This window comes from Lishizhenia tianjinensis (assembly GCF_900116425.1).
GTDB lineage: Bacteria > Bacteroidota > Bacteroidia > Flavobacteriales_D > Crocinitomicaceae > Lishizhenia > Lishizhenia tianjinensis.
This window is the reverse complement of sequence record NZ_FPAS01000004.1, coordinates 57,672-114,248: the sequence shown is the minus strand read 5'-3', so window position 1 is coordinate 114,248 and position 56,577 is coordinate 57,672. Positions and strand designations below refer to the sequence as shown.

Annotated in this window: 65 protein-coding genes, 1 tRNA gene and 1 pseudogene (2 of these 67 running past the window's edge); 52 read left to right on the top strand and 15 right to left on the bottom strand. The window is 38.3% G+C overall.

What is annotated here, in order from left to right:
* The 5 genes in view from BM327_RS12075 to BM327_RS12055 are tightly spaced (at most 60 nt apart) and all read left to right on the top strand, a layout consistent with a single transcriptional unit that may run on beyond the window.
* Positions 1-241 carry the end of a ribonuclease D gene (locus tag BM327_RS12075; RefSeq protein ID WP_090250389.1) on the top strand. The gene continues 905 nt to the left of window position 1, outside the view, so 241 of the gene's 1,146 nt are visible here — the last part of the coding sequence; the start codon falls outside the window, past its left edge; its stop codon occupies positions 239-241.
* Positions 242-244: 3 nt separating this feature from the next.
* The gene (locus BM327_RS12070) at positions 245-1,003 is read left to right on the top strand and encodes a hydroxymethylpyrimidine/phosphomethylpyrimidine kinase (RefSeq protein ID WP_090250384.1); all 759 of its coding nucleotides are present in this window, start codon (positions 245-247) and stop codon (positions 1,001-1,003) included.
* Position 1,004: 1 nt separating this feature from the next.
* Positions 1,005-1,358, top strand: coding sequence for a hypothetical protein (locus tag BM327_RS12065; protein WP_090250379.1), 354 nt, complete (start codon positions 1,005-1,007; stop codon positions 1,356-1,358).
* Positions 1,355-1,738: a GldL-related protein gene (locus BM327_RS12060; protein WP_139230358.1), complete on the top strand. Its 384-nt coding sequence runs from the start codon at positions 1,355-1,357 to the stop codon at positions 1,736-1,738. The genes BM327_RS12065 and BM327_RS12060 overlap by 4 nt, the downstream gene beginning before the upstream one ends.
* Before the next feature lie 60 nt (positions 1,739-1,798).
* Positions 1,799-2,203, top strand: a complete 405-nt coding sequence (locus BM327_RS12055; protein ID WP_139230357.1) for a hypothetical protein — start codon at positions 1,799-1,801, stop codon at positions 2,201-2,203.
* Between the two features lie 57 nt (positions 2,204-2,260).
* Here BM327_RS12055 and BM327_RS12050 read toward each other — a convergent pair whose 3' ends face one another.
* From BM327_RS12050 to BM327_RS12030, 5 genes are all read right to left on the bottom strand, one after another.
* Entirely contained in the window at positions 2,261-3,016 is a 756-nt protein-coding gene (locus tag BM327_RS12050; protein ID WP_090250361.1) for a hypothetical protein, read from the bottom strand.
* Between the two features lie 97 nt (positions 3,017-3,113).
* On the bottom strand, positions 3,114-3,944 hold the full coding sequence (locus BM327_RS12045) for a hypothetical protein (RefSeq protein WP_090250356.1): 831 nt from the start codon (positions 3,942-3,944) through the stop codon (positions 3,114-3,116).
* A gap of 249 nt (positions 3,945-4,193) precedes the next feature.
* The gene (locus BM327_RS12040; RefSeq protein ID WP_090250352.1) at positions 4,194-4,892 is read right to left on the bottom strand and encodes a lycopene cyclase domain-containing protein; all 699 of its coding nucleotides are present in this window, start codon (positions 4,890-4,892) and stop codon (positions 4,194-4,196) included.
* Positions 4,889-5,323, bottom strand: coding sequence for a sterol desaturase family protein (locus tag BM327_RS12035; protein ID WP_090250971.1), 435 nt, complete (start codon positions 5,321-5,323; stop codon positions 4,889-4,891). Before BM327_RS12035 ends, BM327_RS12040 begins: the two co-directional genes overlap by 4 nt.
* 57 nt (positions 5,324-5,380) lie before the next feature.
* Positions 5,381-6,010 carry a carotenoid biosynthesis protein gene (locus tag BM327_RS12030; RefSeq protein ID WP_090250348.1) on the bottom strand — a complete coding sequence of 210 codons (630 nt, stop codon included), beginning with the start codon at positions 6,008-6,010 and terminating at the stop codon, positions 5,381-5,383.
* A gap of 152 nt (positions 6,011-6,162) precedes the next feature.
* On the opposite strand from BM327_RS12030, the gene BM327_RS12025 reads away from it, so the two are divergent.
* The 7 genes from BM327_RS12025 (at position 6,163) to BM327_RS11995 (ending at position 11,713) form a co-directional block, all read left to right on the top strand.
* Complete coding sequence (locus tag BM327_RS12025; RefSeq protein WP_090250343.1) at positions 6,163-6,579, top strand: VOC family protein; 417 nt, start codon at positions 6,163-6,165, stop codon at positions 6,577-6,579.
* Between the two features lie 66 nt (positions 6,580-6,645).
* Positions 6,646-7,197, top strand: a complete 552-nt coding sequence (locus tag BM327_RS12020) for a hypothetical protein (RefSeq protein WP_139230356.1) — start codon at positions 6,646-6,648, stop codon at positions 7,195-7,197.
* 109 nt (positions 7,198-7,306) lie between these two features.
* Positions 7,307-7,852 (top strand): hypothetical protein, encoded by a 546-nt coding sequence (locus BM327_RS12015; protein ID WP_090250335.1) that lies wholly within the window; start codon positions 7,307-7,309, stop codon positions 7,850-7,852.
* 117 nt (positions 7,853-7,969) lie between these two features.
* Complete coding sequence (gene ahcY, locus BM327_RS12010) at positions 7,970-9,283, top strand: adenosylhomocysteinase (RefSeq protein ID WP_090250328.1); 1,314 nt, start codon at positions 7,970-7,972, stop codon at positions 9,281-9,283.
* Between the two features lie 310 nt (positions 9,284-9,593).
* Positions 9,594-10,451, top strand: a complete 858-nt coding sequence (locus BM327_RS12005) for an SUMF1/EgtB/PvdO family nonheme iron enzyme (RefSeq protein WP_090250323.1) — start codon at positions 9,594-9,596, stop codon at positions 10,449-10,451.
* 30 nt (positions 10,452-10,481) lie between these two features.
* Complete coding sequence (locus BM327_RS12000) at positions 10,482-11,147, top strand: NAD(P)H-binding protein (RefSeq protein ID WP_090250320.1); 666 nt, start codon at positions 10,482-10,484, stop codon at positions 11,145-11,147.
* Entirely contained in the window at positions 11,141-11,713 is a 573-nt protein-coding gene (locus BM327_RS11995) for a pseudouridine synthase (RefSeq protein ID WP_090250316.1), read from the top strand. Before BM327_RS12000 ends, BM327_RS11995 begins: the two co-directional genes overlap by 7 nt.
* 80 nt (positions 11,714-11,793) lie before the next feature.
* On the opposite strand, the gene BM327_RS11990 is transcribed toward BM327_RS11995, so the two are convergent.
* Both BM327_RS11990 and prfB read right to left on the bottom strand, forming a co-directional pair.
* A complete protein-coding gene (locus BM327_RS11990) occupies positions 11,794-12,780 on the bottom strand; it encodes a hypothetical protein (protein WP_090250311.1) in 987 nt (328 codons plus the stop codon).
* Between the two features lie 166 nt (positions 12,781-12,946).
* Positions 12,947-14,026, bottom strand: a complete 1,080-nt coding sequence (prfB, locus tag BM327_RS11985) for a peptide chain release factor 2 (RefSeq protein ID WP_090250306.1) — start codon at positions 14,024-14,026, stop codon at positions 12,947-12,949.
* A 257-nt stretch (positions 14,027-14,283) separates the two neighbouring features.
* Between prfB and gcvH the strand changes: the two genes are divergently transcribed.
* From gcvH to BM327_RS11910, 15 genes are all read left to right on the top strand, one after another.
* Complete coding sequence (gcvH, locus tag BM327_RS11980; RefSeq protein WP_090250302.1) at positions 14,284-14,661, top strand: glycine cleavage system protein GcvH; 378 nt, start codon at positions 14,284-14,286, stop codon at positions 14,659-14,661.
* Positions 14,661-15,035 (top strand): VanZ family protein, encoded by a 375-nt coding sequence (locus BM327_RS11975; protein WP_090250297.1) that lies wholly within the window; start codon positions 14,661-14,663, stop codon positions 15,033-15,035. The genes gcvH and BM327_RS11975 overlap by 1 nt, the downstream gene beginning before the upstream one ends.
* Positions 15,036-15,093: 58 nt before the next feature.
* Positions 15,094-15,771, top strand: coding sequence for an energy transducer TonB (locus BM327_RS11970; protein WP_090250293.1), 678 nt, complete (start codon positions 15,094-15,096; stop codon positions 15,769-15,771).
* A gap of 62 nt (positions 15,772-15,833) precedes the next feature.
* Positions 15,834-16,574 carry a deoxyribose-phosphate aldolase gene (deoC, locus tag BM327_RS11965; protein ID WP_090250288.1) on the top strand — a complete coding sequence of 247 codons (741 nt, stop codon included), beginning with the start codon at positions 15,834-15,836 and terminating at the stop codon, positions 16,572-16,574.
* A complete protein-coding gene (locus tag BM327_RS11960; RefSeq protein ID WP_090250285.1) occupies positions 16,575-17,375 on the top strand; it encodes a 3'(2'),5'-bisphosphate nucleotidase CysQ family protein in 801 nt (266 codons plus the stop codon).
* Positions 17,372-18,922, top strand: a complete 1,551-nt coding sequence (locus BM327_RS11955; protein ID WP_090250280.1) for a hypothetical protein — start codon at positions 17,372-17,374, stop codon at positions 18,920-18,922. Before BM327_RS11960 ends, BM327_RS11955 begins: the two co-directional genes overlap by 4 nt.
* On the top strand, positions 18,922-20,370 hold the full coding sequence (locus tag BM327_RS11950) for a hypothetical protein (protein ID WP_090250275.1): 1,449 nt from the start codon (positions 18,922-18,924) through the stop codon (positions 20,368-20,370). Before BM327_RS11955 ends, BM327_RS11950 begins: the two co-directional genes overlap by 1 nt.
* A gap of 116 nt (positions 20,371-20,486) precedes the next feature.
* A complete protein-coding gene (gene cyoE / locus BM327_RS11945) occupies positions 20,487-21,395 on the top strand; it encodes a heme o synthase (RefSeq protein ID WP_090250271.1) in 909 nt (302 codons plus the stop codon).
* Positions 21,396-21,422: 27 nt separating this feature from the next.
* A complete protein-coding gene (locus BM327_RS11940; RefSeq protein ID WP_090250267.1) occupies positions 21,423-22,484 on the top strand; it encodes a cytochrome c oxidase subunit 3 in 1,062 nt (353 codons plus the stop codon).
* A gap of 24 nt (positions 22,485-22,508) precedes the next feature.
* Positions 22,509-23,558, top strand: coding sequence for a cytochrome c oxidase subunit 3 (locus BM327_RS11935; protein WP_170853753.1), 1,050 nt, complete (start codon positions 22,509-22,511; stop codon positions 23,556-23,558).
* Positions 23,559-23,601: 43 nt separating this feature from the next.
* Positions 23,602-23,955 (top strand): cytochrome C oxidase subunit IV family protein, encoded by a 354-nt coding sequence (locus BM327_RS11930; RefSeq protein ID WP_090250262.1) that lies wholly within the window; start codon positions 23,602-23,604, stop codon positions 23,953-23,955.
* 22 nt (positions 23,956-23,977) lie between these two features.
* Positions 23,978-24,670 carry an SCO family protein gene (locus BM327_RS11925; RefSeq protein ID WP_090250256.1) on the top strand — a complete coding sequence of 231 codons (693 nt, stop codon included), beginning with the start codon at positions 23,978-23,980 and terminating at the stop codon, positions 24,668-24,670.
* A 1-nt stretch (position 24,671) separates the two neighbouring features.
* On the top strand, positions 24,672-25,340 hold the full coding sequence (locus BM327_RS11920; protein WP_170853752.1) for an SCO family protein: 669 nt from the start codon (positions 24,672-24,674) through the stop codon (positions 25,338-25,340).
* Positions 25,341-25,345: 5 nt separating this feature from the next.
* The gene (locus BM327_RS11915) at positions 25,346-25,873 is read left to right on the top strand and encodes a DUF420 domain-containing protein (protein ID WP_090250248.1); all 528 of its coding nucleotides are present in this window, start codon (positions 25,346-25,348) and stop codon (positions 25,871-25,873) included.
* A gap of 223 nt (positions 25,874-26,096) precedes the next feature.
* Positions 26,097-27,197 (top strand): hypothetical protein, encoded by a 1,101-nt coding sequence (locus tag BM327_RS11910; RefSeq protein WP_090250245.1) that lies wholly within the window; start codon positions 26,097-26,099, stop codon positions 27,195-27,197.
* A gap of 94 nt (positions 27,198-27,291) precedes the next feature.
* Here BM327_RS11910 and BM327_RS11905 read toward each other — a convergent pair.
* Positions 27,292-27,364: transfer RNA gene (locus BM327_RS11905), tRNA-Gln, on the bottom strand.
* 217 nt (positions 27,365-27,581) lie between these two features.
* Between BM327_RS11905 and BM327_RS11900 the strand changes: the two genes are divergently transcribed.
* Together BM327_RS11900 and BM327_RS11895 are read left to right on the top strand one after the other, a co-directional pair.
* Positions 27,582-31,664, top strand: coding sequence for a glycosyltransferase family 117 protein (locus BM327_RS11900; protein WP_090250242.1), 4,083 nt, complete (start codon positions 27,582-27,584; stop codon positions 31,662-31,664).
* 10 nt (positions 31,665-31,674) lie between these two features.
* Positions 31,675-32,298: a polysaccharide deacetylase family protein gene (locus BM327_RS11895; RefSeq protein ID WP_090250237.1), complete on the top strand. Its 624-nt coding sequence runs from the start codon at positions 31,675-31,677 to the stop codon at positions 32,296-32,298.
* Here BM327_RS11895 and BM327_RS11890 read toward each other — a convergent pair.
* On the bottom strand, positions 32,273-32,782 hold the full coding sequence (locus tag BM327_RS11890) for a DUF2480 family protein (RefSeq protein ID WP_090250234.1): 510 nt from the start codon (positions 32,780-32,782) through the stop codon (positions 32,273-32,275). The two genes, BM327_RS11895 and BM327_RS11890, sit on opposite strands and share 26 nt — an antisense overlap.
* A gap of 15 nt (positions 32,783-32,797) precedes the next feature.
* A complete protein-coding gene (locus BM327_RS11885) occupies positions 32,798-33,109 on the bottom strand; it encodes a DUF59 domain-containing protein (RefSeq protein ID WP_090250230.1) in 312 nt (103 codons plus the stop codon).
* A 429-nt stretch (positions 33,110-33,538) separates the two neighbouring features.
* Here BM327_RS11885 and BM327_RS11880 point away from each other — a divergent pair, with 429 nt between their 5' ends.
* The 5 genes and pseudogenes from BM327_RS11880 (at position 33,539) to sufD (ending at position 37,895) form a co-directional block, all read left to right on the top strand.
* Positions 33,539-33,862, top strand: coding sequence for a HesB/IscA family protein (locus BM327_RS11880; RefSeq protein ID WP_090250225.1), 324 nt, complete (start codon positions 33,539-33,541; stop codon positions 33,860-33,862).
* A 79-nt stretch (positions 33,863-33,941) separates the two neighbouring features.
* Positions 33,942-34,295 (top strand): annotated as a pseudogene (locus tag BM327_RS11875) (four helix bundle protein); the annotation flags it as partial.
* Positions 34,296-34,354: 59 nt separating this feature from the next.
* Positions 34,355-35,800 (top strand): Fe-S cluster assembly protein SufB, encoded by a 1,446-nt coding sequence (gene sufB, locus BM327_RS11870; protein ID WP_090250218.1) that lies wholly within the window; start codon positions 34,355-34,357, stop codon positions 35,798-35,800.
* 85 nt (positions 35,801-35,885) lie between these two features.
* A complete protein-coding gene (gene sufC, locus BM327_RS11865; RefSeq protein ID WP_090250214.1) occupies positions 35,886-36,632 on the top strand; it encodes a Fe-S cluster assembly ATPase SufC in 747 nt (248 codons plus the stop codon).
* A gap of 6 nt (positions 36,633-36,638) precedes the next feature.
* Positions 36,639-37,895, top strand: coding sequence for a Fe-S cluster assembly protein SufD (gene sufD / locus BM327_RS11860; RefSeq protein WP_090250205.1), 1,257 nt, complete (start codon positions 36,639-36,641; stop codon positions 37,893-37,895).
* A 62-nt stretch (positions 37,896-37,957) separates the two neighbouring features.
* Here the strand turns inward: sufD and BM327_RS11855 are convergent, their stop codons facing one another.
* From BM327_RS11855 to BM327_RS11840, 4 genes are read right to left on the bottom strand one after another with little or no spacing between them, the layout of a single operon-like run.
* A complete protein-coding gene (locus BM327_RS11855) occupies positions 37,958-38,656 on the bottom strand; it encodes an SOS response-associated peptidase (protein ID WP_090250200.1) in 699 nt (232 codons plus the stop codon).
* Positions 38,657-38,674: 18 nt separating this feature from the next.
* A complete protein-coding gene (locus BM327_RS11850; RefSeq protein WP_090250192.1) occupies positions 38,675-38,971 on the bottom strand; it encodes an Hpt domain-containing protein in 297 nt (98 codons plus the stop codon).
* Complete coding sequence (locus BM327_RS11845; RefSeq protein WP_090250187.1) at positions 38,958-39,317, bottom strand: response regulator; 360 nt, start codon at positions 39,315-39,317, stop codon at positions 38,958-38,960. Before BM327_RS11845 ends, BM327_RS11850 begins: the two co-directional genes overlap by 14 nt.
* Entirely contained in the window at positions 39,317-40,012 is a 696-nt protein-coding gene (locus BM327_RS11840) for a LytR/AlgR family response regulator transcription factor (RefSeq protein ID WP_090250182.1), read from the bottom strand. Before BM327_RS11840 ends, BM327_RS11845 begins: the two co-directional genes overlap by 1 nt.
* Positions 40,013-40,146: 134 nt before the next feature.
* Here BM327_RS11840 and BM327_RS11835 point away from each other — a divergent pair, with 134 nt between their 5' ends.
* The 17 genes from BM327_RS11835 (at position 40,147) to BM327_RS11755 (ending at position 55,912) form a co-directional block, all read left to right on the top strand.
* Positions 40,147-40,797 (top strand): YceI family protein, encoded by a 651-nt coding sequence (locus tag BM327_RS11835; protein WP_090250178.1) that lies wholly within the window; start codon positions 40,147-40,149, stop codon positions 40,795-40,797.
* 115 nt (positions 40,798-40,912) lie between these two features.
* Positions 40,913-43,564, top strand: a complete 2,652-nt coding sequence (gene porW / locus BM327_RS11830; protein ID WP_139230355.1) for a type IX secretion system periplasmic lipoprotein PorW/SprE — start codon at positions 40,913-40,915, stop codon at positions 43,562-43,564.
* A 1-nt stretch (position 43,565) separates the two neighbouring features.
* Positions 43,566-44,000, top strand: a complete 435-nt coding sequence (locus BM327_RS11825; RefSeq protein ID WP_090250170.1) for a bactofilin family protein — start codon at positions 43,566-43,568, stop codon at positions 43,998-44,000.
* A gap of 1 nt (position 44,001) precedes the next feature.
* Positions 44,002-44,241 (top strand): AtpZ/AtpI family protein, encoded by a 240-nt coding sequence (locus BM327_RS11820; RefSeq protein WP_090250166.1) that lies wholly within the window; start codon positions 44,002-44,004, stop codon positions 44,239-44,241.
* Positions 44,231-44,629 carry a DUF6168 family protein gene (locus tag BM327_RS11815; RefSeq protein WP_090250162.1) on the top strand — a complete coding sequence of 133 codons (399 nt, stop codon included), beginning with the start codon at positions 44,231-44,233 and terminating at the stop codon, positions 44,627-44,629. Before BM327_RS11820 ends, BM327_RS11815 begins: the two co-directional genes overlap by 11 nt.
* A 157-nt stretch (positions 44,630-44,786) precedes the next feature.
* Positions 44,787-45,947: a F0F1 ATP synthase subunit A gene (gene atpB / locus BM327_RS11810; protein ID WP_244526224.1), complete on the top strand. Its 1,161-nt coding sequence runs from the start codon at positions 44,787-44,789 to the stop codon at positions 45,945-45,947.
* Positions 45,948-45,981: 34 nt separating this feature from the next.
* The gene (gene atpE / locus BM327_RS11805) at positions 45,982-46,170 is read left to right on the top strand and encodes an ATP synthase F0 subunit C (protein WP_090250157.1); all 189 of its coding nucleotides are present in this window, start codon (positions 45,982-45,984) and stop codon (positions 46,168-46,170) included.
* Between the two features lie 110 nt (positions 46,171-46,280).
* A complete protein-coding gene (atpF, locus tag BM327_RS11800; RefSeq protein ID WP_090250152.1) occupies positions 46,281-46,781 on the top strand; it encodes a F0F1 ATP synthase subunit B in 501 nt (166 codons plus the stop codon).
* A gap of 4 nt (positions 46,782-46,785) precedes the next feature.
* Entirely contained in the window at positions 46,786-47,319 is a 534-nt protein-coding gene (atpH, locus tag BM327_RS11795) for an ATP synthase F1 subunit delta (protein ID WP_090250149.1), read from the top strand.
* A gap of 37 nt (positions 47,320-47,356) precedes the next feature.
* A complete protein-coding gene (gene atpA / locus BM327_RS11790) occupies positions 47,357-48,931 on the top strand; it encodes a F0F1 ATP synthase subunit alpha (protein WP_090250146.1) in 1,575 nt (524 codons plus the stop codon).
* Between the two features lie 36 nt (positions 48,932-48,967).
* Positions 48,968-49,309 (top strand): four helix bundle protein, encoded by a 342-nt coding sequence (locus tag BM327_RS11785; RefSeq protein ID WP_090250140.1) that lies wholly within the window; start codon positions 48,968-48,970, stop codon positions 49,307-49,309.
* 26 nt (positions 49,310-49,335) lie between these two features.
* Positions 49,336-50,211: an ATP synthase F1 subunit gamma gene (atpG, locus tag BM327_RS11780; RefSeq protein ID WP_090250136.1), complete on the top strand. Its 876-nt coding sequence runs from the start codon at positions 49,336-49,338 to the stop codon at positions 50,209-50,211.
* A gap of 276 nt (positions 50,212-50,487) precedes the next feature.
* On the top strand, positions 50,488-51,606 hold the full coding sequence (locus BM327_RS11775) for a DUF2891 domain-containing protein (RefSeq protein WP_090250131.1): 1,119 nt from the start codon (positions 50,488-50,490) through the stop codon (positions 51,604-51,606).
* Between the two features lie 126 nt (positions 51,607-51,732).
* On the top strand, positions 51,733-52,854 hold the full coding sequence (locus tag BM327_RS11770; RefSeq protein ID WP_090250128.1) for a vWA domain-containing protein: 1,122 nt from the start codon (positions 51,733-51,735) through the stop codon (positions 52,852-52,854).
* Positions 52,854-54,320, top strand: coding sequence for a sigma 54-interacting transcriptional regulator (locus BM327_RS11765; RefSeq protein WP_090250124.1), 1,467 nt, complete (start codon positions 52,854-52,856; stop codon positions 54,318-54,320). Before BM327_RS11770 ends, BM327_RS11765 begins: the two co-directional genes overlap by 1 nt.
* Positions 54,321-54,486: 166 nt before the next feature.
* Positions 54,487-55,074, top strand: a complete 588-nt coding sequence (locus BM327_RS11760) for a DUF3109 family protein (RefSeq protein ID WP_244526223.1) — start codon at positions 54,487-54,489, stop codon at positions 55,072-55,074.
* Positions 55,061-55,912 carry an RsmD family RNA methyltransferase gene (locus BM327_RS11755; RefSeq protein ID WP_090250120.1) on the top strand — a complete coding sequence of 284 codons (852 nt, stop codon included), beginning with the start codon at positions 55,061-55,063 and terminating at the stop codon, positions 55,910-55,912. The genes BM327_RS11760 and BM327_RS11755 overlap by 14 nt, the downstream gene beginning before the upstream one ends.
* On the opposite strand, the gene BM327_RS11750 is transcribed toward BM327_RS11755, so the two are convergent.
* On the bottom strand, positions 55,895-56,236 hold the full coding sequence (locus BM327_RS11750) for a 4a-hydroxytetrahydrobiopterin dehydratase (RefSeq protein ID WP_090250116.1): 342 nt from the start codon (positions 56,234-56,236) through the stop codon (positions 55,895-55,897). The two genes, BM327_RS11755 and BM327_RS11750, sit on opposite strands and share 18 nt — an antisense overlap.
* A 252-nt stretch (positions 56,237-56,488) precedes the next feature.
* Between BM327_RS11750 and BM327_RS11745 the strand changes: the two genes are divergently transcribed.
* Positions 56,489-56,577, top strand: the 5' portion of a protein-coding gene (locus tag BM327_RS11745) for a hypothetical protein (protein ID WP_090250112.1). Its footprint extends 367 nt past the window's final position; the window shows 89 of its 456 coding nt (coding positions 1-89); its start codon is at positions 56,489-56,491; its stop codon lies beyond the right edge, outside the window.

Here is a 56,577-nt window from a genome sequence, read left to right as displayed (position 1 = left end):
CCCTGAAGAGAAAGCAAAAAACAAAGAGTTAAGAGCCATTGTAGACGAACAAAAGAACAATTATTTTGGACCTATAAAAGAAGCCATTGCCGAGAAGTATGGAAAAGAATTTTCTGCCTTTGTGCTTTCGAATACTTTGATAAGTCAGATAGCGTTGCAAAAAGCTACAGATTTGTTGCCTTATAAAAAGGAAATCATCAACCAGGAAGCAGCCAACTTAGGTTTAACCATAAGATTGTAAAGGATGTCGAGAATTAGACCCATATGTATAAGTATCGCAGGCCTTGATCCGAGTGGAGGCGCAGGTATATTGGCAGATATTAAAACCTTCGAACAGCTGAAAACCTTAGGTTTGGCAGTTCAAACAGCTAATACTTTGCAGGTAGAGGATGAGTTTAAAGAGGTAATTTGGACACCTCAGGAAGTAATTCTTGCTCAATTAGAATTGCTCTTACAACGCTATACTCCGGCAGCTATTAAAATCGGTTTAATTGAAAATAGTGCTGTGCTACAGGAAGTGTTGAAGTGTATCAAAAAATATCACCCAAAAGTTCCCATTGTTTGGGATCCTGTTTTACAAGCTAGTTTTGATAGCGGTTTGAGTATGGATGAGCTGAGATTTACAGCCACCTTGCAGAGTATAGTTGATGAGGTAAATGTTGTAACGCCGAATGCTCCCGAATATCTAAAACTGAATTTGAAGGATGCAAGTACAAAGAAAGTGTATTTGAAAGGGGGACATACGGAAATAGACCTTGGTCCGGATTTTAAGCAACGCGCGGGGAGAGACTTTTTAATTAGCGCCAAAGGTGTGAAAGCCTTGAATGCGAAAGGGAAGGATTTTTTACCCAAACATGGCACTGGATGCATACTTAGTAGTGCGTTAGCAGCATATATTGCGAGAGGGTTCGATTTTCATAAGGCGAGTATTAGGGCCAAATCTTACGTGTATAAACGCGCGAGTTCCAACCCAAGTTTATTGGCCTATCACAACAACGGTTAGCATGAAGAAATTAGCAAATTTAAGTTTAGGAATCTGTGGAGCCAGTATAGCTTTGCCCCGTTTATTTATATTGTTTGCAGGAGAAGATAATACCTTGCTTCAAGTTATTCCCTGGGGAGGCTTAATCTTGATTACTGGGATTTTAGGCATAGGTCTTCACTTATGGGAAGCGAGAAAGGAAGGGTTGAAATTTGGGTTTCAAAGTATTTTTTTGTTTTTGAGTTTAGTGTTGCTGTTTGTCGGTTTTGCCGGTTTGGAATTTCAATGGGAAAACGCTAAATTCATTTTGTTTATTGGCGTACTAACTTTGGGAGTATGGCTGGTATTTCCGAATAACAAAAAAGAAGAAGAATGATATTTAATCGATTAAGTTTACTGTGTTTTGCCATCTCTTTTGTAGCTATGGCTATGATTTTTTTACGGTATACTGCTTTCGGTTTTAGCTTTGAAGACGTGTTGCGTTATGGCGTAATTTACGTAGGAATGTTGGGGTTTATCTTTTCAATTTTATCCATCTATTTCGATAAGAAACGCAAGGTGAATACGAATAAAAACAAAGGTCTTGTCTTTTACATAGGTGCCGGAATTGTAATGGTGGGAGTGGTGTTTAAAATGATGCACTGGCCTGGAGCCTCAATTTTTATTTTAGCTGGACTCACCATTTCTTTGTTGGCTACCTTTTTAAATAAACTGCAAAAATCTAAACCAGAAAGTGAAGATTTGCTAGACAGTTAATTCATGCTTCTTTTGAAGTTTGGTACATGCTTTGCTTTTCTGAGGGCAAAACAAAGTACCATGAAAAAAATTATACCCTTATTTAGTTTACTGCTCTTGTTCTCTTGTACCCAAAAAGTGGAGGAAGACGAATATGTTTACATGGTGTTTAGAGACACCAATAACGAAATTTTAATTTCTGAAGAAGCCAAAGTAACTGAACATACCAATAAGATTTTCTTGATAAAGACCGGTAGCAATAACCAACTCAATTATTTGGAAAGAGAAGATGGAAAATGGGTGGGAGAAATAGAGGTATACAGACAAAATTCTGGGTATTATTATTTCGACGTAGAGTTGGAAGGAAAAGCCGCAGGAAGAACCATAATGGAAGGTAGTTTTAGCGGACAGGTGGATGAATTACTCAATGATAATTACACAGGAGAGACCTACACGATATCAGGAACCTTGGAAATAAAAGATTAAAAAAAAAGACGCTTCGTTGGAGGCGTCTTTTTTTTGTGATAGTATGAAGTACTTTGTTTAGTATTTGAACGCAATATTGAAACCTAAGTAGAAGTTTTTTGTAGACGCTCTTACGCGTCCAACTTGTTGTACGGTATATGTACCCAAAGTCGGATTGTCATTTTCAAAGGTTTCATTGTACATATATTCATAAGGAAGTTCTTCAAATAAACCTGTTTTCATCGTTAGTCCCATGTATAACCTTTTGTAAAGTTGATAGTTTACATTGAGTTGAAGTTGTGGAAGTAGCCTTCTCATGTTATGGGTTTCAAACGTCACTAATGATCTGCTGTTGTATTCATTATTTGTGTGTAGACCATAAGCTTCAGTGTTGTTGGTTGTGGTTAAAAAGGTTAGGTTTAAAACCGGTTCTACAATTAATTTATCATTCAATAAATACCATTCTTTACTAAATCCTGAACGAAATTTATTTCTTACCATTAGATATTCCATGTAATCGGTTACTCCAGACGGGAATTCAAGATGATAATCATAAGTGGAATAGCCTAAATTAAAACCAAAGTGCATGAAGTAATTTCCTTTTTGAATTACCTTGTGTTTGTAATTTAAACCGAATCCTACTTCACCCGTTTTGTTGATAAAAACGTCATTTCCACTATCAGAGTTTAAAGTGAAATATTTGTATGTGTTTGTGATCGAATATTCATTATCCAAAGAAATTTCGTGATCGAAGTTACGCGGACTTGTTGTTTCTTGAGCTGTGGCTGTGAAAAGGCCAAGAGAAGCCAATGCTAAAAGCGTTGTATTTTTCATATTTAGGTAATTATTTGGGAGCAAAAATAATAGGAAATTTAACGCCGCAAAGGTTTATTTTAACGAGAGGAAAATAAACTACATAAAAAAGAATGAGTTAATTGCCAAGTTCTACTTTTTGAAAATGGTAATACAAACTAATCCCTAAATAATTCAATGGTTGGCGCAGTTGTAAAGTATAATCTTTCATACCTGTAATGATCTCTTCACCCGCACCGAGAACTTGGAGGTGCTCTGTTTTTCTCATGTGAAAATCTTGTTTTAAGGGTGCGCCCATTCTGTAATAGATTCCGGTAGAGAGCTGCGGTATGATTTGAAAACGTAGGCTAATTTGAGCCAACAATCGGGCTTGGTTTACAAAGTCTGTATTCATTTGTATCTCGAAGATTTCTTTGTTTTGTACTTGGCTATTTTCTTCGGGGCTGTAGTATTTATCACTGCGTAAAGTGCGATAGTAATATGGGAAATTTGGAGTGTTAGAATGTATCAATTGAAGGCCTAAAAAAGGTTCTAAAATTATACGGTGATGGGAGAAAAGTCGGAATTCCTTACTTACTCCTAATTCGAAGATACTTTTAGAAATGTTGTGGCGTATATCAAAGTAACTGCGGTACGGACTCGTTAAGGGGATAACCGTTTCATACCTCCCTGTATTAAAATTGGCATGTACAAAAAGTAAAGTGTTTTTATGAGCGAGTAGTTTATAGTTAACACCAAAGTTGTAATCGGCTTTCATGCTTATGGTAAAGGAACTGTTTTGGGGATGAAGGTTCGTATTATAATTTGCAGTTACTCCGAGTTGATGGCGGTAAAGGGGGAGGTAATCTAGGATGTAGTAATTACATTCTTTGTTGTATTTCAATTCATCGCTTTGCGCACAAAGGGAAGATGTGATGAGTACAAGTAGGAAGTAGACGAGTTGTTTCATCGCAAGGGATTTGGTGTATGAAAATAGTAAAAATCTCCAAAAAGAAAATGGGAGTCAGTCTTGAGGTGGGAGTGCAGAGTGAGACCTTTTATGAACCCGAGAATGGAGTGTTTTTCAAACAGGGAGTGAAGTGGTAGCTTGGGGAAGGGTAGACCTAGAAAATGTAGCTTTGCGGGTACGACCATAGAAGTGCACGAAAAGTGTACATTTACTTGGTTTACATGCGTCCAACTTTAACGGAAGGCCCGCTTAGCGCAGCGGGTTTGCCCAAGTTTTCTTACGCAAAGTCATATAAATAAGCATAATACCGAAGAGCATGAAAAAGTTGTAAAACAAATCTTCTGCGGGTATGCTACCTATTCTGGGTCCCATAATATGCACTTCATTGTACCATACCACAGGTGCTGGAGTAAAGAGTCCTGTAAGAATTCCATTCACCAACAAAAAAGGCAAAATGGCTACCATAAAAGCGATGGAGAATTTGGGGTACCAGCTGGGCGTTTTTGCGAAATAAAATACAGCGTTGAGTATGCCCGAACCGATAAGGGCCGTGCTTGTATACCAGTTTTCTAGGTGGTAAAAGCCCAGAAACAAGGCTGTGAAAGAATAGGATATGGAAAAGATATAGGCAAAAAGATTGGGGTTCATATCCGGAAAATAGGCTTCTATACAGGCAAAAATGAAAATACAGGCGTAGGGAACGGTAAAGAAAAACAAGATTTCTTCGAGCGGTAAATGTCCGAGATAAATTCCCGATAAGTACTCTGGATTAAAGCCCCAAATGCCATTTTGCGTAAAAAACTCATCCCATACTAGAAAGCCTGTACCTACAATTAATAAGGCAGGGAAAAGTGCTTTCCAATGTTTGTAAAAGGCCACCTTTTTATCGAAAGACAAAAAGAAAGGTCCGGCAAGAGTGAGTAGGTTTATCCAAAGGTAAAGGCTCATGATTTAGATTTTTTAATGGCGAAAGATCGTTTGGCTTCTCTATAATATTTTTTAGGCACGATAAGCATACCGAAACATTCTCCGTGCGCTTTGCCCAAATGTTTGTGGTGCACTTTGTGTGCTTTTCTAATAGCCATGAAGTAGGGGTGGTCTATATTGCGCAACCACTTGAACCTTCTGTGTATGTAGACATCATGAAAGAGGAAGTAGGCAAAGCCGTAGGCCGCAATTCCATAACCTATCCAAACGGCGATGTAGTTGTTGTTCATCATACCCAACATGATGCATAACCAAGAGGGGATGGCATAGATCAAAAAGAAAAAGTCGTTTTTCTCGAAAAAGCCTGGCTCTACCTGATGATGGTCTTTGTGAAAATACCAACCTAAACCATGCATGATATATTTATGCGTAGCCCAAGCCATGAATTCCATGACGAAAAATGTTGCAATTAAAAGAAAGGGTCCCCACCAATACATTGTATCAAAGCTTTAAAGTAAACATATAAAAAACAGACTAAGAATGAAGAACAAGCCGACTGCAACTTTGTTCTTTTCTGCCAATCCTAAGGCAAAATATCCGAGGTGCAATACCAAGGAAATAAAAAACCAAGAGAGGTAGTTGAAAGAGGGTATATCTCCTTCCCACATCCAATATTCGTTGGCAATTGCTACGGGTTCAATTAATAAATCCAGTGCGGTCATTAATACAGCAGAGGCCATGGCTTTGACCACTAAGGGCCATTTTGTAAAAGCCAGAATTGAAGTGCTACCCATGGTTAAAATCAACCAGTTTATACCGATAATGATGGGCACTCCCCAAATTTTTATACCCAAGTTTTCACCGTAACTGTAGTTGCCAAAAAGTTGCCCCGTATGAACGCCTATCCACTCTGCAGTCATCCCCGTTAACACGATAAAAAAAGCGTAGAGGTAGAAACGCAGACTGTGCTTTTCTCTTCCCACCAACAAAACAATAAATGCCAAACTTAAATTCAGGAAACTCAATTGAAGAAAATCCTGACGCATATCACTTTGGAGGCCGATTAAACCTACCGTATGGAAAATAATCAATATGCCGAGTAGAAGGATGGTTTTATACTGTTGAAGTTGCTGTATCATAATTCTGTTTCTAACACTTAAGCTATCGTATTGTTCTCGAAAATACGCATAGAAATTTGTATTGGATGAAAAGGGGATGAAAATGCTAAAAAAATAAGGGTGGAATTTGAAAACTTTTGAGCGGGAGTTATTATCTTAAATGCAAAAAACATATGAAAGGAAAAGTGACAGGTTTGGGGGGAGTATTTATTAAATGCAAGGACCCTAAGGCTATGCGAAATTTTTATGAAGAGTGTTTGGGGATGACCACCAATGACTACGGTGTAGGTTTTGAGTTTGTTAGGGATGAAGGAGGTCCTGGATTTATACAACTCGGAACTTTTGAAGAAGACTCTACTTACTTTGGAGAGCCCAAACAAAAAGCCATGTTGAATTTCAGAGTTGATAATTTAGAAGGATTGATTGAAGGCTTGGTGGAAAAAGGAATAAAAATTGTAAACGAGTTGGAAGATTTCGAATACGGAAAATTCATACACATTTTAGATGTAGACGGTAACCGCATAGAGTTATGGGAACCCAAAGATGCTTTTTTTGCTGCAGACGGAAGTCCAAAGCAGAAAATGAATTAATTCTTTCAAGTTCAAAGTGTTTGGATTTTCAAGTTGAAGAAATCGTGAAAACCAAAACAAATTAAAATGAAAAACCACCTAGTTATGCTTTCCACATGTGCTATGATGAGTTCATGTGTAATTAATTTTCAAGTAAATGGGATACATGATGGGTATCCCACTTTAACAGAAAATCAAAAATCTTTAATACTTCAAACCGAAGATTTCAGCAAAATGGAAGCTGGAAATGTTTATGAGATTACGGGCAAAGACCTCAGGCGAGAGCTGGGGAATAGAGATCAAAGTGTAGTCAACATTTTTGTAAACACCTGCGCAGGGGATCGCTGTTATCCCATGCAGAGTTACTTCAACTACCAGGAGAATAATCAAACAGATTTGTTTTTAATTATGTGTGATTATTTCGGGTTTGACAAGACCATGGATCAAGAACCTGAATTTCCGCTCTTTGCTATTAATACCCAATACTACGCGCAGAACAAACAAAAAAAGTACAGAAGGTTGTTTTTACAAGAGCTTTTAGGATTGGAGAAAGTAAAAGAGGTTGAACCTTATGTAAACAAATTTCTCTTTTTTCAAGGAGATAGTTTGGTGGCGGTTAAAGATGAAATTTTTGAATAGAGAACAAGTTCAAATTGAAGTATTGAAAAACGCTTGTAACATTTCTTCTAGTTAGATGTCTTACCCTTAGCCACTAAAATTATTTTATTGAAATCAAAACAAACCATTTATGAAAAACCACTTTAAATTACTGGCCTTAGCCGGTTTACTTGCCTCATGTATAAGCATAGAGTTAAAAGGTATTACTACAGATTATCAATACTTAGACCAAGAGCAAAAAGCAAGAGTGAAGAAATTATCCACGTTTGAAGCAGCAGCTCCAGGTTATGTGTATGAAATTACTGGGGAGGAATTGAGGCAAGAACTAAAAACAAAAGACAGTTCTGTATTCGGTTTCATTGTGAATTACTGTTCGGGAGGAGGTTGTTTGCCTATGAGCACCTACCAAAGCTATGCTGAAGAATCAGGGAAAGCCATGTATTTGATGATGCATACCTATTCAAATTTTGATTACACCATGGATCAGGAACCGGCGTTTCCACTTTTTGCCGTAAATGCATACCACTACCAAGAAGTAAAAAAGAGGAAGTTTAGGAAGTTATTTCTACAAGATTTACTAAAAGATCAGTACCACGATAGCTTGTATCATTACGATACATTTCTTTTTAACAACGATAGCCTAGTAAAAGTTCAAAATTATATCATCGAAGATTAAAGAACTTCGTCTAACGTCCTGTTCTTTACCCTATAAAGTTTTAAAACTCAATTCCTTTTGAAATAAAGGGGCTTTCCTTATCTTTGCAACCATATTTAAATAGATAAACAACTATAAATGAGCAACACAACTGAAAAATTAGCTTATAAAGTTAAAGATATAAGTTTAGCCGAGTATGGTAGAAGAGAGATTAGATTAGCGGAAGCAGAAATGCCAGGTTTAATGTCTTTAAGAGAAGAGTACGGAGCTGCAAAACCATTAGCAGGAGCTAGAATCGCAGGATGTTTACACATGACGATTCAGACTGCTGTTTTAATTGAAACATTGGTAGAATTAGGAGCTGAGGTTACTTGGTCTTCTTGTAATATTTTCTCTACACAAGATCACGCTGCTGCTGCTATTGCTGCTGCAGGAATTCCAGTTTATGCTTGGAAAGGTATGAACGAGGAAGAGTTTGACTGGTGTATAGAACAAACTTTATTCGCATTCGAAGGTGGTAAGCCATTAAACATGATTTTGGATGACGGTGGAGATTTAACAAACATGGTGTTTGACCGTTTCCCAGAGTTAACAAAAGATATCAAAGGTTTATCTGAAGAAACAACTACAGGAGTTCACCGTTTGTACGAAAGAATGAAAAACGGAACTTTAGTTATGCCAGCAATCAACGTGAATGATTCTGTAACTAAGTCTAAATTCGATAACAAATACGGATGTAAAGAATCTTTAGTAGATGCAATTCGTAGAGCTACGGATACTATGATGGCTGGTAAAGTTGCTGTAGTAGCTGGTTACGGTGACGTAGGTAAAGGTTCTGCTGCTTCTTTAAGAGGTGCAGGAGCTAGAGTTATCGTTACTGAAATCGATCCAATTTGTGCTTTACAAGCTGCAATGGACGGATACGAAGTGAAGAAAATGGATTCTGTTGTTGGTAAGGTAGACATCGTTGTTACGACTACAGGTAACAAAGACATCGTTCAAGGGAAACACTTTGAGATGATGAAAGACAAAACTATCGTTTGTAACATCGGACACTTCGATAACGAAATCGACGTGGCTTACTTAAACGCAAACTACGGTGATACTAAAGTTGAAATCAAACCACAGGTTGACTTATACAACGTGAAAGGAAATGATATCATCTTATTGGCTGAAGGTCGTTTAGTAAACTTAGGATGTGCTACAGGACACCCATCATTTGTAATGTCTAACTCATTCACAAACCAAGTATTGGCACAATTAGAATTGTGGAACAATGCAGATGCTTACAAAAACGAAGTATACATGTTGCCAAAGCACTTAGATGAGAAAGTAGCTGCTTTACACCTTGCTAAAATTGGTGTTGAGTTAGAAACTTTAACTGAAGAACAAGCAAAATACATCGGAGTAGAAGTAGCTGGACCATACAAGCCAGAGCACTACAGATACTAAGAAGTAGAAATAATAGTATAGGAAACGGAACTCGTAAGGGTTCCGTTTTTTTGTTTACGCCCTTCAAGTACATCAGTCCTCAGGTTAGAGGGTGAGTTGTTTGATAAGTTTGAGCTTATTTAAAAATTTAAGCAGAACAAAAGTTCTCATTTAAGAATTTAAGGTGAACAGAAGAAGAGGTGTTTAAATTTTTAAATATGGACACAGTCCATGCTTAAATCTTTAAATCCCTTTCCAGAAATCTAGAAATCCAGAAATCTAATGTAACCTTTTCCTATCTCCGCACTTATATCCTAAAAAACCACTTCTTATGAAAAAAATAATCATTCCTGCCATCGCGGCTACCTTAGTATTAAGCTCCTTTTCTTTGTTTAAAAAGAACTCACCTTTACCCAAGAAATTAGAGGAAAGCTATTCATTTGTTCCAGAATTGAAAGCAGATAAGGTTTTGAGTGGATTTGGGATCAGTAAAACAGAGGTAACCAATGAGGAATACAATGCTTACTTGAATCATTTAAAGTCAACCGGGAACACAAAAGAGTTAGCGATAGCGCAAAGAGATTCTTCCTTATGGATAAAAACCAACGATTTATCCAAAGACATGATGAAGTTGTATGGAAATCATCCTGGGTTTAAAAGATATCCTGTATTGACGATTTCAAAAGAAGGAATGGAAGGCTATTGTAATTACCTGCAAGACCAATTGAATGTTGGCAGTGAGGAATATACCTATACGGTTCAATTACCTACGCGACAACAATGGTTGAGAGCGGCGAATGGAGGAAACACAGATGCTGTTTACGCTTGGCAAGGAGCCTATTTGAGAAATGCACAGGGCGCCTATTTATGTAATTTTGCAGCAATTGGTCCAGAGAGTATAAGTAGAGATGAAAACGGAAATGCTGTTGTTGTTCCCATTAAAAAAGGAAATCACTTTTTAGACGGCGCAGATTTAATGGCCTTGGCTAAATCTTACTACCCGAGTTCTTATGGAATCTATTGTTTAAATGGTAACGTTGCTGAAGTTACCGCAGATGATACTGTATGTGGAGGTAGCTGGAAAGATTATGGTTACGATGTACGCAATCAAAGTTATACAAGCTATGAGGGCGCAAGCACAACTGTAGGATTTAGACCTATCGTTTATTTCACCAAAAAGAAGAATTAAAAAGAACGCACTTTTGCTTACTTTTAAGGGATGCAAAAGAAAAAAGCAATATTAATTGGAGCCACTGGTTTAACTGGTGGCTTTTTGCTGGATGCACTTTTAATGCACCCGGATTTTGATGAGGTTGTAACTTACGGTAGAAGTACTACGGGCAAAAAGAGTTCAAAATTAAAGGAAGTTAGCCTAGATATAGTAACAGAAACGTCTTGGTTAACGGAACTAAAAGCGGATGTGGTATTTTGTTGTATAGGTACCACTAAAGCCAAAACACCCGATCAAGCAAAATATAAAGCCATAGATTATGGTGTGCCCGTAAAATTAGCTGAAGCCTGTAAACGAAACGGAATAGGTCATTTTATTGTGATTTCTGCCTTAGGTGCTAACCCGAAAAGTTCTATTGCTTATAATCAAATTAAAGGAGAGATGGAAAGGGATGTATTGGCACAAAGTGTTGAGCATACCTACATCATGCAACCTTCACTCATTTTAGGTGGAAGAGATGAAAAGAGAGCGGGTGAAAAAATAGCGCAGATTGTCATGCCTATTTTTCATTGTTTAATGGTAGGAGGCTTGAAGAAATACAGGGCGATTAAGTCAACGGATATAGCTTTGGCCATGTTAAAGTTGAGTCTGCAAACTGATCATACATCGGGCAGAATTCCATCTGATGAAATTAAGCGCATAGCCGCATGGTAGATCACCAAGACTTTATCATGCACAAACCCGTGCGCTGTTTATCTCAATTTGTTCAAAACGGTAAAAGAAAGAAAAAGCTTTTAGGCGATTACTATGATTTTCCAGAAGGAACCATGGCTATAGGTCGTTTGGATGCAGAAACTGAAGGGCTGTTATTCCTCACCACCGATGGCCAACTCAGTGAAGATGTTAGAAGTAGTAAGTACGAAAAGGAGTATTGGGTACAAGTGGATGGAAGCATAGATGATGCTGCCTTGCATACATTGAGAACGGGAGTTGAAATTTCTGTAGAGGGAGAAAGCTATCTTACACAACCTGCAAAAGTTGAGGTTCATCAAGAACTTACACGTATTCCAAAAAATCCTAGAAAGGAGAGAGATCCTAAACACGGACCAATGACGTGGTTAAAATTAACTATCAGCGAGGGGAAATACCGTCAGGTTAGAAAGATGACAGCTGCCGTTGGTTTCCCTACTGTGCGTTTAGTGCGTTGGAGAATAGGGGGCGTAACTTTAGAAGGTTTGACACCTGGAGAAGTGAAGGTTTTGGATAGGAATAGTCTATAAAATAAACGGTCCGCCCGAAGGCAGACCGCTCATAAGTTTTAGTCAACAATAACTACATTTTTAAAGGTAGGCAGTATTGTTTATTTTAAAGTGAAGCTATCGGTTCCGATTACAGCTCCATCGGCAAAGATTTTCACCGTGTAATTACCTTTTTCAAGTTCTCTTCCTTGTAAGTTGTGAACTACAGCCATGTCAATTTCTTTCTGCTGGTAATTAATCTCACGCTTATCTGTGTAGATCAATGTTGTACCGTTTGCATCAAAAGTATTGTTTGCTTTTGCGTAAATTACTTTTCCATTCGGGTCAATTACCTGCATGTAAACCATTTTGTTTCCAGCCATGGCAATTTTGTTTTCTCCCAAAGTGAATTCAGATTTTACTCCATCTGCTCTTTTGGCTCTGTTTGTTTCATCCGGAGAACCGTTGATTGTATATCTGTAAGCGTACGTTTTGAAGTTGTAAGCAGACAATTTAGATCCTTCTTTAACCAATTGCTCATTTTGAGCAGCAGTTTGAGCGTATAAATCTCTTTCCTGTTCTGTTGTAGAAAGTCTAGATTCTGTTTCAACCAAACGGTTAGAAAGTGTTCCTGTAAGCGTGTTTAACGAATCGATTTGCACCAAGTAACCTTTCATAATTTTACGCAAAGTCTGGTTCTCTGTCTTCAATTTGTTAATCTCTCTGTACGATCTTCTTTTGTTGGTTTTTAAATCTTCCATTAAAGATTCAATTCTCGCTTTTTGAATATCAATACTGTCTTTCAAAGAGGCATCAAATTCTACCATTTCATCATAAGTATCCAACATCGTTTGGAAATCTTGTTTCAAATCAGATGTTGTAATATCTATGTACCCAGATAGGGCGTCATTCATTGCTTTCATTTCTTGTTCCAATTGCGCATTGGCAACTTGACATTCTTCTTTTGCTGATTTTTGACCTGAGTACATAACTCCCATTACAGCAATTCCAATTAAAGCAGCGATAGCAACTATTATCCAAATAGCTCCCTTCGGTTTATTTTCGTTCCCTTGGTTTGGGATCGGGTTGTTTTCTGTTGTTTCTGACATAACATTAAGTGTTAAATTTCACTTCAAAGCTAAGACATATTTTGTGTCAAGTCTTATTATTTCTCTGCGAAGTAGTTGTTAATTATTATTCGTGTTTTTTAATAAACTATTTGTTTCGTGTAATTCGCTATCCCCACGTTTGATAGGCAAAGCAAAGCGTTTTCCTTTAGAATTTCATCAAGTAAGCCTTCAAGAACTCATCCAAGTCTCCATCCATAACGGCATCCACATTCCCGGTTTCATGTCCTGTTCTAACGTCTTTCACCAATTTATAAGGATGCATCACATAGTTTCGGATTTGTGATCCCCATTCTATCTTCATTTTTTCGGCCTCTATCTCATTTCGTTTCTCCATGCGCTTGCGTAGCTCAAGTTCGTATAATTGCGACTTTAACAATTGCATTGCCTTTTCCTTATTTCCTAACTGAGATCTCGATTCCGAGTTTTCAATTACAATTCCAGAAGGTTCGTGACGCAAACGCACGGCTGTTTCAACCTTGTTTACGTTCTGTCCACCCTTACCTCCAGATCTAAAGGTTTCAAAACTTATATCGGCAGGGTTGATATTGATCTCTATGGTATCATCTACTAAAGGGTATACATATACAGAGGCAAAAGAGGTATGACGCTTGGCGTTGGAATCAAAAGGGGAGATACGCACCAAACGGTGAACACCATTTTCTCCTTTTAAATAACCAAAGGCAAAATCACCATCAAATTCTATGGTCACGGTTTTAATCCCCGCTACATCTCCATCTTGATAATTGAGCTCCTTTAATTTATAGCCATGTTTTTCACCCCACATGGTGTACATACGCATCAACATAGAGGCCCAATCACAACTTTCCGTTCCACCGGCTCCCGCTGTGATTTGTAGTACAGCATTCAAACTATCTTCTTCGCCAGAAAGCATGTTTTTTAATTCTAATGCTTCAAGGTCCTTAAGTATTTTGCTGTATAATTCATCAATTTCCTCTTCAGAACCCGCTCCGTCTTTATGAAACTCTATTAATACTTCCAAATCATCCAACCCTTCTTTCAAGGCATTGTAAGATTCTACCCAGTATTTTTTCTGTCTTAGTTTCTTCAAAACCACTTCTGCTTTTTTAGGATCATCCCAAAAAGTAGGGTCTTGAGATTTAAGATCACCCTCTTGTATTTCTAACAGCTTATTCTCTATTTCTAAATAAGTATAGAGTGCTGTAATTCGTCCTTCTATTTCTTTGAATTGGTCACTGTTTACCATAAAAACAAATATATGTAAATAAAGAATTGGAGACTACCAAAAACGGGCGGAAGTAGTCAAGAAAAGCTTGTTAAAATTCTTGGGAAAGTTCCCTGAACTTCTCCTTTATTTTCAGAAGAAAGAGGCTGAGGAGATTAAAGTGTAAAAGCGCGGGGCATTATTTTCAACTTCTAATATGAAGAAATTGTAAAAAAGTGACGGCATGTTATTAAATCAACGTTCAAAATTATATTTTTGCAAGTACTAAAATTTAAAGCATGAATATTCCACAAGAATTAAAGTATACTAAAGATCACGAATGGGTGAAAGTTGAAGGAGATATCGCTACGATCGGTATTACAGATTTTGCTCAAGGAGAGTTAGGTGACATCGTTTACGTTGAGGTTGAAACTGAAGGTGAAACTTTAGATGCTGAAGAGGTATTTGGATCAGTTGAGGCTGTAAAAACAGTTTCTGATTTGTTTATGCCGATTGCTGGAGAAATCGTTGAATTCAACGAAGAGTTAGAAAGTGAGCCAGAAAGCGTTAACTCTGATCCTTACGGAGCAGGTTGGATGATTAAAGTGAAAGTTGCTGATACTGCGCAATTGGATGCTTTATTAGACGCCGATGCTTACAAGGCATTAGTTGGATAATGTTTAGATTTATTCTGCCAGGGTTGTTGTGGCTCATCACCGTTGTGGGGTTGAGCTTAACACCAGGTAACGAATTACAACGAACAGATTGGTTCGTTTTTGAATTTGATAAAGTCGTTCACACGGGGATATATGCACTGTTGGTTCATTTATGGCTAACAGGGTTTAAACGTCAAAGGGTGAACCGCTTTTTAAGGGATAAAGCTTTTATACTTGTAATAAGCTTAGCGATTGCTCTAGGAGTAGCTATAGAATTTCTACAAGGGGCCTTTATTTCTGGCAGAGTATTTGATATTTATGATATAATAGCAAATGCCGTTGGTGTTTGTGTGGGTACATGTGGTTTTTACTTCTTGTACCGCAACTATTATTGATTGTAAGGTTTAATTTTGCTAGTAGATCTTTGTATATTAGCAACAATATTGAAGAATTATGGAAGTTAAGAAAAATCCCGAAGTAGACGGAGAGCGCGTGCGCTTACCACTTAGTATGTTGGGCTTTTTGATTATAGGTTCTCTAATCCTTGCTTCTTTTTCTTACAGAACTCCTGTAGAGGACAAATCTGCAAGACAGAACAAGAAACAAGATTTGGATTTACCAATGGAAACAGAGACCAAACAAGAAGAGGAGCCGCCACCCCCACCAGAGGATACACCTCCACCCCCACCAGCACAAGAGCCTGTGTTAGATGAGGAATTGGAAGTGAAGGAGAATGAGGATAAAGATCCACCTCCCCCAATTGATCCAGCACCAGTGAAGTTGGTTCAAGAAGAGGAGCCGGAGCCGCCACAACCTCCTATTGTTGACTTCCCGGATGTGGAAGCAGGATTCCCAGGTGGTGCAGCAGCAATGAAGCAGTTCCTTATCGATAATACAAAGTACCCAGAGATTTCTCGTCAAATGGGTGACCAAGGTAAGGTGTATGTGAAATTCGTTGTTGAACGTGATGGGTCTATCTCAGGAATCGAAATCATTAAAAGTGTTTCGAAAGAATTGGATAGAGAAGCAAAACGTGTAGTGCGTTCTATGCCGAAATGGTCACCAGGTGAGAAAAACGGAGAACCCGTAAGATCTGTGTGTCGTATTCCAATTAACTTCACATTGAATTAATAGAAATTCATTTACTATATTTAAAGTCCAATGCTTTTAGCGTTGGACTTTTTTTATTTGTAATGGTTCAAAAGGCACAAGAAATATTATCGTATCTAGATTATACTTCCTTATCTCTTACAGATAACAAAAAGTCTATTACAAAATTTATAACTCCGCTTTTGCCCCTCCTCAGTAGGGGGTATGAAATTGCAGGAGTTTGTGTTTACCCCACTCAAATTGATGTGGTCAATAAATTGCTCAAAGCTTATCGTTTGCAACGTGTTGTAGTGGGCTGTGGTTTTCCGGATAGTCAACTTTTATTAAGTACCAAGATTAATGATGCCTCTGCGCTCAATCAATTGGAAATTGATGAAGTGGATATCGTCTTGAATATGGGCTTATTTAAAGCAGGAAAGTTGGATATGCTTTTCGATGAATTGGTGGCTATACGTGCACAGCTTCCCTTGAAGAAATTGAAAGTTATTTTGGAAACTGCAGTTCTTTCTAAAAAAGAAATCCAACAAGCTACGGAAATTGCTATACGTGGAGGCGCTGATTTTATCAAAACTTCCACGGGTAAAAATGGTGGCGCTACACCCGAGGCCGTTGCACAAATTGCAGGGGTTGTTCATGAGCATTTTGAAAGTACAGGTCAAAAAGTAGGTATAAAGGTGAGTGGTGGTGTTCGCACCTTAGATCAAGCCTGGGAAATTAGAAACATAGTTAAGGAAGTGTGTGGTGAAACATATATGCATCCTTCTTTATTTAGAATAGGGGCAAGTTCATTGTTGAATGACTTACTCAAATACATAGAACAATAGATGATGAAGTTAGGTGAAAAGCATTTTACAGCATTGGAAGCAATCGTAGAAGCCAGTGAGAAGATTATGGAAATCTATCAAGAAGATTTTACGGCGATAGCCAAAGATGATGGGAGTCCTGTAACCAAGGCAGATCTGGCTTCCTCCTTCATCATTAGAGAACATTTGGCCAAAACCAATATTCCTATAACAGGAGAAGAGGGTGAAAAAGCCGACTTTGAAGAACGTAAAAATTGGGTAGAGTCTTGGTGTGTTGACCCTTTAGATGGCACCAAAGAATTCATCAAAAAGAACGGAGAGTTTGCAGTGAATATTTCTTTGATCCACAACCATAAGGCAGTGTTTGGAGCCATAGGTTCACCCGTAAATAGACAGCTTATTTTTGGTGGACAAGCCTTCGGTGCGTTTACTTGTAGTTATGACGAAATTTATCAAAGTAATAAATGGGTGGAGCTATTGCAGATTGAAGAAGTGAATGACCAATTGATGGTGGCTACCTCGCGTACGCATCATTCTGGAAACACGCTCAATGTAATTCGCAAAGCCGAAGACAAATACGGAAAGGCAGCATTCATTAAAAAAGGTTCATCACTGAAGTTCTTTGATTTAGTTCAAGGTAAGGCAGATTTATATCCTCGTTTTGCTCCTACTATGGAGTGGGATATTTCAGCGGGACAAGCCATTTATGAAGCGATAGGAGGTGAGGTATTGCATGCAGAAACCTTAGAGCCCTTGCTGTACAACCGTCCAAATCTTACCAACCCATATTTCATTGCCAAAAAGAAGGTGTTAGATATATGAAACAGCTTTTAAGTATAGCCTTAATTTTAACGAGTGTATTGTTGCATGCGCAAAAGGTACTATTGCTACCAACGCATGCTTTCTATCAGCAAGAAAGTATATTTAAGGCCGATAATTTACCTTTGAGTTTTCCGGCGTCCTACCATGAATTTTCAGGAGGACCAGAACTTTGGAAAGAGGAGCAGAAACAAAGGGAATCTTGGTGGGGACGTAAGATATATAATGAACATTTACTAGAGTTTCAAAACGAGCAACTGTATTTAACTTTAGACCCTATAGTTGATGTGCAATTGGGGCAAGATCGAATTGCTCCGGAGCGTAGACTTTATCAAAATACTCGCGGGATAATCATAGAGGGAGAAATCCTGAATCAACTATCATTTTCAACTTCATATTTCGAAAACCAGAGTGTGTTTGCCAATTATTTAACGGATGCTTATGCAGCACGTGGCGAGCAAAAATTGGTCAATGGAAATTATATAACCGAACACGCTGTTATCCCAAATGCTTTGCGTACAAAACCTTTTGGTGATGGAGGCTTTGATTATGGCTATTCTTCGTCCTACGTACGTTGGAGGCAAAGTAAATATCTTACACTACAATTAGGTAGTTCGCCAGAGTTCGAGGGCTATGGTAAGCGTTCTTTATTGCTTTCTGATTTTGCGCCAGCTTCCACTCAGTTTAAGGTAGAAACAGAATTCGCATCAAAATGGAAATATAGTTTCCAAGTGGGCAAGGCATTGAACTTATGGAGAAGACAATTTTACACAACCGTAGAGGCTCCTTTCGAACGCAAAGCAAGAAGCGTACACCGTTTAAGTTATACGCCTATTCCTGATCTAAACATCACTTTTTTTGAATCCGGAATTTGGTTCAAAGAAGATTCTGTACAATCGAAAAGCGTACCCCTGGAGTATTATCTGCCAGTGCCAGCTTTGAATACGGCGATTCATGGTTTTGAAGATGCAAAGGTCAAGAATGTAATTGGGTTAAACATAGGTTACCGCTGGAAGGAGAAGTATGTTTTGTATGGACAATGGGTTACAGATGATGTAAAGAACATGCAACACGGTATGCAGTTAGGTGCCAGAGCACAATTTAATTATGGAAAGCATCAATTGCATGTGTTGTTGGAATACAACCAGACCAGTGATGAATTATATCAGGCTGAGAACAGAAGGTTGGCCTATACGTCCTTTAATCTACCCTTAGCTTACTCTTTAGGAAACGGTACGCGTGAATTTTTGGGTGAGTTGAATTATTTCTACAGAAATATCTACCTAAGTGCCTTTGCGACTTATTATAAAAATGCAGGGTTTTCCAACAGTTTAAATCAAGTTTTTATACCCAAAGGTGAAGAGCAGTCCACAAATTTATACAACACCCTTTTCGTGAGTGGAGAGCTAGGTTATAGGTTTAACGCACAAACCAATTTAAGAGCTTTTGTAAAGGCAAGCTACCGCATAGATGAACAAAGTGGAATCAATGCCAAAATTATACAAGTAGGATTACAAACAGCCTTGCGCAATAAACACCACAATTACTGATGAGAAAACTTGGATTAATTCTGGTTTGTTTGCTTTTTGTGGGACAGGTTTTGTCGCAAGCAAAACCCTGGAATAGAAGCAAAGATTTGTTTTGGACGACTGAAAATATTGCCTCTTCCTCTAATCATTTTGTATACATGAATGATGCCTATGGTTTAGGATGGTGGAAAATGGGTAAATCGAATTTTGTATTCTCTCCTTTATTGAATTATGAAGCCGCAAGTTTTGGTAAGCTTCAACAAACGGGACTTTTGGGGGCTCAGCTAGAAGTTCAGGCTGGGGAGAAATTATATGTAAAACTTGGAGCAGGAGCAGGTAGCAATCAAGTGGATCAAATGGTCTACGATGAGTATGATTATGAAGTCATTTCAAATGCACCCTATTACATGTTTTTCGAGAAAGGTTATGATCTAGACGCTGTAGTGAGTTATTCGCCCAATAATATATTTAACCTTCAGGCGGGGGTAGGAAAATTTCATTTGGGGAATGGACAACGTTCTCTCTTATTAAGTGATGTGGGAAGAAATTATCCCTACGCAGCGCTGAATACAATAGTTTGGAAATTCAAACTGCTGAATTTATATCAACTCTTTAAAGAGGAAATACCAACTGGTAATTTGCACAAGTTTGCCGCGACCCATTACTTGAGTGTGGACCTTACTCCTAATCTTGAATTTAGTTTGTTCGAATCTGTTGTTTTTCAACCATCAGATACAACTTGGAAAAGAGGTTTTGAATTGGAATATTTGAATCCCCTCTTGTTTTACCGTCCCGCAGAATACGGTTTAGGAAGCTCGGATAATGTATTGTTGGGGATGAATGTGAATTATAAGTTGGGGCATCATCTTTTGTTCGGACAAGTAGTTTTAGATGATGGAGCAGTTACTGAGCTCATCAATCGTACGCGTTGGTGGGCAAATAAATACGGAGTGCAAATTGGAGTTAAGGGAAATTTATTGGATAAAAAACTACATTATTCAACAGAAGTCAATGCTGTGCGACCTTTTACCTATTCGCATTTGAATACTTCTCAAAATTACGGAAACAGAGGTTTTGTCTTGGCGCATCCGGCAGGGTCTAATTTCATAGAGTCTTTTTCTAAGGTTCAATATGAATACAAGGAGAAATGGCAATTCAACTTCACATTTATGCACCTGCTCAGAGGGGGAGAAAATGATATGCAAAATTTGAGTTCGGGAACGAATCCCTATCAACCCTACACAGAAAGGGAAGATGAATATGGATATACCATTGCCAACGGTGGCGCTTTGCGTAGAACACGACTTACCTTAGGAGCGCAATATGAATTGGTAAGTAGAATTCATCTGGTCCTTTTCGTTAATGCTATTGCAATGAATGACAGAATGGAGCAAGTAAATAATACTTCTTTTGGATTACAGTTTGGCGTAAAAACCAATCTGTGGAAGTCGAATTCTTTCAGCTTTTAGTCCAAATACTCCTACTTTCTTTGAATATCAGTCCGAAAGGGGAAAGAAATGTCAATCTTCTACCCTTCTTCCCAAATTATGGCTAAATTTGCCAGCGATTTATTAAATCAAAATTTGTGAGCGAAAAAACTACATCTTCTCAAGTAGAAAAGAAGCCGTCAAAAAGAAAAGATTACATGCTTTTCACAAAAATTAGATTATCCGTTTCTGTGGTAGTCTCGGCGTTATCAGGATATTTATTTGCATTAGGAATTGAAGGGAAAAGTAGCTCTGGTTTAGAATTGCTTTATTTGTTACTCGGTGGTATTTTAGTTACCGGAGCCAGTAATGGAACCAATCAGATTATAGAAAAGGACTTGGACGCGCAAATGAACCGTACCAAGATGCGTCCTTTACCACAGGGAAATATGTCGGTAAGAGAAGGTGTTATTGTGGTAGCAGTTTGTTTAATCGTTGGAACGTGGATGTTGTATCAATTGAATTTGTATGCAGCAGTTTTGGGACTTTTGTCTTACGTGTCTTACTCTTTCGTATATACCCCCATGAAGCGTATTTCACCATGGGCCGTATTGGTGGGGGCCTTTCCAGGAGCTATTTCACCTATGATAGGTGCCGTAGCGGTAACGGGTGAGTTCGGATTATTACCAGGAGCTTTATTCTTTGTTCAGTTTGTGTGGCAATTTCCTCACTTCTGGGCCATCGCTTGGATTTCGCACGACGATTACCAGCAAGGAGGTTTCGATTTGTTGCCTTCTAAATCAGGGAAATCAAAAGCATCAGCTTTCCAAATTATGTTCTACGCTTTACTTTTAATTCCATTTAGCCTTTTTCCATGGTTGTTGGATTATGTACAAAGTAACATTACCGTAGTGATCATTTCTGTATTAGGATTGTTATTCTTTTTATACGCCTTTAAATTATACAGAACTTTAGAAGATGCAGATGCTCGTAAATTGATGTTTGCATCCATCATCTATTTACCCCTTATACAATTTACCTACGTATTAGATAGGTTCTTTGTTTAGAAATAGAATTTAATAAAACGCAATACAATGAAAGAGAATTTTGTAAACTCTTTACCCCCTGAACAAAAGGAGAAGACCAAGAAAGGATTGGTTTGGGTATTTATTTTCAGTATCACCATGTTCTTTGCAGGTTTAACCTCTGCTTACATCGTTTCTATGGGAGACGGATTCTGGATTAAAGTGAAATTTCCTACGGCATTTTGGATTAGTACTATTTTGATTTTAGCAAGTAGTTTGCCTTTATACATGGCGGTGAAAGCAATCAAGGCAGGAGACATGAAAAAAACGTCTATGCTTTTATTGCTTACAACAATATTGGGTATTGCTTTCGGAATTAGTCAGTGGAAAGGATACAGTGCCTTGAATAATGAAGGAGCACACTTCGTTTCTAGAATCATGGTGACAGATGGTCGTTACGGTGAGTACTACAGCATCAAGATGGATGGTGTACTTTTAGATATAGAAGGAAACAGCTACGAGAAAAAAGGTGAATTGCTTACAGAAGAAGAAGCCCAAGCTTTAAGAACCTTTATGTTGAATTTCGATTTAGGAACAGATTTTAATCAAATCTTTACTTTGCCGGCTTACGGAGAAAAGTTTGTCTTCCTATATAAGGACGAGCCTTTGAGCTTGGTGAATGGTAAATTTGTGAAAACAAATGGTGAGGCTCTGCAATTATTAGAGTTCGAACGTTTAACGCATTTGGCAAGAAATATTATAGATGAAAGAGGAGATTTTTTCATCTCAGGTAAGATGGGTGAAGATTTTCATTTATATTACGCTGGAAAAGAATTGCAATACATCGATAGAAAGCTTCATTACAATGGAGAGGTGTTGAGCGATAATTTACAGAATAAGTTGTTGAGAGGTAACTCAGACACGAGCACAGCATACCTTTTCATGATTACAGGTTTACACTTCCTTCACGTGATTTGTGCTGTACTTATGATGTTGGTGTACACAATTCGTTCATTCACAGGGCGATGGGATGCTTCTAATGCAGTTAATTTAAAGTCAGGTGCAATTTTCTGGCATTTTTTAGGTGCATTATGGGTCTATTTGTTACTATTTTTACTTTTTATTCATTAAACTTGCAAAAAAATAAATTTTATTATGGCTGGTCACGCTACAAAAGAAATTGATAGTGCTACGCTTTGGGGAGGAAAAGGATCTCCATTCAGTGCAAGCTACGGAAAATTAATGATGTGGTTTTTCCTTGTATCGGATGCTTTAACTTTCGGAGGATTGTTAGTTGCTTACGGATATACAAGGTACTCTACACAAGGAACATGGCCTATAGGTGAGGAGACCTTTGAGGCATTACCATTTTTAGGAAACGGATACCCGTTGGCTTACGTGGCTTTGATGACTTTCATCCTTATTGTATCATCTGTAACGATGGTATTGGCAGTAGAAGCTGGTCATAGAATGGATAAGAAAGGTGTTATTAAGTGGATGTTGGCTACGATTATTGGTGGTTTCTTCTTCTTAGGTTCTCAGGCTTGGGAATGGTCTCACTTTATCCACGGTACTCCATTCGGAAAAGTAACTTTAAACGACGGTTCTGTAGCTGTAGTTAAAGGAGATTTCGGAGCTATCGAAAATTTTGAAGTAATTGAAGCAGGTCACCACCACGCAGTAGGTGATTTAGTTACAGAAGATTTATTACACGAATTCCAACATGCAGCGCAAGCAGGTCACTTACACGGTACTGCTGATAACTTAACAATTCACTTACACGATGGGTCAGTTGCTAAAGTTAATAAAGCGGCAGATGAGAATTTACAATTGATCATTAAAGAGGCAGGTACAAAACACGCTATCTCTTCAGCAGCAGATGAGTCTACAAGAGTTACTGCAGAAGAAGGTGCTGTAGCTGAGTACTACGAAGCATTAACGAAAGGTGCGGTTATCTACGGAGCTAACATGACACAGAATGAGTACGGTCCAGACCAATACGGACAGTTCTTCTTCTTCATCACAGGTTTCCACGGATTCCACGTATTCTCAGGAGTTATCATTAACATCATCATCTTCTTAGGAGTTCTTAGAGGTATTTACCACCAAAGAGGTCACTACGAAATGGTTGAGAAAACTGGATTATACTGGCACTTTGTCGATTTAGTTTGGGTATTCGTATTTACTTTCTTCTACTTAATCTAACAGGTAGAAAAGCAAACAGTACTAACGCATTAAAGAAATAGAAATGGAAAGAGACGATATAATAGAATATTCTTTAGACGGACACCACTCAGAAGAGCAAGGAGTTAAGATCAGAAAGAAAATTTGGATGGTGACTTTGTTACTTACTGTAGTTACTGCAGTTGAAGTAATCTTAGGAGCGATGGTGAAGCAAGGTTCAGGAGCTTGGTTAACCGTTAAAATCTTATTCATCGCATTAACACTTTTGAAAGCAGGTTACATTGTGATGGTATTTATGCACTTAGGTGATGAAAGAAAATCATTGAAGTGGGTAATCTTGTTACCATATGCATTGTTCATTGTTTACTTAATGTTTATTGCATTCACTGAAGGTAGTGCAGTGCACCTTGCAATGTAAAAATTAGCAAAACACATATATAGTGGCTACACAAAAAACTAAAGCCGGTCGAGGTAGAGCAATATTAATGATGTTGCTTGTCTTTGGACCGGCTTCTTTATTGGTATTGTTTTCCATGAACAAGTGCGAAAACAAATTTCAAGAATTAGGAGATTACGGTAATGTAGGTGAATATAGCTTCACTACAGCAGATGGTAAAACGATCTCTAATGAAAGTATGAAGGGTAACATCGTTATCTTTTCTACCATACAAAACACCTGTCCTGTTGATTGTGCAATCGATATGGCGCGTTTTAACCTGTTGATTTACCAGAAGTATAGAAAGTTGCAGCGTAACGCATCTCACATCAAATTCGTGTCTATTCTTGTAGATGAAGAAGGTAATCCTTTGGATGATTTAGGAGCAATCGATTTCACGGTAAAAGATGAAATCGAAGGTTACAACCCGGATGTATGGATGTTAGTAAAGGGAGATCCTAAGCAAATCTATGACATCACAAATAAGGATATGAGCCTTATGGAAGCTCGTGAGGAAAATGCGTATAGAGGTAAACCTTGGTTAGAAACGATGATAATCGTGGATAAGGAAAACCATGTGCGTATGTTGCGTTCGGGGAAAACAGAAGGTATGGTTAGAGATTTAAATGAACACATATCTCTACTGGAAAAGCAGTACGATAAAGCAGCAGCGAAAGCAAAAGAAGAAGCAAAGTAATATGAAGTATCTATTCGGTATCATCTTGATGTTTGTATTGTTGGCTTGCGAGAGTAAGCCCAAATATGTACTTCCGCATTTGGGGCATCATGAAATAGCAACAGGTACAGAAGCAGGTTTCAATAAAGGTGATACTATCTTTGATTTCATCGAAGAAGAGTTTCAGTTTTTAACCCAAGATTCTTTGCCTTTCACCAACAAAGATTTAGAAGGTAAGATAAGTATTGCAAAGTTCTTCTTTACGCATTGTCCTACTATTTGCCCACCTATGACAGGACAAATGGATAAGCTAGCAGAAAGTACAAAGGATATAGCCGATAAGCTTCAATTCTTATCCTTTAGTATAGATCCTGAAAGAGATACTGTAAATCGTTTACGTGTATACATGGATAGACATGGAATCACTGCCAACAACTGGTTTTTCTTAACGGGAGAGAAAGAAGCCTTCGTACATCATTTAGGTACACAAAGCTTTTTTATCAATGCCATTAATGAACCCAATGCAGAAGGGGGATATGCACATAGTCCACATTTTATCCTAGTGGATAGAACAAAACATGTACGTGGCGTGTATGATGTTTTAGAAAGAGATGGCAAAGGTGCCGAAAACTTAAAACGCCTAGAAAGAGATATTAGAAGATTGTTAAACGAAGAATACGACGAAAAGTAAGAGTTATGGAAGCAAAAACACCTGCGCAAATAAAACAGTTTAAAACGTGGACTTGGATAATTTCCATTGCAATACCAGTGGTGGTAGCAGTATTGTTCGGAATGCCAAAAGTAAAGGGTGTAGACACCAGTTTCTTACCACCTATTTACGCAACCATTAACGCGATTACTTCTATAGTCTTAGTATCTGCTTTGTACATGATTAAAAAGGGAAATATTCCAGCACACCGCAGACTTATTCGTTTTGCATTAGTGCTCAGTTTATTGTTTTTAGCATCTTACGTGGTTTACCATTTAACAAGTGATACAACCAAGTATGAAGGCGAATGGGGGGCTATTTACTATCCTTTGTTGGCGGCGCACATTGTTTTAAGTATAGGTGTAATTCCTTTGGTAATGATGGCTTATACCTTTGCTTGGATGGGAAATTATAAGAAACACAAGAAAATGGTTAGATATGCTTTCCCTATTTGGTTCTTTGTAGCCACTTCAGGTGTAGTAGTGTATTTGATGATAGCTCCTTTTATGAAGTAGTATTAAAGAGAAATATGTATGAAGCGCATTCCTTAAAGGGTGCGCTTTTTTTGTGGTTAAAGCGATGAATATAAGGATAAGATTTTGTCCTTTACTATAGCGCGATTGTATCGCGTGATATTGATACTACCCAAACTTTGTTAAACCCTACATCCTTATTCGCTCTGAATCAAAAGCAATACTATTTTAGATCTTTGAATTAAAAAGTCATCTACATCCATCTATGATAGTTTCTAAAACGCGCTCACCCAGAAAAATTAATTTTCTAATTTTATGTCTTCTTTGTTTGCAAGTTGCCCATGCCCAACTTGTTGTTTTAGATGTGAATAATCATCCTATTTCGCAGGTTGAAGTGATCTCAGGAAACAGGCGCTTTTACGCCCAAACCAATCATTTAGGACAAATTCCCCAAGAGAAATTAGAGAAACTTCAAATCCATGATACCTTGGTTTTTAAGCATTATTTTTATGAAGCTCTTGAAATTCCATGGCATGAGTTAGATTCGAGAGATAGCATTCGCTTAGTCGAAAGGGTGTTTGAATTCGAGGAGGTGTCAATTGGTGCAGGTCAAAAAGAACCGAAGTATGAACGCCTAAAAGTTTGTTATAGAGGCTACCAGTACAACGATGATTCCCTAAGCTATTACAAGGATGGCAAAGCAGATTATGTTTCAAAAATTAAGAAAGATAAATACAGACGCTACACCAAAGAGTATCGCTCTTTTTCCAATGAAAAGCTTGTAGCAGAAGTTCCTCAACACAATGTAGGTGTTTATTATGGTGCCAATGTTCCCTATCCTCCTTTTAGATACCTTCCCTTTAATTACGGAGATAGAAATCAGTTAATTTACCAAGTTGTGGACAGCTTAAAGGTTCTGATATTAAACCAAGACAGCCTACATGTTGGTTATTACGAGCGCATGGGGGAGATAGTAAAGTGGGTAATCTCAGATTTAAATTATGTACGTAGTTATAAACTTTTTAATTCAGAGATAAATAGGCTGAGGAGTGAAATCACGCTGGTGTTTCGATATACCGAGGGAATGAATGTTCCAGCTATCGGTAATTTTGAAAATTTACTTTACTACAAAAGTGTTCGCGAATTGAATACCAAACACGATAAAGACAAGGAGTTCATTAATATTCTCCAGATAGAGGAGTTTTATTTGGAAGGAGTAGATTACTTGCACGATTTTGATAAGAAAAATTATGGAGTAGTTATGAAATCGGATTACCTGCCGGTAAAAGAATTCTGGAAAACGTGTGGTTGTATTTACTACCAAGCACCGAGTATATATCTTTGGCAAAACCTTCAGCCTGAGTAGCTATCGCGCGATTGTATCGCGTGATACTAAAAAGTAACACTAGAAAAGTTTAGATATAAAAAAAACGAAGCTCTTTAGAACTTCGTTTTTTTTGTTGGCCTACTAGGGCTCGAACCTAGACTCTTCTGAACCAAAATCAGACGTGTTGCCAGTTACACCATAGGCCAATTTTCAATTGCTTTCAACTTTCTTTGTCAGCGATTGCGGTTGCAAATTTATGAATAAAATGAGAAACACAAAGCCTTTTCACTAAAAAATTTCAAAAAAAATTATAACTCGCTTAAAATTAAGAACTAAAACTTAGCCGTTAGCATTTTTTAGTTTTTTAGATGACAACAGACTCGCTAAGATTGTTAAATTCGCGTACTGTACTAAGACAAAATTATGAACTATAAATCGCTTAATGTAACAATCGGTTGGTTGGTTTTTCTAATCGCAACCGCTGTTTACTTTATCACGCTAGAAGATACAGTTTCTTTATGGGACTGTGGAGAATACATCACAGCAGCTTATAAATTAGAGGTAGGTCACCCTCCAGGGGCACCACTTTTTATGTTGTTTGGTAGATTATTTACCTTCTTTACATCACCTGAGTCGGCAGCTTTATGGATTAACCGTATGTCGGCCTTGAGTAGTTCATTTAGTATATTATTTATGTTCTGGTCCATTACCATGTTGGCTAAAAAAATGGCCTTTAATGGAGGAAACAGAACTTTGTCAAAAGCACAGCAGATTGCAATATTAGGTTCTGGAGTAGTGGGGGCATTGGCCTACACATTTACAGAGTCTTTCTGGTTCTCTGCAGTAGAAGGTGAGGTTTACGCCATGTCTTCTTTGTTTACCGCAGTAATTTTCTGGGCCTTGTTAAAGTGGGACGAAGAAACATCGGCAATCAAACACGGAGAACTTTCACCAGAGATACGTCCTATGCGTTGGATGATCTTAATCATGTTCTTGTTTGGATTGGCTATCGGGGTCCACTTATTAGGATTATTGGTATTGCCTTGTATGGCCTACGTTATCATGTTTAACTACAAGGAGAAGGTAGACCTTAAAACTTTTATACTTACAGGTGTAATTGGAGTTGTAGTTTTGGGCTTTGTTCAAAATGGTGTTATTCCAAAAACTATTGACTTAGCAAGTTCTATGGAGGTATGGTTTAAGAACTCATTAGGACTTCCTTTCATGAGTGGAGCCATTACTTTCTTTGTAATATTGTTCGGTCTCTTAGTATTCGGATTATACTTTACACGTAAGAAAGATTGGAGATTCGCCAATTCAGCAATTTTAGGATTAATTGTCTTATTCATAGGGTATGGTTCTTTCGCAACCATAGTTATTCGTTCTGATGCTAACCCACCTTTGGATGAAAACAACCCAGAGAACTTAGTAACGCTTCATGCTTACTTGAAACGTGAGCAATACGGATCTTGGCCTATAGGCTACGGACCGTACTGGAACTCTAAAATGAATGAGGATAGAAGTAAATGGGGAGATCGTTCTCCATTCTACGACAGAAGATTTGTAATCACTTCAAAAGGTGGTGCTGAAATCAAATCATTCAAAGAGGAAAAAGACGCACTAGCTTACGTTGAAGAATCAGGTAAAAGCTACGATATCGTTGAAAAGTACTTTGAGACCAATGCCAACAGTAGAGAAAATCAAGTACCTACTTATTCTCAAAACACCATTTTCCCACGTATGTTCTTCTCTTCAGATGCGAACAAAATTAACGGGTACAAACAATGGTCTGGTTACGATGAAAACAGAAGAGTGAAGTCGAGCCAGTTAGGTAGTGATGAAAAACCATTGCCTACGTTTGCTAACAATATTCAGTACTTCTTAGATTATCAGGTGGGGTGGATGTACATGCGTTATTTCATGTGGAACTTTGCAGGTCGACAGAACGACATACAAGGACATGGAGATGCCATGCGAGGAAACTACAAATCTGGATTTGATTTCTTAGATGAACAACGTTTAGGAGCTATGGGAGAGAACGAACCTCACCCGTCTAAATCTAATCCAAGTAACAACAGTTTCTACTTCCTTCCATTAATATTTGGTTTAATTGGGATGTTCTTCCACTACAGAAAAGCACCGAAAGATGCCTTTGTAGTAACCTTATTGTTCTTCTTTACGGGGTTTGCAATTTTGGTATACTTGAACCAAAAACCATTTGAACCAAGAGAAAGAGATTATGCCTATGCAGCATCTTTCTATGCTTTTGCCTTCTGGATAGGTTTATCAGTATACGGTTTATTTGAGGCGTACAAGAATTTCACAAAAGAGGATAGATCTAAATTGTTTGCTTCGGCAGGAGTTTTATTGGCCTTCTGTGCCGCGATTGCTTTTGGAGAGGGAATGAATGTAATCCTTTCAGGTATAGTTATCGTTGCCATAGCCTTTGCAATTATCTTCTTATTCGTGATTATGAACAAGATGGTTAAGAATTCTTCTGGAGCTTCTATAGGAGCCATAGTGATTGCTATGGTTGCACCTATCATTTTAGGGGTTCAAGGTTGGGATGATCACGACAGAAGTGATAGATACTTTGCGCGTGACTTAGCGTATAACTACTTAATCGGATGTGAGCAAAACTCTATCTTGTTTACCAATGGAGATAACGATACTTTCCCGTTGTGGTACTTACAAGAAGTAGAAGGTAAGCGTACAGATGTTCGTGTTTGTAACTTATCGTTAATGCAAACAGACTGGTACACCAACCAAATGAAAATGCGCGCGTACGATTCAGATCCTTTACCAATTAAGTTTACGGAAGATCAAATCTTAATGCACGCAGGTAGTTCAGATGTTATAGAGTTGAACAACTACTTCTTAAAAGATCTTTCTACACGAAAGCCTGAATTGTTTAAGGAGGTAATGGAATTGAAGATAAAGCACAATACAGTAGCATTTAATAGGGCTATTCTTTCGTTCAGATCTAGCTTAGCAAATGCTATGGGGTCTATGACGGCGAAGAGTGCGAAAATGAACCAAAACTTACCTGTTTTACAGGCCAAGTTAATGGAGACCTTAGAGAATCCAGGAATTGAGGATTACCTTACAATTACGGGTACGGTAGACAAGATTTTAGACATGTACCAAAAAGGTGAGTTGGAAGCAGATAGAAACTTGATTCAACAGTTGTTTGAGGCAAGCCAAAATTGGGAGTCTTCTTTCGACTACTTACCGGCGAAATATGTGATGGCCTTCTTAAGAAATGATGATTACATGTTTACTGCTCCTAACAATGGAGGTACAGTTCGTTTCTTCCCTTCTAAAGGATTGATTTTCGATATAGATGCGGATAAAGTTGTGAAGTCTGGATTGATTACAGAAGGAGAGAAGGAAATGTGTCCTGAGGAAATGCGTATTAGTTTCGCTAAAGGACCAGTATTTAGATCGGATGTTTCTCGTTTAACACGTGAGGAAGTAATGATGTTAGATGCGATTGTAAACAGCGAATGGGAAAGAGCAGTATACTACTCTTCTCCTTACGGATCTGATGTAAGTAAGGCTTTCTACCAAGCAGGTGCTTTAGTACAAAGTGGTTCTGTTTACGCCTTAACTCCATTGAGAGGTCAGGCAGCGAAAACAAATTCTCGCTTGGCAACTTACGATTGCTACATGAACGAATACAGATTTGGTAACTTGAAAGGGGAAAGCGTAGTTGCAGATTACTATGTAAGAAGACACACCAATCAGTACAGAAGAGATTTCTTCCAGTTGGCTTCTGATTACGAAGAGATTTACTCTACCAAGTACGGACAACAAGTGAGAGCGATAGACGCACAATTGGGGAACCTTGAATTGTTGAATAACCCTTCAGATCAAGCAAGAATAGATTCTTTAAAAACACAGCGTGATCAACTCTTAAAAGAAGGTGAAGCGGTGAGAGATACAGTATTGATGATCTTAAACAAGTCTCTAGAAGAAATTCCATTGGATAAGGTGTTAGACATGGGTGAGCCTATGGCAAATGGAGGTTTAACCGTTCGTGTAAACAATGGTGGATCTATACAGCCGCAACAAATTGCTCCAAATTACATAGATGGTGTAGTGGCAAACTACATTATTATGATGTACCAAGTGGATGCCAACGAAGAGGCAGATGCCTTGGCGAAGCAATACTTAGAGCAGTTGGAAACTTACGTGAACTTCTTCGAAAATTCATCGGCTGAAATGGCTTACTTGAATAGTAAAGACTTTATTTCTTCTACAACAAACTTATTGAGAGTTGTAGCAACGGTGAATTCGGCTAGTGCTTCTAACGAGGCTTTAGTGGAGTATGCTAACGGACTTGAAAATAGATTGACTTCTGCAGTTGAAGGAATTGTGAAAGGTTTGAAAGAACAAGAAAGAGGTCAGCGTGTAGTAGGTGGATCTAGAGCAACAGAGTTCTACTACATTTACTCAGCAATGCAACAACAAATATTAGGAGCGGGTCCTGTAGATCCTATCTAATAAAAGATTTATGCAACTTTTTAAAACTCCAGTTTTCGTTCAAAAGGTTTTTCCTAAACGAAACTGGAGTTTTTCTGTTTCTACGCCTATTCTTTTCCTCACCTTTGATGATGGCCCTGAGCCCAGTGTAACACCGCAAGTGCTTGATCTATTAAAGGAATACAATGCAAAAGCTACATTTTTTTGCGTGGGAGAGAATGTGAAAAATCATCCAGAACTCTTTCAACGCTTAAAAGCTGAAGGTCATGCAGTGGGTAACCATACCATGCACCACAAGAATGCGTTGAAGTTTGGAAAGAAGGAATACCTGGAAAATGTAAAAGAAGCCAATCACTATATTCAAAGTAAGTTGTTTAGACCGCCTTACGGACGTTTAGATGGGGTAAAAGGAGCTGCTTTGCTCAAAGACTATCACATTGTCATGTGGTCTTTTTTAACTTATGATTACGATGCTAAAGTACCCTTGGAAGAAATTAAAGAAAAGTTGAAGGAGTTAAAGTCGGGAGATATTGTGGTATTACACGACAACAAAAAGTCCAAAGAAAGATCTCTGGACTTATTAAAATATATTTTAGAATTAGCGCTTGCTAGAGGGTGGAAGTGTGAAGCTATTTCTTCGGAGCTTTGTAAATAGGAACCGTAGAACAAGGTTCACCATACATCAAACTCTTCACTTCATTTTGTAGGTAAGTTACCAAATAGGTCATCGCAAAGTTGGGAACCGCAATGTCAGCACAACCCTTAACTATGATGCGTGCATCTGTATAGTCTTTTGGATTGATTTCCTCAATTTTTGCTTTGATCAATTGTTTAGACATTTCGTCTGGAGAACCAACGATGTGTTTAATGTTATTCTTTTGCAAATAGGAAGCAACTAACATAAAGGCCCATGTTGGAACGATAGCGTCTGCAGAGCAAATAATAGCCACTGCTTTTCCTTCAAGACTCATCCAGTCGAAATCTTTTAAAGCGGCTCTAAAATCTTTCTCTTTTAAGATAAGTTCTTGCCATAGGTAATCTTTTAGGTCAAAGACAACCACACTTTCTTGGGGTATAAACTGAGCTAAATCTAGTGTTTTAAGACCGCTTTGTTTTACTTTATTTACGATTTCGTCCATCTTGAAAAAGTGTTTTTATAAGAAACCTAATTCCAACTGCGCTTCTTCACTCATCATGCTTTTATCCCAAGGTGGATCGAAAACGATTTCCACTTTTGCTGAAGTTACTTCTTCTATCGCCGCCGTTTTGTCTTCTACCTCTTTAGGTAAAGATTCTGCTACCGGACAATTTGGAGAAGTCAAGGTCATGTCGATAAAAACATTGTTTTCCTTGTCTATTTTCACTTCGTATATCAACCCTAATTCGTAGATGTCTACGGGGATTTCAGGATCGTGTATTGTTTTTAATACACTTACAATTTTGTTTTCTAATTCTTTCTTGCTCATCGTCATAAAACTTGGGCAAAGGTAATGGTTTTTTCAGGAATAGATGTGTCGTCTTTTGAACGCAAAGTGCTTTCTTAACTAAAGGTGTATCGTAATAGGGGGAGGAGTGGCATGGGTTGCGGGTAAAAGTGAATGAAAACTTGGGCAAACAAAGCGAAGGTACAAGCTCTTGGTTGCCTTAGTTGAATTGATTTTTACCAAAACACATATAGCGGATGACCCGACTCCCAAGTTTCTTGGGGGGATTACCCTAAAAATAAGCTATGCAGGCGAAGAATAGAGAGAAATGACAAAACGTTATATAATATCATTTTAAATAGTTGTTTCAATACCGTAAATTCGGTATTTTTGCGCCAATTATTGATTCTATTTAAATTAAATCTAAATAAATCGGTAAGCAAGTTTATAACGAAAGCAACATTAACAGATATGATTAAAGTAACAGAATCAGCAAAACAGCAGGCGCTTAAGCTCATGGCTGAAGACGGCAAAGACGGGTACTTTATCCGTGTAGGTGTTCAAGGTGGTGGATGCTCTGGGTTAATGTATCAGTTAGATTTTGATAACGAAGATAAAGAGGGCGACAAGGCCTTTGAAGATAACGGGATAAAAATAGTAGTAGACAAAAAAAGCTACTTGTACCTAATAGGAACAACGCTGGATTTTTCTGGCGGCTTAAACGGAAAGGGATTCATTTTCTCTAACCCCAACGCCGACAGAACCTGCGGATGTGGAGAGAGCTTTTCTGTGTAGATTTGAAATTTGAAATTTGAAATTGGAGATTGATTAAGGAGTAAAGAGTGCGACGTTTACGAAGTTAGAAGAGTTACAAGTTTGGAGGGATGCACGAGTTTTAGTAGCGGAAATCTATAGTGTAATGCAAACATCGGGGATTAAAGACGACGCTGGTTTGTACGATCAATTAAACAGAGCTTCAGGTTCAATTATGGATAACATCGCTGAAGGGTTTGGGCGTATGGGAAACAAGGAGTTTATCTTGTTTTTAAGTTATGCACAAGGCTCTTTGTATGAAAGCAAATCTCAGGTTTACAGAGCAAAAGATAGAAACTACATAGGAGAAGAATTATTGAATGAATTAATTTCTAATCTGGAGGATGTATCAAAACAAATTACTGGATTTATCAAGTATTTGAAGGGTGCTGAAATCAGAGGAAATAAATATTAATACATAAACAATTAGGTATAGGGAATTTCAAATTTCCAATATCAAATTAACTAATTTAAATGGGCTATACAGAGGAAGAATTAGCGGAAGATTTAAAGAACCAGGAATATAAGTTCGGGTTTACAACGAATATTGAATCGGATAAGGCGCCGAAAGGACTTAACGAGGATATCATTCGCTTTATTTCTGCGAAGAAGAACGAGCCAGAATGGTTGTTGGAGTATAGGTTGAATGCCTACAAGGTTTGGACAAACATGGTGGAGCCAGATTGGGCGCACATCAAATACGAAAAACCGGATTTTCAGGATATCACGTATTACTCCGCTCCAAAGCAAAATAAGAAGTACGAATCTTGGGACGATGTTGAGCCAGAGATGAAAGAAACCATGAAAAAATTGGGGATTTCTATGGAAGAACAACAGCGTTTAACAGGTACTGCAGTGGATTTCGTAATGGACTCTGTTTCTGTAGCCACTTCGTTTAAATCGAAATTAAAAGAGTTGGGTATCATCTTTATGTCTTTCTCTGAGGCAGTACAAGAGCACCCAGACTTAGTTCAAAAATATTTAGGAACAGTTGTTCCTACTTCAGATAACTTTTACGCAGCATTAAACTCGGCGGTGTTTACAGATGGATCTTTCTGTTACATTCCAAAAGGAGTGAGATGTCCGATGGAATTATCAACTTACTTCAGAATCAACGAATCAGGTACAGGTCAGTTTGAGCGTACTTTGGTAGTTGCAGATGAAGGAGCGTATGTATCGTACTTAGAAGGATGTACAGCACCGCAGCGTGATGAGAACCAGTTGCACGCGGCAGTGGTTGAATTGATTGCTTTAGACGATGCAGAAATTAAATATTCTACGGTTCAGAACTGGTACCCTGGAGATAAAGATGGAAAAGGTGGAATTTTCAACTTCGTAACGAAGCGTGGAATGTGTCACACTAATTCTAAAATTTCTTGGACGCAGGTGGAAACAGGTTCTGCAGTAACGTGGAAATACCCATCATGTATCTTAAAAGGAGATAACTCAGTAGGTGAGTTTTACTCTGTGGCAGTTACCAATAACTACCAAATGGCAGATACGGGAACGAAAATGGTTCACTTAGGGAAGAATACAAAGAGTACAATTATCTCTAAAGGTATTTCTTCTGGACATTCACACAACTCGTACAGAGGTTTGGTACAAATCCACAAGAATGCGGAGAACGCACGTAACTTCTCACAATGTGATTCATTGTTGATGACAGATACTTCAGGAGCGCATACCTATCCATATATAGAATGTAAGAACCCAACGGCGAAGATAGAGCACGAGGCAACAACATCTAAAATTGGAGAAGACCAAATCTTCTACTGTTTACAAAGAGGTATTTCTGAAGAGAAAGCCATCTCATTAATTGTAAATGGTTACGCCAAAGAAGTATTGAACAAGTTACCGATGGAGTTCGCAGTAGAAGCGCAAAAATTATTGGCGATTTCTTTAGAGAACTCAGTAGGATAGGAAAAAAATTAAGTAGTAAAATCAGAAGAATTAAAGGGGAGGAGGAAAACTCCAAACTTTGAATTTTGAATTTAGAATAACAGTTATGTTAACAATAAAGAATCTCCACGCTAAAGTGGAAGACAAGGACATCTTAAAAGGATTAAACTTAGAAGTTAAAGCAGGAGAAGTTCACGCGATTATGGGACCAAACGGAGCAGGTAAATCTACGTTGGCTTCTGTATTAGCAGGTAAAGATGGATACGAAGTAACAGAAGGTTCTGTTGATTTCGACGGTACAGATTTATTAGAGTTGGAAACAGAAGATAGAGCCAGAGAAGGTTTGTTTTTGGCGTTCCAATACCCTGTTGAGATTCCTGGTGTTTCTAACATCAACTTCTTGCGTACGTCTATCAACGAAATTAGAGAGTACAAAGGTGAAGAGCCTATCTCTGCAAAAGATTTCATGGTGCGTGTAAAAGAGAAATCTGCCTTGGTACAGTTGGATGCTAAATTGGCATCTCGTTCTGTAAACGAAGGTTTCTCTGGTGGTGAGAAGAAAAGAAACGAGATCTTCCAAATGGCGATGTTAGAGCCAAAATTAGCGATCTTGGATGAAACAGATTCTGGTTTAGATATCGATGCATTGCGTATTGTTGCGGATGGTGTAAACAAGTTGAAAAACGAAGGAAACGCTATTGTAGTTATTACGCACTACCAACGTTTATTAGACTACATCGTGCCAGACAAAGTTCACGTATTGGCAGATGGACAAATCATCAAAACTGGTCCAAAAGAATTGGCACTAGAATTAGAAGATAAAGGATACGATTGGTTAACTGAAAAGGCATAATTCCTCATGGAAATAGCACAAGAAAATAAAGTACTTCAATTCGTAGAAAATCTTTCTGTAGGTAGTGATTTACCAACATACAGAGCGATGGCGAAAGATGCCCTAGCGGGTATGGATTTCCCAACTACGCGCGTTGAAGATTGGAAATATACACGTGTAACTCGTATCACCAAGCAAAACTATAAAAGCGTTGAGGCGACTGCAGATGCAAGCGCGTACCGCATTCCAGCATTGAATGCTAACGTTATGGTTTTTGTGAACGGTTTTTACGATGCTGCACAGTCTTCTATAGAAGCACAAGAAGGGGTAACAATCTCTGCTGTTGCTGATATGGATCTAGAAGATTACTTAGATAAATTAGATAGCATAGACGAAAACGTTTTCTCTTTAATTAACAAAGCTTACTACACAGGTGGTGCTTTTGTAAGGGTTGAGAAAAAAGTTGTTGCTGCAAAGCCTTTGCACATTATTCACATCACTACAGGTGAGGGAGTAATTGCAAATACGCGTCACTTTATAGATGTAGACCAGAGCGCAGAAATGGAAGTGGTTTGTACGCACCATTCTGTGAACGCAGCTGAGAGTTTCTCTAATGTTGTATTAGAAGGTTCTGTAGGTGTAAACGCTGGTTTAAAAGTTCATAAATTACAGTTAGAGGAGTTGGATATGTTCCACATCTCTACAGAGAACTTCATCCAAGAAAAAGATGCGCGTTTTGATATCAATACCATTACTTTAGGTGGTTTGTTGGTACGTAACGGTTTAAACATCTTGGTAGACGGTGAAAACTGTGATACGATGTTGAACGGTGTGTATTTAACGAAAGAAAAGCAATTGGTAGATAACCATACTTTCGTAGACCACTTGCAAGCACACTGTGTTTCTGATGAAATGTACAAAGGTGTAGTAGACGATAAAAGTAAGGCGGTATTCAATGGGAAGGTAATTGTAAGAGAAGATTCTCAGAAGATAGAAGCTTTCCAGGCGAACGGTAATGTGTTGTTGTCGAGAGACGCAGAGGTTAACGCCAAGCCAGAATTAGAAATCTACGCTGATGACGTAAAATGTTCACACGGATGTACCATTGGTCAGTTAGACGAAGATGGAATTTTCTACTTAAGAGCTAGAGGATTAGGAAAGAAAAGTGCGGAGCAGTTAATGACACAAGCCTTCATCGGTGAGGTGATAGAGCGTGTGAAAAACGAAACAGTTCAAGATTACATTTACACACAATTCGAAGAAAGATTCGGTTGGGTGAGATAAAATAAAGTTTGTTACTTGTTAGAACCTCCGTTGCTTAATTGTGGCGGAGGTTTTTTTGTGCCTTAAAACAAACTCCCCTGAAAAAAGTCCTTATTATGAAACTCCTCTTGTACCTCTTTGCGATTCGGCTGCGGAGAATTGATGATTTTTCTACTGATTTCTATGGCCTTCATTTCTTCCGAAGGAAAGAGTTGTAAGTCTTGCGTCTTCATTTCGTTGTGTACCCAAGCGTCTTCCTGCGTATGGGGTAAAATGATGGGCATGCGCTTTTTGGTGTTGTGTATCTCTGCCATCAATTCATTGGCCTCACAGGTCAACATAGAGAAGCTTTTGATGGCCTTTCCTTCTGGGGATATCCAAGTGTCGTAAATCCCCGCAAAAGAATAAAGGGGTTGGTCTTTAACCGTAATAAAGTACGGCACCTTTGTTTTACCCAAGGTTTGCCATTCAAAAAATCCAGTACTGGGTATCAAGCAATGGTTGCGTTCAATTACGTTTTTAAAAGAAGCTTTTTCATGCACGGTTTCTACACGAGCATTCAGTGTGTTGTTGTGTATCTCTTTGGGGTCTTTTCTAAACCAAGAAGGGATGAGGCCCCATTCCATCATTTCCACGCCTTGATCGGTAATTATAGGCCAAAGTGGATGAGTAAAAGCACTTACATAATAAGTGGGGTCAACTTGAAAGTTAACTTGTGCACTGAGTTTGTATTTGTCTTTAAAAGATTCAGTTTTACTCGTAAGTGAATTGCTATAACACATGAGTATAGTTTTAAGAATTTAAGACGGCGAGTTTTGAAGACTATAAGCTACTATGTTTTCAAACTCTGTGCGTATAGCCTCTATGTGTGCCTTGTTGAGAGGGTCAGCTTCGGCAAGCTCTATGTACTTTCCAATTTGTTTTAGCCCGAGCATGTTTGCTCCTCCCTTTAATTTATGAAGTGTTTTAAACTCTTCGTCTTCATCGTTGGCTTGTAATCCTTTTACGAGTTCTTTATTGCTCTCAACAAACATTGTTAAGGCCTTGTGGAAGACTGTAGGGGTGTATTGACTGGCAATTTTTTCATCTATCTCCATGTTGCAGTGCTTTTATTGTGTCCAGGTTAACTTCGTGTTTTTCAATAAAATGAACGTTTGAATTTAAGGAAGAAAATTCATTTTTCACACGTATGTCACTGGTAAAAATTGTCACTGAGGTAGAGGATAGGTCGTAATTTTCATTTAATATGGACCAAAGCTGATAACCCGAAATAACAGGCATGTTCACGTCCATAAGCAATATGCAGTCTTCTACAGATTTATTTTCGTTTAAAAAAGATTGGGCAGAATCATAAGCTTTGAAATCTATTCCTTCATCCGAAAGAAGATTTTCGAAGATAAAGTGTGTAATGTGATCGTCGTCTATGAGTATAACTTTCTGCATTAAAGGTCAAAAGTATTGATACTATCACTGAAGTCTTTTTTGTAAGAACGACCGATAGGAATAATTTTTTTACCGATGACAATAGCGCCATCTTCAATTTTTTCAATTTTATTCATGTTCACAATGTACGATCTGTGAACACGCTTAAAGAGTTCTTCCAGAAGTTTTGAATAGGCGTTTTTCAAGGTTCCATTCATGATGAATTTCGACTCGGCCGTGTAGATTTGAACGTAATCACCCAAAGCTTCAACATAGGTAATGTCCTCTATACGAATGCGCTTGTAACCATCCCCAGTTTTTAAAAATACATGTTCCTTCCCTTCATCTGTTGTAGAGTTTTCGGGCTCAAAAACAGATTTTAATTTAAGGATGGCCTGTGTTAAACGCGGAAGTGTAATGGGCTTAAGTAAGTAGTCCACAGCATTCAATCCAAAGGCGTCAACGGCGTATTCTTTTTTACTAGAGATGAAAACTATCTTTGTTTCTGGTAAGATGGAATTGGCAAATTCAACACCTGTTAAACCTGGCATCTCTACATCTAGAAAAATGACATGAGGCTTTTGTTTTAAATAGTTTTCCAACGCTTGAATAGGACTTTCAAAGCTCCCTATTACTTCCGTACCCCCAATGCTCTCAAGCATATCAGCAATTAAGAATCTAGTGGTAGTGTCGTCGTCAATTATAAAACATTTCATTGGATCAAATTTACACAATAAATTAAAAAGTTGTTTAATATAAGAATTAATGTCAGTTAGAAGGATATTGCGAATTATTTAGTTTGTTAACTGCAATTTATTACCTTTAAGCGAAATCTAAAATAAAAGAAAAAATGAAAAAGTCGTTTCTAGGATTGATAGCCTTAAGTGCAGTGTTGTTTTCATGTTCTGGAGAATCAAAAACAGAGGGTTCTGCAGAGCAAAAAGAGGAAGTAAAAGTGGAGAACTGTTATTACTCTTACGATGCAACATCAACAGAAATGAATTGGACAGCTTACAAGTTTATACGTAAAGCAGGGGTAAGTGGGACTTTTGACGTGATCAATGTTAACGGACCAGAAAAGAGTGCAGACTTAGAAGCAATGATTCAAAAATTGACTTTTGAGATACCTGTAAATTCTGTAAACTCAAATGAAGCAAGTAGAGATCACAAAATAGACTCTTTATTCTTTGGTGTGATGAACAATACGGCTCAAATTACGGGACGTGTTTTAGCATTGAAAGAAGACGGTACTGCAGATTTAGAAGTTACAATGAATGAAGTAACGCAAACCGTGAACGGTAAGTACACGCTTAATGGTGAAACATTTACTTTCGATGCAGAAATTGATGTGTTTAACTGGGACGGACAGGATGCAATTAATAGTCTAAACGAAGCATGTAAGGATTTACATACAGACGTAGTGAACGGAGATACAGAGTCTAAGCTTTGGCCAGATGTAACCCTAAGCTTTTCTACCGTATTCAAGAAAGATTGCGAATAATCTAAAAGAGATGCATAAAAAAAGGTCGGTACTAAAATTACCGACCTTTTTTATTTCTTTAGCAGATTAATAATATTTTTGTTTTTTTAGAGTTTATAAAGGAAATCAAAACGCGTTGAAAAAATTTACTGTATATATCCTATCCCTTATTGTGGTAGTATTGGTGGTTATGGCCTGTACTACGGAGAGAAATACCTTTGTAACTCGAACCTACCATGGAGCAACAGCGCGTTTCAATGGTTATTTCAATGCTACCGAATTGGTGCGCATAGGACTCGAAGATTATAGACGAGCAAATCCAGAAAATTATTACGAAGTATTACCCATAGAGCGACTTCCGGATGAGGATGAAGCGGTAAACTTATACCCGGCATTAGATACGGCAATTTCAAAGTGTACAGAGGTGATTGGTAAACATGCCATGCCTAACATGAATGATATTTCTCGTAAAAAAGACGAGTGGAACAACTGGATAGATGAAAACTGGTTGATGATAGGTCAGGCAGAATTCTACAAAACGAAATACGATAATGCACGTGAGGCTTTTGAGTATGTGCGTTTATTTTACGTAAATGATCCTTCTAAATATTTGGCCATGCTATGGTTGGCAAAATGTGATATCGCCCAAGGAGATTTAACTTCTGCAGGTTTGAAATTGCGCCGATTAGATGCCTTAGCCATTCAGATTGAAGAAGAACACGAGGATGATCCTTTGATTCAATTCAAAAAAGACAAAGATGCCATTGCTAAATTCCCCAAAGGTTTTGAAGTTCAATTGGCCAAAACAAAGGCTGAATTAGAATTGCTTAGAAAGGATGAGCAAAAAGCCATACAACATTTAATTGAAGCTGTGGGTCATAGTAAAGATAAAGACGAACGTGCCCGCTTGAATTTTATCATAGCTCAATTGTACGCAAAACAAGAGAGTCCGGAAGCCCGAAATTTCTTTACAGCATCTATTAAAAAGAACTCTGATTTTGAGATGATTTTTTACGCCAAGATTAACCGTGCCTTAGCTGGTGGAGATGGCGATGAGAAAATTATAAAGCAGTTAAAGAAGATGTTGAAGGATGCTAAAAATTTGGAGTACAAAGACCAAATTTATTATGCCTTGGCAGACATCGCTTTAGACAATGGAGATGAGCCTCTTGGAATGAGCTATCTTACACAATCTGTTTTTTATTCCCTCAACAACAATTATCAAAAAGGAGTGAGCTATGAACGCATGGGGAACATTTCTTTTGATAAGAAAGATTATGTGAAAGCGCAAAAATATTACGACAGCTCAGCCAATGTGCTACCAGAAGATTTCGCCAAAAAAGAAATTATTCAAAGTAAGGCGGATAAGCTGTCAGAATTGGTTGCTGCCATAGATGTTGTAAGCTACGAAGATAGTGTGCAACGCATCGCGAAAATGGATGAATCTACGCGTAGGGATTTCTTAAAAGATCTTGTTAAACAATTAGAGAAAGAGGAAAAAGAACGCAAAGAAGCTGAGGCGAGAAGATTGGAAGAATTACGAGCGCTGAAAAGTGGTTTAGAAGTTCAGAACAATGGTCAAGGCGGAAAATGGTATTTTAACAATTCTAAAACCATAGCCGAAGGGTTTAATGAGTTTAGAAGGATATGGGGACAGCGTGAAGACGAGGATAACTGGAGACGTTCGAATAAAATAGATATTGTTCAGTTTGAAGAAACAGCGAATGATTCCTTGCCTCAAGATTCTATACCGGTTATCAAAGAGGAGCCAGGCTTTAGTGTGGATAAGTTGATGGTAGGACTACCTTTAACAGATTCCTTGATACAAGCGAGTAATGATAAAATCATGAAGGCCTTGTACAATTCTGGAATGATCTACAAGAATCAATTGCAAGAAAAGGAATTGGCGGTTGTGCAATTTAAAGATGCTTTGAGTAGAGATCTAAAGGAAAGTGAGTATGATATACTTTCAGCCTTCCAATTGTATGAAATCCATAAAGGAGGAGACCCAGGATTGTCGTCGCATTACAGATCTTACATCATGAACAATTATCCAAACAGTGATTATGCGAACTATTTAAGAGATCCAGATTACTTCAAAAAGAAAAAGGAATTGGATAAATTGAATTTGGAAGATTACCTAAGGTATGTGAAGCGTTATGAGCAAGGAATGTATTACCCTGTTATTTCCAAAGCGAAAAAGGTTATTGCAGAAGAACCAGAAAATGAGTTCAGATCTAAATACATGCTCTTACAAGCCTTGTCTTTAGGACAAGTAAAAGACGATAAAACGGAAATGCTACCTGTGTTGCAACAGTTAGTGGATGAATTTCCAGGTACACCAGAGGCTACAAGAGCGCAAGACTTAATCGGACTTATTAAGAATGGTGTTCCGGCCAATGAACCTGTAGATTTCAGTATACCTGTAGATATTTACAATTACGATAATAATGCAGAGTTCTACGTAATGGTGTATTTAAGCAATAATGAATCTACCACAGATGCAAGAACATCCATCGCAAATTTTAACCGTGAGTTCTTTGGTAGAGAAAGATTGAAATCACCAGAAGCTCAAATTTACAGTGATGATTTAAGCTTTGTTGTAATTAAGAAATTTAAAGAAAAGGCAGACGCCGAAGACTATGTAAGGGTATTCCAACGCACGAAAAAGCATTTGGGGAACTTACAAACCAATAAAATAATCTATATTTCTCCTGAAAACTACCGCACACTGCTAAAGGACAAAAAACTAAAGGAGTACGAACAATTCTTTAACGATAATTATTAAAATGTTAAAAGGTAGTAAGAACAGTAAAGTTGTGGATTCACCAGACAGATTAAACAGATTGGTAACCGGTTCAAGAATGGAAGGATTCTTGAAAACCGAAAGCAGTTTAAGAATAGATGGTGAAGTAGTGGGTAACATTGAATGTGCGGCGAAATTGGTTGTAGGCGTAGAAGCGCAAATTACCGGAGATATCGTGGCGCATGAAGTTGAGGTTGAAGGGAAGATCAACGGGAATGTTAAAGTGGAGGATGTGTTGACCTTAAGGTCTACCGCACTGATCAACGGAGACATGACAACAGCTCGTTTAGTAATTGAAGACGGAGCTGAGTTTAACGGAGATTGTAAGATGAGTGGAGCCAATACTCCTTCATCGGGATCTTCTCGTAAGAAAAAGAAAAATCAAGAGGTCGAACAAGAGGCCGAATTAGTATACTAGTATGGATTTACTTCCTAAGAATAAGGGTAATTATTCCAAGTTTATAAGGTTTACCGGACTTGGACTCCAAATGGGGGTATCCATATGGCTGGGAAGTTTAATTGGAGAATGGTTGGATAAAAAATATCCCTCCGAGCACATATCCTATTATAAGGTGGTCACCTTATTTGTAGTGTTTGGTTCCATATATTCCATTATCAGACAAGTAATCAAATTAAGTAATCAAGACGATGAAGAGTAGTGTGGTGAAGCGTATGGTAATTGTTTCTGCAATTATTATAGCGACGCTTTTTTTAGGTGAGTTTATTCATTTAAGCATAGTAGAGAAGAATAACTTAAAAGTAGATCTTCAAATCAGTAAGCTGTACTATTTCTTCGGATTTGGAACTTTATTTACCTACCTTCTTTTGGAGGTGGGTAAAATTTTCACACCCAACAAAATATTGATGGTTTTTATCGTTGCATTAACCATGAAGATGGGCGCATTTTTAGTGCTTTTCTTTGGGGGTGAAATGGATATAGATACACTGTCTATGTCAACCCGAATCTCCATTGTAATCCCATTATTTCTTTTTGTGATTATGGAGAGCATTTTGGCACTCATCGTTTTACAGCAAGAGGATAAATAAACGGCCTTAGCAGCGAACTACAGCAAAACCTATAGTACAAGCGTCTTAATTTCTCGGAAAGCTATCTTGGAATTGAAAAAAAATAGTTTGTATTTCTAATTAATTGTGTACTTTTGCACCAAAATTTCGAAGATATACTTTTATACAGTTGGGAATTATGACACTAGCACAAAATTCTGTCAGGTTTTTTATAGGTTTGATGTTTACGATCGGTACAACATTCGCTTTTGCGAATGAGCAACACGGTCATGAAGGGCAACACGAAGCTCACGCAGTACACGCAGAAGGACACGAGGCGCACGAAGAAGCACATGGTGAGCATGATGCAGATCACGGTGGTCACGGGTACGAAGGAATGATAGATACGCAAGAAGAAATTCAAGCGTACAAAGAACACCACTTGCAGGATGCACATGATTTTGTTTTATTCTCAGACAACGAAAAAGGTACGCACATCGGATTTCCATTACCAGTTATCTTATGGGATGGTGAAACAGGAATGCACTTCTTTATGTCTTCTAAGTTCCACCACGGTGAAACAGTTGCAGAAAGCAATGGAGCATTTTTCAAATTAGCACACGGTAAAATTGTTAAGACAGACGCTGAAGGTCACGAAGAATTAGGTCATCCTATCGATTTCTCAATTACGAAAAACGTATTGGGTATGTTGATCGCAGGTTTGTTGATGATTTGGATGTTTGGTTCTTTAGCGAAAAGCTACAAAAGAGGTCCAGTTCCAACAGGTATTGGAAGAATCTTAGAGCCATTAGTATTATACGTTAGAGATGAGATTGCTCGTCCTAACATCGGAGAGAAGCACTACAAAAAGTTCATGAGTTTCTTATTGACAGTGTTCTTCTTCATCTGGATTTTGAACTTATTAGGTTTAACTCCTTTAGCATTTAACGTTACAGGTAACATCGCAGTAACAGCATGTTTAGCCTTATTCACTTTCTTCATTGTACAATTCAGTGGTAACAAGCACTACTGGGGTCACATCTTCTGGATGCCTGGTGTACCAGTACCGATGAAGATAGTTTTAGCACCTATCGAGGTGTTGGGGATGTTTACAAAACCATTCTCATTATTAATTCGTTTGTTCGCAAACATTACTGCTGGTCACATGGTATTGATGTCGTTAATTGCTTTAACGATAATCTTAAAAGCTCAGTTTGGAGCTGTAGGATCAACAGCAATTTCATTGTTCTTATCATTGTTCATTTCATTGATAGAGCTTTTAGTAGCCTTCTTACAGGCCTACATTTTTACGATGTTGTCATCGCTATTCATCGGAATGGCAGTTGAAGATCATCATTAATAAGTATTTTTTGTTTAATTAATATATAATAGCTATGTACAATTTAATTGGAGCTGGATTAATCGTAATCGGAGCAGGTTTAGGACTTGGTAACATCGGTGGTAAAGCAATGGAAGGTATTGCACGTCAACCAGAAGCAGCAAGTAAAATTCAAACTGCAATGATTATCATTGGAGCACTTTTGGAAGGTTTAGCATTCGGTGCTTTAATCCTTGGAAAATAATCCAAAAACAAATTAGAACATTGTGTTGTGGTAAGGGTTGCTTACTACAACACAATTTCTACTAAGAACAAAAAAGAAGAAATTTAGAATAAACTATATACAATTCGATAATGGAGAAGTTAATAGGTGATTTTTCGATAGGCTTGTTTTTTATGCAAGCAGTCATCTTAGTAATATTAATTTTATTAGCTAGGAAATTTGCTTGGAAACCAATATTAGAAGGTTTAAGCAAGCGTGAGGAAGGAATTCAAAACGCAATTGAAGCTGCAGCAAAAGCTGAGGCTAAAATGAAAGAATTAACTGCACAGAACGATGTGATGATGCAGGAAGCAAGAGCAGAGCGTGATGCGATGATTAAGGATGCTAAAGCAACAGCAAACGGAATGATCGAAGAAGCGAAGTCTAAAGCTTCACAAGAGGCTGAAAAAGTATTGGCTTCTGCAAGAGAAACTATCGCAGGTGAGAAAAATGCAGCAATCGCTGAATTGAAAACTCAAGTAGCTGCTATCTCTTTAGAAATTGCTGAAAAAGTAGTTCGTGGAGAGTTGGCTTCTGATGAGAAGCAAAAAGCACTTGCATCTAAAATGGCTGAGGACATTAGCTTAAACTAGAATTATGAAAGGGACAAAAGCAGCATCAAGATACGCGCAAGCATTGTTAGAATTGGCTATCGACATGAATAATGTGGATGGAATTCAAGATGATATGAACTTTTTCCTTTCTACTGTTTTAGAAAACAGAGAATTAGAGTTACTTTTGAGTAGCCCTATTGTTAAAGCGGATAAAAAAATAGAGATCTTTAACGCAATTTTTGATCAGTTCAATGAAGTATCTAAAAACTTCTTGGCCTTGATTACAAAGAACGGAAGAGAAGCTTTATTGCCGCAAATAGCAATGTCGTACGGTGCAAAAGTGAAAGAACATAAAGGAATTGTTCCGATTACTATCACTACTGCAGCGAAATTAGACGACGAAGTTAGAGCTCAAATTTTGGCAAAAGTTGGAGAGTCTATCAAAGGCGAATTAGAAGTAGAGGAAAAAATTGACGAATCTCTTATTGGAGGTTTTGTTGTAAGAATGGGAGACAAGCAAATAGATGCTTCAGTTTCTCGTCAATTTAAGGATTTAAAACAACGTTTAACACGATAATTTGGCTTAGCCAAAAGTCAAATAAAAAGGATAAAAGATGGCAGATGTAAAACCAGCAGAAGTTTCTGCAATTTTAAGAGAACAGCTTTCAGGTCACAAATCTGAAGCAGAGCTTCAAGAAGTAGGTACTGTACTACAAATCGGTGATGGTATCGCACGTATTTACGGACTTAACGGAGTTCAATATGGTGAACTTATCGAATTTGATGGTGGTTTAAGAGGTATGGCGTTGAACTTGGAAGAGGACAACGTAGGTGCTGTACTTCTTGGTCGTTCAAGCCAAGTAAAAGAAGGTGATACTGTAAGACGTTTAGGTCAGATCGCATCTATCAAGGTAGGTGAAGGTATGGTTGGACGTGTAGTTGATACTTTGGGTAATCCAATCGATGGTAAAGGTGAAATCACTGGTGAGTTATTTGAGATGCCTATCGAGCGTAAAGCTCCAGGGGTTATCTACAGAGAGCCAGTAACTGAGCCTTTACAAACAGGTATCAAGTCAGTAGATGCTATGATCCCAGTAGGTCGTGGACAACGTGAGTTGATCATTGGTGACCGTCAAACAGGTAAAACAACTGTTGCGATTGACGCGATCATCAACCAAAAAGAATTTTACGACAAAGGAGAGCCAGTTTACTGTGTTTATGTAGCAGTTGGACAAAAAGGTTCTACCGTTGCAGGTATAGTTAATAAATTAGAAGCAGCTGGAGCTATGGCTTACACAGTTGTAGTAGCAGCAAACGCTTCTGACCCAGCTCCAATGCAATACTTCGCGCCATTATCAGGTGCAGCGATTGGAGAGTACTTCCGTGATACAGGTCGTCCAGGATTAATCGTTTTTGATGATTTATCTAAGCAAGCGGTAGCTTACCGTGAGGTATCATTGTTATTACGTCGTCCTCCAGGACGTGAGGCGTACCCAGGAGACGTTTTCTACTTACACTCAAGATTATTAGAGCGTGCAGCGAAAATCATCAACGATGATACAATTGCATCTCAAATGAACGATTTACCAGCTTCATTGCAAGGTAAGGTAAAAGGAGGAGGATCTTTAACTGCCCTTCCAATTATCGAAACACAAGCGGGTGACGTTTCTGCATACATTCCAACAAACGTAATTTCTATTACGGATGGACAGATCTTCTTGGAGTCTGACTTGTTCAACTCTGGTATTCGTCCAGCGATTAACGTTGGTATCTCAGTATCACGTGTAGGAGGTAACGCTCAGATTAAGTCTATGAAGAAAGTAGCAGGTACTTTGAAATTAGACCAAGCACAATACAGAGAATTAGAGGCTTTCGCGAAATTCGGTTCTGACTTAGATGCTGCAACTAAAGCGGTATTGGATAAAGGAGCAAGAAACGTAGAGATCTTGAAACAAAAAGAAGGAGATCCTTACCCAGTAGAGAAGCAAATTGCTATCATCTACGTAGGTACAAAAGGATTGATTCAAAACGTACCAGTGAACCAAGTGAAAGCTTTCGAAACTGAGTACTTAGATTACTTATCAGCGAAACACCAAGACGTTCTGGATACTTTAAGAGCAGGTAAATTAACTGACGAAGTAACTGACACATTAGCTACAGTAGCGAAAGAGATCGCTTCGAAATACTAATAAATTAAGAATTAAGAGTTCTGAATTAAGAATTTAATGGCGAGAGAGAATATATTGGTGACTAAATCATTTGATTTTTCTCTCGCTATTTTTGATTACTACGAACACTTAAGAAGCTTAAACCATTTCGATTTTGCCAAACAGCTTTTTAGAAGTGGTACGAGCATAGGAGCCAATGTAGTAGAGGCTCAAAGAGCAGAGAGCAGAAAAGATTTTGTTCACAAGCTTAAAATAGCTTTGAAAGAAGCAGATGAAACCAAGTATTGGTTAAATATTATTGATTTAAAGATAGAAAAGGTAAGTGAGGAGCTAAAGGATGAAAACGAGCAATTAATTAAACTACTGGTAGCGATAATTAATAGCTCAAAAAATTCTTAATTCTTCATTCACAATTCTTAATTGATATGGCAAACTTAAAAGAAATAAAAAACAGAATTACATCTATTGGATCTACGATGCAAATTACATCGGCGATGAAGATGGTTTCTGCTGCTAAGTTAAACAGAGCTCAAGATGCGATTACTAAAATGCGTCCATACGCTGAGAAGTTGCAAGATATCTTGGGTAACTTAAGTGCTACATTAGATCTTTCTGAAAATGCTTACGCAGAGGAAAGAGAGATGAAAAATGTATTGATTGTTGCGGTTACATCAAACAGAGGTTTGTGTGGGGCGTTTAACAACAATGTCATTAAAAGAGTAAATGCACTTTTAGCGGGTGAGTTTGCAGCTTACAATACGAAAGTATTAGCAGTTGGTAAAAAAGTGAATGACGCTTTCAAAAGAAGTGAAATGAACTACAGACCAGAAGGAATTGGAGCGGCTGAAGATATGTTTAACGATTTAACGTTTGAACGTTCTGCAGATTTAGCACAGTTCTTAATGGATAGATTTATGGATGGTGAGTTCGACAAAATCGTTGTGGTATACAACAAGTTTGTGAACGCTGCTATGCAAACAGTAGAGAACGAACAGTTCTTGCCAATTATTCCTGCGGTTCAAGAAGATGACGCTGCTTCTGTAGAGTACATGTTCGAACCTTCTAAAGCAGGTATCGTTGAAAGTTTGATTCCAAAATCGTTGAAAATCCAATTGTTCAAAGCATTGTTAGATTCTAACGCTTCAGAGCACGGAGCACGTATGACAGCTATGCACAAGGCAACAGATAACGCTTCTGAATTGAAGAAAGATTTGACATTGTCTTACAACAAAGCGCGTCAGGCAGCAATTACAAACGAAATTTTAGAGATCGTTGGTGGTGCAGAAGCATTGAACGGTTAATCGAAAGTTTTAAATATATAAAGGAGTCCCATTCAGGTTTGAGTGGGACTTTTTTTATGTCCATCTACCAAGGATAGCAACGGTACCGCCCTTGGAGTAAAACTTAGTTTTAAAAGGTGTTTAAAGCGACCCTAGAAGCTATATTAAGCCTTCTTAAAACACAGTTGAACGACAAGGGAGTAAAGTGGATAGCCTGGTGCCCTTGTAAGGAAATGAAAAGGGCAGGGAGCCTCAAGAACTTATTAATTTTCTATTTTTAGACCAAAGTTGAAACCTATGAAAACAATATTGGCATTCTTATCTTTTTTGTTCGTGCTTACGGCGTGTAATATGAATGAACGCAACAAGCAAGTAGAGGAGAAGATAAAACAATTGGAAGATAGTACGCAATTAAGTTTGGAGCAAGCAAATTTGTTGGCGCGTTTACCTATGGATTGTATTGGTCAGCAATACCCCAATAAACCCAGTATGGTTTTAGAAAGCGATAGTTCTTTTACAACGCCTCAACAAGAGCACCCAGCATTTTACGGTTGTTTTGATTGGCATTCGGCGGTGCATGGTCATTGGAGTTTGGTGAAACTACTCAAGAGTTTTCCGGATTTAGAACATGCTCCTTCAATTAGATATCAGTTGGCGCAAAGCATTACCAAAGAGAATATAGCCGAAGAACTTAAATATTTCGAGAAGAAAATCAACAAGAGTTATGAGCGTACTTATGGTTGGGCGTGGTTGTTAAAATTGGATTTGGAGTTATTAACTTGGGAGGATACTTTGGGAGTGGCTTTAAGAGCGAATTTGAAGCCATTGACCGATCACATTGTTCAAAAATACATCGAGTTTTTACCGAAGTTGCAATATCCTGAGCGTGTAGGTAAGCATTCTAACACGGCATTTGGCTTGAATTTCGCCTTTGATTATGCCATGGCGGTTGATAACGTAGAATTGAAGAAGGTGATCATGGAAAGGGCGCGTTATTTCTATTTGGACGATGTGAAAACAAGTGCTTGTCCGCTCGGATGGGAACCAAGTGGTTCTGATTTTCTATCTCCATGTTTAGAGGAGGCAGCCTTGATGCAGCGCATATTGCCAAAGGAAGAATTCAGACCCTGGTTAAAAGCCTTTTTACCTGAATTGTTTAAAAAGGATTTTGAATGGGAGACGGGAATTGTGAGTGATAGGACAGATGGTCAGCTCGTACACCTAGACGGTTTAAACTTCAGTAGGGCTTGGAACTTGCAAAAATTGGCGAAGTTAAACGAACTAAAACACTTGAATTTAATAGCCCGTGAGCACATCGCCTACTCGCTGCCTAATTTAGTGGGAGACGATTACATGGGTGGACACTGGTTGGCGAGTTTTGCCATTTATGCCCTTGAAGGGGATTTGGAGAAGTAAGATTTTTGAGACATGAATTAAAAAGCCCGGAGTTGATAGCTTCGGGCTTTTTCTTTCCATCATCTTCGTCCCTAACAAGACACCCTAGCACAAACCTTTCGCTTTGTTTTTTGTTATTTTTAAGATATGCAAAACAAGCGCAATACATCCAGCCTTATTTTTAAGCAATTCATCAAGGAAGACAGCTCTCCTTTTGATAAATTGTTTGATATCTGGAAGGAAATCATCGTGCATACTTCGGGGGATGTAGACGAGAGTTTTGAATGGATGGAAACCCTCGATCAGGAATACCAACTCACAACACCTGAGTATACGCTTGATGATTTTCGAGAAGACCTCAAGAAAAAAGGCTATATCAAAGACGATAAGGACAACCCGCAAAAGGGTGGTATGAAAATCACGGCGAAGTCGGAGCAAATGTTACGTCAATCGGCCTTGGAACAAATCTTCGGAAACCTCAATAAACGCGGAAAAGGGAATCATAAAACCAAGCATCTCGGACAAAGTCTAGATAAAACAGGAGAATACAGAGATTACCGTTTCGGAGATAACTTGGGCAACATCGCATTGACGGAATCTATACGCAATGCGCAAATCAATAATGGAATAGGGGAGTTTCAACTCACCGAGCAAGATTTGGTAGTGGAAGAAACACACCATAAATCTTCCATGAGTACAGTATTGATGATAGACATTAGTCACTCTATGATCCTGTACGGCGAGGACAGAATAACGCCCGCTAAAAAGGTAGCTATGGCCTTGACGCAACTCATACAAACGCGTTACCCCAAAGACTCCATAGATGTGATTGTTTTCGGAAACGATGCGTGGCCGATAAAAATCAAAGATTTGCCGTATTTACAAGTTGGGCCCTATCATACCAACACGGTGGCAGGATTACATCTCGCTTTGGACATTTTACGCCGTAAGCGTAATACCAATAAGCAGATTTTCATGATTACAGATGGAAAACCGAGCTGTGTACGCGAGAAAGATGGGTTCTATTACAAGAATTCATTTGGACTAGATCCTTACATCACCGAGCAATGCTATACCATGGCAGCACAAGCCAGAAAAATAAAAATTCCGATTACCACTTTCATGATAGCCAGAGATAGCTACCTCATGGAATTTGTAGAAAACTTTACAGAAGCCAACCAAGGAAAAGCCTTTTATACGGGACTCCAAGGTTTGGGCGAAATGATATTTGAAGATTACGAAACTAATCGTAAAAAGAGACTGAGATAATGGAAAATTTACAACAACTCAAAACACTCGGCGATTTAAAAGCCGTAGGATATACGCCAAAATCAATTAAAGACGAATTACGCGATAATTTGATTGCGAAAATCAAAGCAGGTGAAACTGTTTTTAAAGGCATACACGGGTATGAACACACGGTGATTCCACAATTGGAAAATGCCATTTTGGCCAAACACAACATTAACTTTTTAGGGTTGAGGGGGCAAGCCAAAACGCGTTTAGCCCGACTCATGGTTGATTTATTGGACGAATACATTCCCATTATTGAGGGCTCAGAAATCAACGACGATCCTTTTGCTCCTTTGTCGCGCTATGGGAAGGAGATGGTTGCCAAACAGGGAGATTTAACACCTATCTCTTGGTTGCACGGTTCCGATAGATTTGCCGAGAAATTAGCAACGCCAGATGTAACCGTAGCTGATATCATTGGAGATGTAGATCCTATCAAAGCAGCCAATTTAAAATTGTCGTATGCCGATGATAGAGTCATCCACTTTGGTATGATACCACGTGCCAACCGTTGTATTTTCGTAATCAATGAAATTCCTGATTTACAAGCCAGAATACAGGTAGCCCTCTTCAATATTTTACAAGAAGGAGATATACAAATTAGAGGTTTCAAATTGCGTTTACCCTTGGATATGCAGTTTGTATTTACAGCCAACCCAGAAGATTATACCAACAGAGGAAGTATCGTTACTCCCTTAAAAGATAGAATAGGTTCTCAAATTTTAACGCACTATCCACAAAGCATGGAAGTGGCCAAGAAAATCACCCAACAAGAGGTTGAAAAAGTAATTGGGAAGAAAGAAGAAATACACATCAATGAATTGGCCCGACAACTCGTAGAACAGATCTCTTTTGAAGCCAGAAAAAGTGATTACGTAGACGAGAAAAGTGGGGTGAGTGCTCGTTTGAGTATTACGGCTTTACAAAATTTAATTGCCAGTGCAGAGCGCAGAATGTTTTTGGCCGGAGATGCAACTACAGCTATTCGATTAACAGACTTTTTAAACATCATTCCAGCCATTACCGGAAAAGTAGAATTGGTGTATGAGGGAGAACAAGAAGGAGCTGCTCGCGTCGCTGAATATTTAATTGGCGATGCCATCTTAAGTTTGAGCGAACAATTCTTCCCGAAAATCTCTAACCTTGAAAAACCTGGGGTAGAGCAATGGTACCAAAAGGTGGTGAATTGGTTTGTAGAAAACGATGCCTTTGAATTGACGCTTGCGGCCAACAATCAAGAATATGCAGCGGCTTTAAATAGAGTTACACCTTTGGAAGAAATTCTCAACGATTTGCAACCCAATGTGAAAAAAGAAGAAGATAAACTTTTCCTAAAAGAACTCATTCTTTGGATGCTGGTTGAAAAAGAAAAACTCAGTAAATCACAACAGGCTAAAGGCTATGCCATCAAGGATAACTTGGGAGATTTTCTTAAAATGTGATGCCAATTAAGAGTTAAGAATTTTGAATTAAGAATTTTTGAGGGGGAGCAGCTATGGGTTGACTCCCTTTTTTTGTTTTGGGGAGAATATGGTCAACCCTATTTAGGGAAGGTCATAATTCCTAATTCAGCACTCTTAATTCTTAATTCTTAACTACCTTTGCACTATGTTGGTAGAGATAGACGATAAAGTAGTTTCTTTAGAGATATTCCAAAAGAAATTCGTTTGCGATTTAAGTGCGTGTAAGGGAGAGTGTTGTGTAGCCGGAGATTCGGGTGCACCCTTGACAGAGGAAGAGGTGAGTATCTTGGAAGATGTATACGAGGATGTAAAACCTTATATGCGTAAAGAAGGGATAGAGGCCGTTGAAGAGCAAGGGGTTTTCTACATGGATTACGACAACGAACCCGTAACTACTTTGGTAAACGGAGCCGAATGTGCCTTTGTCGGGTATGACGATAAAGGAACTGCCCTTTGTACCATAGAACAAGCATGGCGCGATGGAAAAATTGACTGGAAGAAACCACAATCGTGTAACCTTTACCCTATCCGTGCTAAAAAGTACCGCGATTTTGAAGCATTGAATTACCACGAATGGCCAATTTGTAAACCTGCATGTGAGTGTGGCGACAAGTTAAACGTGAGTATTTTCCGTTTCTTAAAAGAACCTTTGATTTCTGCTTATGGAGAAGAGTTTTACAAGAAAATGGAAGAGGTAGACAAAGCTTTAAAAGAGGAGAATGAAGAAAAATAATCCTTTATACACCACAGGTTGGGCAGATTATGAACTCATAGACGCAGGAGGAAGTGAAAAACTTGAGCGTTGGGGAGATATCATTACCATTCGTCCGGAAGTGCAAGCCTATTTTAAGAGCAAATTACCCAAGAGTAAGTGGCAAGAAATGGCTCACTTGAAGTTTATTGATACCGGTAAACAAAAAGGAAAGTGGCAGCAATTGAAACCTGTGGAGGAACAATGGCAAATTCACTTTCACGAGCTTACGGCTAACTTAGCAACCACGCAATTTAAACATTTGGGGATGTTCCCCGAGCAAGCTACCAATTGGGAAGTATTGCGCGAAGAATTAAGTGCCGATAAGAAATTCTTGAACCTTTTCGCATATACCGGAATTGCTTCTGTGGTCGCCAAATCTACTGGGGCCGATGTGACCCACGTGGATTCTGTAAAGCAACTCATCACTTGGGCCAAAGAGAACATGGAAAGTTCAGGTTTAAACGACATTCGTTGGATATGCGACGATGCCCTAAAGTTTGCCGCCAAAGAAGTGAAAAGAGGAAATACCTACGATGTTATCGTCATGGACCCTCCCGCATTTGGATTAGGTGCCAAAGGAGAGCGTTGGAAAATAGAGGAGAAGTTAGATGTCCTCATCGCTACCGCTTATAATCTATTAAACAAAGGAGGATTGCTCATTTTAAACACTTATTCTCCCCGTGTAGAGTTACAAGACATAGCCAATACGAGCAAACGTTATTTCAAGCCACAAAACACTACTTTAAATGAATTGTGGATGGAAACCAAATACGGCAACCAAATGTTCTACGGTCACTTGCTAAGAGCTAGGAAGTAAGGGAGCATTTACTGTCTCCGGAACAATGCGTTTCACCTTGTAATTTCTTCCCATCGCATTTATGATGGTCGCCAATTGTAGGTCTAGCATACTCAGGCTTTGTATGTCGTGCGTAAATAATCGTATTTCCAATTTATTGTACACATTGCACCATTCCGGGTGGTGTTGTATTTCTTCTGCATGAAGCGCAATTTCCGTCATCGCAGCAAAGGCAGATTTAAAATCTTCGAACACAAATTCACTACACAATTTCCCTTCTTTCAAGGCCCAACCGTCTAAGGTTTTCAAGGCTTGTTCGATTTCGAGTTCAGTCAATTTTCGCATGACCTTAAGTTACGGAAAATCAAGGAGAAGCATGTGAAGATAAGGTTAAGTTTTTCTACTTTTTTGAGATTGTTTTGGCAAACTCCCCAAGCGACTTGGGGATCGGGCCATCCGCTATAGTCCCCAACATTATTGGGGAGCTGCCGCTACTGTCCCTGTTTGAGTGTTAATTTAAAATTCAAGGTTCAAAATTTAAAAAGGAATTGTTGTTTTAATTCGAGGATGATTAACTTGGTGGTAATTACTGCTTAAATGAACACATTCAGAAAAGGTATAATAGGATTTAATTCACAAAGCCATCATTCAAGAGATGAGATAATTTCATTTCTTCAACAAATTGT

Bases quoted from the DNA above. Each gene is read 5' to 3' on its own strand.
- BM327_RS12040 (WP_090250352.1), bottom strand. From the start codon at position 4,892: ATGAGCCTTTACCTTTGGATAAACCTACTCACTCTTGCCGGACCTTTC.
- sufB (WP_090250218.1), top strand. From the start codon at position 34,355: ATGGGCTATACAGAGGAAGAATTAGCGGAAGATTTAAAGAACCAGGAA.
- BM327_RS12045 (WP_090250356.1), bottom strand. From the start codon at position 3,944: ATGAAACAACTCGTCTACTTCCTACTTGTACTCATCACATCTTCCCTT.
- BM327_RS11935 (WP_170853753.1), top strand. From the start codon at position 22,509: ATGGCTGGTCACGCTACAAAAGAAATTGATAGTGCTACGCTTTGGGGA.
- atpG (WP_090250136.1), top strand. From the start codon at position 49,336: ATGGCAAACTTAAAAGAAATAAAAAACAGAATTACATCTATTGGATCT.
- BM327_RS12070 (WP_090250384.1), top strand. From the start codon at position 245: ATGTCGAGAATTAGACCCATATGTATAAGTATCGCAGGCCTTGATCCG.
- BM327_RS12000 (WP_090250320.1), top strand. From the start codon at position 10,482: ATGCAAAAGAAAAAAGCAATATTAATTGGAGCCACTGGTTTAACTGGT.
- atpE (WP_090250157.1), top strand. From the start codon at position 45,982: ATGTACAATTTAATTGGAGCTGGATTAATCGTAATCGGAGCAGGTTTA.
- BM327_RS11940 (WP_090250267.1), top strand. From the start codon at position 21,423: ATGAAAGAGAATTTTGTAAACTCTTTACCCCCTGAACAAAAGGAGAAG.
- BM327_RS12030 (WP_090250348.1), bottom strand. From the start codon at position 6,010: ATGATACAGCAACTTCAACAGTATAAAACCATCCTTCTACTCGGCATA.
- BM327_RS11750 (WP_090250116.1), bottom strand. From the start codon at position 56,236: ATGCGAAAATTGACTGAACTCGAAATCGAACAAGCCTTGAAAACCTTA.
- BM327_RS12025 (WP_090250343.1), top strand. From the start codon at position 6,163: ATGAAAGGAAAAGTGACAGGTTTGGGGGGAGTATTTATTAAATGCAAG.
- sufC (WP_090250214.1), top strand. From the start codon at position 35,886: ATGTTAACAATAAAGAATCTCCACGCTAAAGTGGAAGACAAGGACATC.
- BM327_RS11785 (WP_090250140.1), top strand. From the start codon at position 48,968: ATGGCGAGAGAGAATATATTGGTGACTAAATCATTTGATTTTTCTCTC.
- BM327_RS11770 (WP_090250128.1), top strand. From the start codon at position 51,733: ATGCAAAACAAGCGCAATACATCCAGCCTTATTTTTAAGCAATTCATC.
- BM327_RS11960 (WP_090250285.1), top strand. From the start codon at position 16,575: ATGATGAAGTTAGGTGAAAAGCATTTTACAGCATTGGAAGCAATCGTA.
- atpH (WP_090250149.1), top strand. From the start codon at position 46,786: ATGAAAGGGACAAAAGCAGCATCAAGATACGCGCAAGCATTGTTAGAA.
- BM327_RS11900 (WP_090250242.1), top strand. From the start codon at position 27,582: ATGAACTATAAATCGCTTAATGTAACAATCGGTTGGTTGGTTTTTCTA.
- sufD (WP_090250205.1), top strand. From the start codon at position 36,639: ATGGAAATAGCACAAGAAAATAAAGTACTTCAATTCGTAGAAAATCTT.
- BM327_RS12020 (WP_139230356.1), top strand. From the start codon at position 6,646: ATGAAAAACCACCTAGTTATGCTTTCCACATGTGCTATGATGAGTTCA.
- BM327_RS11845 (WP_090250187.1), bottom strand. From the start codon at position 39,317: ATGCAGAAAGTTATACTCATAGACGACGATCACATTACACACTTTATC.
- BM327_RS12065 (WP_090250379.1), top strand. From the start codon at position 1,005: ATGAAGAAATTAGCAAATTTAAGTTTAGGAATCTGTGGAGCCAGTATA.
- BM327_RS11910 (WP_090250245.1), top strand. From the start codon at position 26,097: ATGATAGTTTCTAAAACGCGCTCACCCAGAAAAATTAATTTTCTAATT.
- BM327_RS11995 (WP_090250316.1), top strand. From the start codon at position 11,141: ATGGTAGATCACCAAGACTTTATCATGCACAAACCCGTGCGCTGTTTA.
- deoC (WP_090250288.1), top strand. From the start codon at position 15,834: ATGGTTCAAAAGGCACAAGAAATATTATCGTATCTAGATTATACTTCC.
- BM327_RS11970 (WP_090250293.1), top strand. From the start codon at position 15,094: ATGGAAGTTAAGAAAAATCCCGAAGTAGACGGAGAGCGCGTGCGCTTA.
- BM327_RS11755 (WP_090250120.1), top strand. From the start codon at position 55,061: ATGAAGAAAAATAATCCTTTATACACCACAGGTTGGGCAGATTATGAA.
- BM327_RS12035 (WP_090250971.1), bottom strand. From the start codon at position 5,323: ATGGAATTCATGGCTTGGGCTACGCATAAATATATCATGCATGGTTTA.
- BM327_RS11880 (WP_090250225.1), top strand. From the start codon at position 33,539: ATGATTAAAGTAACAGAATCAGCAAAACAGCAGGCGCTTAAGCTCATG.
- BM327_RS11915 (WP_090250248.1), top strand. From the start codon at position 25,346: ATGGAAGCAAAAACACCTGCGCAAATAAAACAGTTTAAAACGTGGACT.
- BM327_RS11765 (WP_090250124.1), top strand. From the start codon at position 52,854: ATGGAAAATTTACAACAACTCAAAACACTCGGCGATTTAAAAGCCGTA.
- BM327_RS11840 (WP_090250182.1), bottom strand. From the start codon at position 40,012: ATGAAATGTTTTATAATTGACGACGACACTACCACTAGATTCTTAATT.
- atpF (WP_090250152.1), top strand. From the start codon at position 46,281: ATGGAGAAGTTAATAGGTGATTTTTCGATAGGCTTGTTTTTTATGCAA.
- BM327_RS11760 (WP_244526223.1), top strand. From the start codon at position 54,487: ATGTTGGTAGAGATAGACGATAAAGTAGTTTCTTTAGAGATATTCCAA.
- BM327_RS11885 (WP_090250230.1), bottom strand. From the start codon at position 33,109: ATGAGCAAGAAAGAATTAGAAAACAAAATTGTAAGTGTATTAAAAACA.
- BM327_RS12005 (WP_090250323.1), top strand. From the start codon at position 9,594: ATGAAAAAAATAATCATTCCTGCCATCGCGGCTACCTTAGTATTAAGC.
- BM327_RS11990 (WP_090250311.1), bottom strand. From the start codon at position 12,780: ATGTCAGAAACAACAGAAAACAACCCGATCCCAAACCAAGGGAACGAA.
- BM327_RS11855 (WP_090250200.1), bottom strand. From the start codon at position 38,656: ATGTGTTATAGCAATTCACTTACGAGTAAAACTGAATCTTTTAAAGAC.
- gcvH (WP_090250302.1), top strand. From the start codon at position 14,284: ATGAATATTCCACAAGAATTAAAGTATACTAAAGATCACGAATGGGTG.
- BM327_RS11815 (WP_090250162.1), top strand. From the start codon at position 44,231: ATGAAGAGTAGTGTGGTGAAGCGTATGGTAATTGTTTCTGCAATTATT.
- BM327_RS11890 (WP_090250234.1), bottom strand. From the start codon at position 32,782: ATGGACGAAATCGTAAATAAAGTAAAACAAAGCGGTCTTAAAACACTA.
- BM327_RS11975 (WP_090250297.1), top strand. From the start codon at position 14,661: ATGTTTAGATTTATTCTGCCAGGGTTGTTGTGGCTCATCACCGTTGTG.
- ahcY (WP_090250328.1), top strand. From the start codon at position 7,970: ATGAGCAACACAACTGAAAAATTAGCTTATAAAGTTAAAGATATAAGT.
- BM327_RS11920 (WP_170853752.1), top strand. From the start codon at position 24,672: ATGAAGTATCTATTCGGTATCATCTTGATGTTTGTATTGTTGGCTTGC.
- BM327_RS11825 (WP_090250170.1), top strand. From the start codon at position 43,566: ATGTTAAAAGGTAGTAAGAACAGTAAAGTTGTGGATTCACCAGACAGA.
- BM327_RS11775 (WP_090250131.1), top strand. From the start codon at position 50,488: ATGAAAACAATATTGGCATTCTTATCTTTTTTGTTCGTGCTTACGGCG.
- atpB (WP_244526224.1), top strand. From the start codon at position 44,787: ATGACACTAGCACAAAATTCTGTCAGGTTTTTTATAGGTTTGATGTTT.
- BM327_RS11955 (WP_090250280.1), top strand. From the start codon at position 17,372: ATGAAACAGCTTTTAAGTATAGCCTTAATTTTAACGAGTGTATTGTTG.
- BM327_RS12050 (WP_090250361.1), bottom strand. From the start codon at position 3,016: ATGAAAAATACAACGCTTTTAGCATTGGCTTCTCTTGGCCTTTTCACA.
- prfB (WP_090250306.1), bottom strand. From the start codon at position 14,026: ATGGTAAACAGTGACCAATTCAAAGAAATAGAAGGACGAATTACAGCA.
- BM327_RS12015 (WP_090250335.1), top strand. From the start codon at position 7,307: ATGAAAAACCACTTTAAATTACTGGCCTTAGCCGGTTTACTTGCCTCA.
- BM327_RS11950 (WP_090250275.1), top strand. From the start codon at position 18,922: ATGAGAAAACTTGGATTAATTCTGGTTTGTTTGCTTTTTGTGGGACAG.
- BM327_RS11850 (WP_090250192.1), bottom strand. From the start codon at position 38,971: ATGGAGATAGATGAAAAAATTGCCAGTCAATACACCCCTACAGTCTTC.
- BM327_RS11930 (WP_090250262.1), top strand. From the start codon at position 23,602: ATGGAAAGAGACGATATAATAGAATATTCTTTAGACGGACACCACTCA.
- BM327_RS12055 (WP_139230357.1), top strand. From the start codon at position 1,799: ATGAAAAAAATTATACCCTTATTTAGTTTACTGCTCTTGTTCTCTTGT.
- BM327_RS12060 (WP_139230358.1), top strand. From the start codon at position 1,355: ATGATATTTAATCGATTAAGTTTACTGTGTTTTGCCATCTCTTTTGTA.
- BM327_RS11895 (WP_090250237.1), top strand. From the start codon at position 31,675: ATGCAACTTTTTAAAACTCCAGTTTTCGTTCAAAAGGTTTTTCCTAAA.
- atpA (WP_090250146.1), top strand. From the start codon at position 47,357: ATGGCAGATGTAAAACCAGCAGAAGTTTCTGCAATTTTAAGAGAACAG.
- BM327_RS11835 (WP_090250178.1), top strand. From the start codon at position 40,147: ATGAAAAAGTCGTTTCTAGGATTGATAGCCTTAAGTGCAGTGTTGTTT.
- BM327_RS11820 (WP_090250166.1), top strand. From the start codon at position 44,002: ATGGATTTACTTCCTAAGAATAAGGGTAATTATTCCAAGTTTATAAGG.